A 56,993-nucleotide genomic window follows, 5' to 3' on the forward strand; every position below is an offset into this window, starting at 1 on the left:
CACGGAAGGACGCCGCGCGGAACGTCAGAAGGACGTCGATGCGATGTTCGGCGAGCTCGATGCCGTCGTGACGGCGGCGGACAACGCCGACGTGGCGGCACTGTGGCGTGACGCCAGGCGCGACTGGGAAACGGTGCGCGATGCCGTGGCGGCGCAGCGCATCAACGCTGCCGACAGCTTCGCCACCCATACGGCCGTCATCGGCCGGCTGCTGCGTATCGGCGAATTGGTCGGCGACATCTACGGCTTGAGCCTCGACCCGCACGTCGATTCCTACCAGCTGATCCAGGCGATGTACTACCAGATGCCGGCATTGACGGAGGAGCTGGGCAAGCTGCGCGCGCGCGGCGCGGTGCTGCTGACGCGCAAGGAGGGTTCGCAGGACGATCGCTTCATCGTCGCCCAGCTGCTGGCCCGGGCCGAGGACCGGTTGGGCCAGATGCGCAACGCGTTCGACAAGTCGGCCCACGCCAACCCGCGCGTGGCCAGCGAGCTGGGACCGTTGATGCAGGCCGCGTCCAGCGCGACGCTGGCGCTGGCCCAGCGCACCCAGTCGGACATCGTGCGACCCGTCGCGCTGACGGCATCCGCCGACGAGTACTTCGCGGCCACGACCCAGACCATCGAATCGCTGTACGCGGCAAACGACGCCGCCAGCCGCCTGTTGGGCAAGCAGCTGGGCGAACGGGTCGATGCGTTCGAGCGCGACCGCATCCTGATGCTGCTGGCGCAGCTGGCGCTGGTGGGCGGCGCCGCCTGGACCGGCGTGCTGGTGGCACGCTCGATCACGCGCCCGCTCAACCAGGCGGTGGACGTGGCGCAGCGGGTCGCGGGCGGCAACCTGGTCAACGACTTCGACGTGGGGCCGCCGACCGAGGTGGGCCAGCTGCTGCGCGCGCTGCGCGACATGAGCGAGAGCCTGGGCCGCATCGTCGGCGAGGTGCGCGGCAGCGTCGATACGATCAACGCGGCCACGCACGATATCGCCAGCGGCAATGCCGACCTGTCGGCCCGGATCGAGTCGCAGGCGTCCAGCCTGGAAGAGACGGCATCGTCGATGGAGCAGCTGACCGCCACGGTGCGGCAGAACGTCGAGCATGCGCAGCGCGCCAATACGCTGGTGCAGGAAGCCACCGCGGCCGCCGGCAGCGGCAGCGAGGTGGTGCAGCGGGTGGTGGCCACGATGGGCGAGATCGACGCCAGTTCGCGCCGCATCGTCGACATCATTTCCGTCATCGACGCGATCGCGTTCCAGACCAATATCCTGGCGCTGAACGCGGCGGTGGAAGCGGCCCGGGCGGGCGAGCAGGGCCGCGGCTTCGCCGTCGTCGCCAGCGAGGTGCGCACGCTGGCGCAGCGCTCCGCCACGGCGGCGCGCGAAATCAAGGAGCTGATCGACCACAGCGTCGCCAAGGTTGGCCAGGGCAACGCGCTGGCCGGCGGCGCCGGCACGGCGATGGCGCAGATCCTCGACAGCGTGCGCCGGGTGGCAGGCCTGATGCAGGACATCGCGCTGGCGTCGAGCGAGCAGAGCGCGGGTATCGAGCAGGTCAACCAGGCCATCACGCAGATGGACGACGTCACGCAGCATAATGCCGCGCTGGTGGAGCAGACGGCGGCCGCGTCGGCCAGCCTGGAGCAGCAGGCCGAGGCGCTGGCGCGGGCGGTGGGGATCTTCACGGTGGCGCCGGGCGGGCAGAAACCCGTCGGGACGACAGGCACAGGCGTCAGGGCGATCGCGTCCTGACACCTGCGGGTTCAAGCAGGCGGCTGCTCGAAACCGACAGCCGTCACGCGCCGCCGACAAAGGCCGCGATGGCCCGGTTGACGTCCTCCGCATGGGTGATCGGCGCCATGTGGCCGCCCGGCGTGCGGCGGATCGCGGCGCGCGGCAGCGCGGCGGCCAGTTCCTCGGCCACCGTGCGCGTGGACATCGGGCCGTGCTGGCCGAACAGCACCAGCGTCGGAATGTCCAGCGTGGCCAGGTCGGCCAAGGTGGTCGGTTCGCCCAGCAGCGCGACGAAGTCCAGCTTCACCTTGGCGATCTGCGCCGTGAAGCGGTCCTGCATCACGGGTGGCAGCGCGGCGAACGCACCTGCGCCGTTCCAGTAGTCGATGAAGGCCTGTGTGGCGTCGCGCGGCGTGACGGCCGCGTCGATGCGGGCGATCACCTTGGCGATGTCCACGCGGGCCGGATTGTCAGGCGGCAGCAGGTGGAAGGCGACCGGTTCGAACAAGGTCAGGGACAGGATGCGGCCGCTGGCGGCCAGTCGGCGCGCCAGCCGCAGCGCCGTGGCACCGCCATACGAATGGCCGACCAGGTGGAACGGCTCGCCGGCGGCCAGCTCGTGCTCCAGCGCGGCCAGCACGGCGCTCACTTCGTGTTCCAGCGAAAAGGCCTGCTGGGCCTGGGGATCGGGGAACGGCGCCTTGCCATAGCCCAGCAGGTCGAGGGCGATGCAGCGCAGCCCGGTGTCCGCGCGCGCAGCCAGTGCGTTCCACTGGCTGCGCGAACTCATCGAACTATGCAACAGGACACAGGCGGTGCGCCCGGAGGACGCGGTAACGGAATCGATCATGGCTGGGCCCGCTATAAAAAGGCGCAATTATAGCGGCCTCATCCATATCAAAGGCGTCAGGAACTGTCTCCCTTTTGTCGTGGATTGGTCGAAAATTGCGCGCGGCCGACCATCACCTCAGGCGGTTCTGGCGGCGCGCCGCCTGGCCAGCACGGCAATGCCGGCCAGCCCCGCCGCCAGCATGCCGCCCTGGGCCGGTTCCGGCACCGGGCTGACGCTGATGTTGTCGATGGCGATGTCATAGTCCGTAAAGCCGTACATCTGACCCGGCACGTAGGTCGTGAAGGCGATCTCGTCCACGCTGGCCAGCACGCTGGCGAACGTGCGGTCGGCCGGCAGGTAAGGCATGCCGCTGGCGTCTTCGGCGCCGTAGCCGCCCCAGCCCGAAGGCAGGCCGGTCGCCGAGGTGTCGCCGATTGTCACCGAGAGATGTTGCCAACCCGGCTTGCTGGCATCCAGCGTACCCAGGTTGTACCAAACGCTCGTGTACGGCAGGCCGTTGCTGGCATTGTCATAATCGCGCAGTTCGAGCACGAGGTTGCGCGTCACTTCCTGGTTGAAGTAGCGGATGCTCTGGGTCGAGACGTCGATGCCGAACGTCACGCCCTTCATCGCCGTGTAGTCGCCGACGAAGCTGGCATTGGTCTTGTTGGTCCAGGAAATGCCGAAATTTTCCATCGCGGTGCGCAGCGCGGGTGCGCCGTTGCCGAGCGAGTGATCGATGCCGGAACCGCCATTGCCGTCGAGCGGCTGCATGGCTTCCCAGCCCTCCAGCCCGTTGTCGAACGTTACGGTCGAGCCCCCTGGCGCCGCGTGGGTGGCCAGTGGTACGCAAGCCAGCAGCAACATCGTCAAAGTCTTGTTCATGGTGATCCTTCTGTCGTTGAACATCGGATGAACCCGTATCGCCGCCCGCCGATGGCGGGCCGGCCCGGTGCGTGGTGGAAGCACCGAAGCTTATTGAGGTAATAAGGGATACGTTTCCATTCTCGACAGACGAATAACGCTGGCAAAGCACACATTTGTTAAAGTTGTAACAATGTGCTCACGACAAACGATTGTGACTCGACAGTATCGTCTTTCCACGAGCAAGGTTGGCGTCCGCTTCGCCCGCGAGCTGCGGCGGAGCGCGCTCGGCCAGGCGTGCGGCGCCGCCGCAGTAACGACTCTGTTCGGTGCGGTAGCTGTCGCCGCGAAACGACAGTCAGCGCAGCGAAGCCGTTTTTTCGCTCAGTTCCAGGTTGAGCTTGGCGGCTTTCAGCGTGGCCACGTCGATTTTCGGCGCCACGCTGGTGGGCGGCTTGCGGTTCCACTGGCTGCGATCGAACTCGGCGGGCGGCAGTGTGTAGCGTTCCTTGACGATCACGCGGCGCGGCGCTTCCTCCTCCGGCGCGGCGGCGATATCGGTCGGCACCTCCGTCACGTCCTCCTCTCCGGAGGGGCCCGAGGTGTCCGCGGCCACGCTCAGCACGACCGCGCACGGTTTGTCCGACAGTAGCAGGGTGCCGTTGCTGTCCACGCATTTGTAGAGTTGATCGTTGGCGAGCGCGCCCGAGCCGGCCAGCGCGGCCAGGCACAGGGTGGCGGAAATGGCTGAGCGTCGCATGATGCACCTCCTGTTCGAAACGATGGCGCCAGTGTGCGCGCCCGGCCATGCCCGGGTCTGTTCGGCATCTCACGATCGCCCGGAGGACCAGTCCTACAGCGTCGTCAGCTATTTTCCGGCGGCCTTCACGTCGGCCACGCCCGGGATCGGGGTGGTCGGCCGGGCGAACTTGCCCTTCAGGTCGTCCACGCCCGATTGCGGCTGCGCCAGCACGCGCAGGTCGGCACGGTCGCGCCGCTTGGCGGCCGTGTCGGTGCCCAGCTTGCGGTCGCGCTTCTGCTCCAGCCCCGGCAGCGCCTCGCCGTCGCGGTTGAACGACCAGGCCAGCTTGGCGTCGCCCAGCGGCAGCGCCTCGCCCGTATGGCCTTCATGGCCCGTGTTCCAGGTGTGCCAGGTCTTGCCGTAGCTGTTCATCTTCGATTTCATCAGCGACTTCTCGGCCGCTTCCGGAATGCCCGGCGCGACCAGCTGGCCGGACAGGATCTCGCCGTTGTGCGGGTGCCAGAACTTGCGCTCGGCCTCGGGCAGCAGCGCGAAGGCCTTTTCCGAGATGATGTACTCGACGCCGTTCATGTTGGCGTCGGCCGTATTGCCGTCGAACAGGACGCACTGCGCGAAGTCCTCGTTGCGCTGGTGGCAGTAGTGATGGGCTTCCATCTGCAGTTCGGGAGCGTCCTTCATCGGGTGGAACCCGACCAGGTAGATGTCGAAGCCGCGCATCGGCGCCGCGCCCTGCAATACCTTCGCGCCCACTTCGAGCACCTGGGTCTTGGCCGATTTCGGGGCGCCGGCCGGGCCGACGGTAGGCGGTGAGTCGCGTTGGGCGAGGACAGGGGCGGCGGTGGCCAGCAGGGTCGCGCCGAGGATGAAAGTCAGGGTAGATCTTTGCATGTTACCTCCAGTAGCACAGGGGCGCCCATGCTACCGCTGCCGCCGCGGCGGCGGCGCTCAGAACGCGCCGCGCTCGCGCAGCAGCCGTTCCCAGGCTGGCACCGTGGCCTGCCAGAACCCCGCAATCGAATCGGCAGTCACGTGCAGGCCGAGGAAGCGGGCGGCCGGCAGCAGCGCATGTGCCAGCAGGTCGGCCGGCCCGGCGCCGTTGTCGAAGGCCGCCGCACCGGTCTGTTTGGACAGCTTCTCGCCAGCGTCGTTCAGTACGACAGGCACGTGCAGGTAGCGCGGGTGGGGCAGGCCCAGCAGGTCCTGCAGGTACAGCTGGCGTGGCGTGGAGTCCAGCAGGTCGGCGCCACGCACGATGTCGGTGATGCCCTGGGCGCCATCGTCGACGACGACCGCCAGCTGGTAGGCCCAGAAGCCGTCGGCGCGGCGGACCACGAAATCGCCGACCTCGCGCGTGATGTCCTGCTCGACCCAGCCGTGCCAGCGGTCCTGGAAGCCTACCACGTGCGCCGGCGCGACGGGCGTGCGCAGGCGCAGCGCGCGCGGCACCTTGCCCGGCGCCAGGCCGGCGCGGCAGGTGCCGGGATAGACCAGGCTGGCGTTGGCGCCATGCTGCGCGGCCAGCCGGGTCTGCGAATCGGCGATCTCGCGGCGCGAGCAGCCGCACGGGTAGACGCTGTCGGCCAGTTGCGCCAGCGCCGCATCGTACAGCGCGGTGCGTTGCGTCTGCCAGGTGACGTCACCGTCCCACTGCATGCCGCAGCGCTGCAGCGAAGCGAGGATGTGGCGGTCGGCGCCGGCCACGTTGCGGTCGCCGTCGACGTCCTCGATGCGCACCAGCCACTGGCCGCCGTGCGCCTTCGCGTCCAGGTAGCTGGCCATGGCCGCGACGAGGGAGCCCAGGTGCAGGGGGCCGGTGGGGGAAGGGGCGAAACGGCCGATGTAGGGGACTGGCGCTGTCATGCGCGAGAGTATGGGCGAGCGGCCGCGGCGCCGTCAACATCGCATACAATGCCCGCGCGGCATACCTGCCGCCCCGAGACAACCGCACACGGACAACAAGACCATGCACAAACCGATCCCCACCGCGCGCACGCTGGCCATGAGCCTGGCGCTGGCGCTGGCACTGCCCGCTTTCGCCGCCCCCAAATCCCTGCATCAGGTACAGGAAGCGCCCTTGCGCGCCCACTTGGCCTTCCTGTCCAGCGACCTGCTGGAAGGCCGCGGTACCGGCCAGCGCGGCGGCGACCTGACGGTCGCCTACCTGGAGAACCAGGCCATGGCGGCCGGCCTGAAACCGGTGCGCGACGGCGGCTACCGCCAGCTCGTCAAGATCGCCGGCGTCAAGGCGGTGCCGGAAACGTCGACGCTGCACCTGGCCGTCAACGGCACCGCGCAGCCGTTCGCCTTCGGCAAGGACTGGGTGTGGGGCACCGGCGACGCGCAGGCGCGCCACCAGTTCGATGCGCCGCTGGTCTTCGTCGGCTACGGCATCGCCGCGCCGGAAGAAGGGTGGGACGACTACAAGGGCCAGGACGTGACGGGCAAGATCGTCGTCATGCTGGTCAACGATCCCGCGCCCACCGCCGAGGCACCGGAACGCTTCGGCGGCAAGGCGCTGACGTACTACGGCCGCTGGACCTACAAGTTCGAGGAAGCCAGGCGCCGTGGTGCCGCCGGCGCGCTGCTGATCCACACGGATGCCTCGGCGTCGTATGGCTGGAGCGTGATCCAGAACAGCTGGAGCGGCGTGGAGCGCTTCCAGCTGGCGCAGGGCGCGCCCGGCACGCCGATGCAGGGCTGGATCACCAACGACGCGGCCGTCGCACTGTTCAAGGCCGCCGGCCAGGACCTGGACGCATTGCGCGCCGCGGCCGAGCGCAAGGACTTCGCGCCGGTGTCGTTGCAGGCGAAGCTGAGCGGCACCTTGCAGGCGGCCGTGCGCACGGTCGACCAGTACAACGTGGCCGGCATCGTGCCCGGCACCGACCCGAAGCTGAAGGACGAGGTGGTGATCTACAGCGCGCACTGGGACCACCTGGGCAAGCAGGGCGACGGCAAGGACAATATCTTCAACGGTGCCGTCGACAATGCCTCCGGCACGGCCGCGCTGCTGGCGATGGCGCAGGAAGCGGCCAAGGCGCCGGCCAAGCGCAGCCAGATGTTCCTGTGGGTGGCGGCCGAAGAGCAGGGCCTGCTGGGCAGCGCGGCCTACGCGACGGACCCGCTGTGGCCGCTGGCGAAAACGGCCGCCAACCTGAACCTGGACAGCCTGAACTGGATCGGCACGGCACGCGACATCGGCACGCAGGGCAGCGAACGCACGGAGCTGGGCCGCATGGCCGCGGCCACCGCCAAGGCGATGAACCTGCGCATTGCCGAGGCCCGGCCCGACCTCGCTGGCGGTTACTTCCGCAGCGACCACTTCAGCTTTGCCAAGGCGGGCGTGCCCGCGTTCTCGATCGAAGGCGGGCGCGATTACGTGGGCGACAAGGAAGCGGCGGCGGCCGAGCGCAAGGCGTATGGGGCACGCTATCACCAGGTGGGCGACGAGTACGATCCGAAGTGGGACCTGTCCGGCATGACGCAGCAGGCCCAGTTCACCCTGAACCTCGGGCGCATGGTGGCCGATGCGCCGAAGATGCCGGCATGGCGGGCGGGCGATCCGTTCGGCAAGGCGCGCAAGTAAAGGTTGAAGACACCCTGAACGAAGACCGGGGTCAGACCCGCCGGGGCGTAGCAGGGGTTTCAAGGAGCACCGCTCCTTGCCTGCGAAGCGGCTATGGCATGTATGCCATAGCTCCTTACTGACCCGCAGCCCCCGCTCTCGTGTGTAAAACATCCGTAGCCGGCGAAAGCAACCGGCCGGTGACAGGCGCCTATCTGCGGGCAGGAAGGCCCGCAGATAGGCGCCCGTCACCATGGGTCTCTTCCAGCGCCCGCTCCCGCACCGCCGCCACCGCCCGCGGCAGGCTGCGCTTGCTCATCATCTCGACGATCCAGCCGAACCCGAACGGCACCGGCCCTGGGTCGGCATACACGCGATAGCGTACCTGCGAGCCGCTGCCGTCGGGCAGCGCCGTGAAATCCCAGTAGCCGGCCGTGTCGGCGATCGTCTGCCCCGGCCGCAGGTCCGGGCGCGGCACCAGCTGCCAGGCCAGCCGACAGCCGTCCGCGCTGCCGGTGGGCTCGAGCCGCAGGCGGTACTGCTTGACCTGGCCCAGCGGCAGGTCCAGCGTCATGTCCACCAGCACGTAGCCGGAGCCTGTGCCGACCGGTACGGCGCTGCGCGTGTTCGGCATGAAGGCGCCATAGTTGGCGTAGTCCTGCACGATGCGGCACAGTTGCGCGGGCGAGGCGGCGATCACCGTTGTCGCCGTAAAGGCGCGGCCGGGCGTGTTGCCCGGCTCCTCGACGACCTCGATGGGCGCCGCCGCCACCTGTGCGGCCACGAGCCAGGCCGCCAGCATTTGAATCCGTCGCATCGCGTCTCCTCAGGGCCGCAAAGCCAGCGTGATCGTCGTACCGGTCAGATCGATGCCGCGCATCGTGATGCTGCCGAAGCTGGGGCCAGCCGGGTCGGCACCGCGGATGCGAATATTCGACAGGCTCAGTTCCCCGATCGTCGTCGGCAGCGCCAAGGTGATCGAGCCGTCCGCGTTCATGCGTGTCACGGCATTGGCAGGATCGAAGGTGACACCGCGCAGCGCCAGGTCCGATTCGAGCAAGCCCAGCACCGGATTGACCAGCTTGGCCATGTCGCCGATCACATCGACGCCGTTGCCGCGCAACTGCTGGCGGATGTGGCGTACCAGCTCGTCCTGCAGGCCTTGCCCACCCACTTCCTCCAACTGCCGGTCGTCCAGCGGCCGCAGCGCGGGCACCGTTGCCACTGCCGCGGCGGTGGCGACGGGCTGCATCGCCAGCGCCTGCAATGGCGCCATCAGCGCGCCGATGAACGCGGCGGTCGTGCGCAGCCGCCGCTGGCGGTGCAGCACGTCCTGCACGTGCTGGTGGGTGATCAGGTTCCACTCGGCCAGGATCTCGCCCAGCAGTTCGCCGGTACCGCGCTGGTGCGCGATGGCGCGGTCCAGCTGTTCCTGGGTGATCAGCCGCTGGCGTACCAGCAGTTCGCCGATCAGCGCGCGTGGACTGCCGTGGTGTCGTTCAGGTGCCATCGCAACTGCCTCCCTTCACTGGTGGGTGCCGCTCGCCATGGTGGGCCAGGTCGGAGGGCGTGGTGCCGAACCAGCGCTTGCAGGCCCGGTAGAACGCGCTGGGTTCGGAAAAGCCCAACTGGAAGCTGAGCATCTTCAACGACTGGTCGCCGCTTTCCAGCGAACGGCGCGCCAGTTCGCGGCGGGTATCGTCCACCAGGCTGGAAAAGCTGGTGCCTTCCTCGGCCAGGCGGCGCTGCAGGGTGCGTTCGCTCATCATCAGCCGCGCGGCGACGGCGTCGCGGTGCGGCGGGCCCTTCGGCAGCATGGTGGCGACGATGTCCTGCACGCGCGCGCTGAAGCGGGGCAACTGGGCGCGCGCCAGGCCGGCCAGCATGGGCCGGGCGTCGCCGGTCGGCGGCATCTGCGCCTCCGGCAGCGCGGCCACCAGGTCGGCGTCGGCGAATTCCATCACGTTGTAGGGCCGGTTGAAATGCACCGGGCAGCCGAACGTCTCCTCGTAGTAGCTGGCGTTGGCCGGCTCCGGGAAGGCGTACTCCACCTGGACCGGCGTGGCGTCGTCGCGCCCGGCCGCGCTGCGCAGTGTGCGCAGCAGGACGCACCAGACGAAGTCGTAGCGCTGCAGCGGCACCGCGCGGCGTGCGCCCGGCAGCAGGATGCCGACGCGGGTGTGGCCGTGGCAGCGCTCGATCGTGCTTTGCACGGTGGGCGAGACCAGCATGATGTGGCCCATCACGCCCAGCCAGCCGAGCCGGTGCGGCGTGGAGACCTTCAGGCCGATCAACGGGTCGCCGGACTGCTCGACGACGAGCTCCCACAAGTGGCTGAGGCGGTCGGACAGGGTCAGCGCGTCGCAGGCGAGGCCGTCCTCGGTCAGGCCGGCCTGTTCGAACAGCGCATCGGCGGCAACGCCGGAGTGCGCCAGGCGCGACTTCACGCCGCGCACCAGATGCAGGGCGGAGGAATAAGGCATGGCTGCCTCGCTCAGGGCGTCACCGCCGCGCGCAGGCGCAGGCCGATGCGTTCCTGCAAACCCTTCAGCTTCGGATCGATGACGGCGCGCGTGTCGGCGGCCACGCTCTCGCCCAGCTTCTTCTGCAGTTCCGGCACCATGGCCTCGAACTTCTTCTTCACCGGCGACTCCAGGATCGTCACCATCTGCTTCAGCTCTTCCTCGGAAAAGCGCTCAGCCAGCAGCGGTGCCACGGTGGTGGGAATCAGCTTGTCGGCGCTGGCGCGGGCGATCGGCGTGGTCTCTTCCATGAACTTGCGCGCTTCGCCGACGATGTCCGTCATCGCGGCATCGCGCTTTTCCGGCGCGGCGCGGCCCTGCAGCATCGCGCGCGCCTGCTGCACGGCGTCGCTGACGGGCGCCTGCAGCATCGACTGGCCGATGCTGTCGATCTGCCACAGCTGCAGCACGCGATTGACGAGGGCCTGCTTGGCGGGCGAGATGGCGTCGGCGGCGCGGGCGGCGCCAGCGGCGAGCGTGCTGGCGACGATGATGGTGACGGCGAGTCGTTTCATATGGTCTCCTCAGAATCGGTGGGTGAAGCTGAGACCGGCGTAGCGGACCTTGATGTCGCCCGCCACGTCCAGCCCCGCATAGGGGTTGTAGATCACGTTCAGGAACTTGTTGCAGTTCATATTGCAGTCGGTGTTGGCCGGCGTGTCGAACTTGCCGGCCATGTACGAAGCCGTCAGGCTGATGTCGCTGTGCGGCGAGAACTTGTAGTTCAGGCCCACGCTGTACAGCTTCGTGTCCGGCAGCGGTGCGATCAGGTCGACCTTGTCGCCCGGGATGGAGCTCTTGCGCGGCTCGTAGCCCAGGCGCAGCGCCAGCTTCTCGGTGGGGAACAGCTGCAGTCCGAAGCCGTAGTTGACGAGGCTCTTGTAGCCGCGCGGGATCTTGAGTTTTGTCGAGTCGGCGATGCCGTACAGGCGCGCCACCTCCAGCAGCTTGACGCTCTGGTCGAACTCGAACGTCAGCGCGTTCCAGTCGCTCCACTTGGCGATGCTGGCGTCCACGTTCAGCTGCACGTAGCGGATCGGGCGCAGCTTGACGCCGACCTGCAGGTGCGCCGGGAACGGAATCGTGGCCGACAGATTGCCTTTCTGCGTTTCCGGGATGGAGGAGGGCAGTCCCAGCACGGCACCGGCGACGGGCCCGAACAGGCTGGAATTCAGGCCCTTGACGAAGTTGCGCAGCATCGGCTGCGTGTCGAACTGGTATTTGCCGGTGTAGCGCGTCTTCGAGCCGCCCTGGTAGACGGCGCCCAGCGCGAACCACGGCCGCGGCTCCCACAGCACGCCCAGATTCAGGGTCGGATCGAACGGCGCCGTCATCTGTAGCCGCATCGAGGCGGCATGCTTGAACGGCGTGACCATGCCTTCCTTGCCGCCGCCGCACAGGCCGAAACCGAACGTGTCGATGATGTTGCCGCCGCTCTCGGGGCACCAGCCCTGCTGCAGCTTGCCGAACACGCCCAGCAGCTCGTTGGGGAAGCGCATGTGCGTGTCGACGACGAACGCCGAGTGCGCGATCGGTACCGAGAGGCCGAAGCGCAGCGTGTCCGAATACTTCCAGCCGATCGAGGGCGCCGCGTAGACCAGGCGCTGCAGCTGGATCTGGCGCCCGTCGAAGCGGGCCGGATCGTTCGGATCGGTGGTGCGGTCGATGCTGATGGCCTGCGACATGTAGCTGTTGGTGGCGAACGTGAAAGCCGAGCCGGGCTTGTTGAACGCCATGCCCAGGCCGGGGATGATGACGCCGGGCAGACGCCAGCCCGGCATGCCGTAGCCGGGCACGTACATCGCCTGGCGCACCGGCCCGGTGCGCTGGCCGGCCACGGGATCGTCGGTCCAGCCGCCCACGTCGAACCCTTCCGGCTTGTGGAAGGCGGCGCCGGTACGGATCGAGGCACCGAACGCCGAGTAGATCTTGCTGTCGCCCGTCAGCCGCGCCAGACCGGCCGGATTGAAGTGGATCGAATCGATGCCAGGCGGGTCGGCCGTGACGGCGTTCCCCAATGCCATCGCGGTGACGCTGGTGGTCAGGTTTTCCACCAGCGCGGCCAGCACCGGCTGCGCCGGCAGGGCGGCCGCGAGCGCGGCGACGAGGGTGCGGAGGGCGCTCTGCATGGTGCCCCCGTCAGAACGCCAGCGGCAGGTTCAGGCCCACCGACAGGTTCGGCGAATCGTTGGTGAGACCGATGCCGACGGACAGGTTGACGGTGGTCTTCGGCGATACCCGGTAGCCCAGGCCCAGGTTGACGATGGCCGACGTCTGCGTGCTGGTCTTGACCTCCAGGCCATCCTCGAAGCGCAGCTTGGAGCCGGCCGAAATCGCTTCCTGGAACGACAGCGTGGTCGAGATCCCGTACGACAGCGCGTAAGCGAAGCCGATGCCGAAACCGACCGAGGTGCCCGGCTTCACGCGCGTCAGCACGCGCGTGCCGTTGAGCTGGTGCAGACCGTTGGCGGCCGCGCTGACGGTCATGTTGAGGGAGCCGAACAGCGCGACCGGATCGACGATGCGGTTGACGTTCAGGCCCGCCGTGACGGCGGTGACGCCGCTGCCGGTCGCCTCGCCGCTGCCGGCGATGACCTTGAACGGGCTGCGTCCGGATGGCAGCCGCACGTTGCCGGTGACGGTGAAGTTGGGGCGGTCGCGGCGCGCCTCCAGCGGCTGCCAGCGCGCGCCCACGTTGATGTCGCCCAGCGAATTGGACAGGCCCGAGTGCTTGGTCGAATCCGTGTACTTCGAGATCACGGGGAAGGTCACGTTAGCGGTCAGGTTGTTCAGCACCCCGTAGTCGGCCGACAGCGTATTGGTGATCGTGTGCGAGTTGGTGTTCTCGATGTCGAACAGGGTCAGGCCGTCCGCCGTGTAGTCGGTGACGATGCGTTCCTGGCCGATGTAGGTGTAGGTGAGGTCGTAGGTGAACTGCGAGCGGCCCTTGCGGATCAGCGAATACTGCTTGTCGACGGCCGTCAGCGTTTCCTTCAGCAGCTCGGTCTGGTCGCCTTCGCCTTCCTTCCTGGCCAGCGCGTCGCGCGCGGCGTCGCTGCTGGCGGGAGTCTGTTGCGTTTCCTGGGCGCGGGCCGGCAGGGCGGTCAACATGGCGAGGGCGGAGGCTACGGCGAGGGCGGCGACAGGCGCGGTCTTCAGGATCATGGACTTTCCTTTTTTGCGGGACGGGACAGAAAACGATGGAGCTGCCGGGGGACGCTGAATGCGGCTAGCGGCTGTGCATCCAGGTACCGGACGCGCCGGAGTTGACGGCGCGCTGCAACAGGTGCGCGGCGTGATTGAGGGCATCGAGCCGGCCACCGTTGGTGACACGGTCCATGTCGACGACGCCCAGTTCGTTGTCGCTCAAGGCCAGCCTGGCCGGCGCCTTCTGGCCGGCCTGAGGCGAGACGATGAACAGCGTGTTCTGGTCCCACAAGGTGGCGAATTCCTCGACGGAGAAGGCGATATTGCCGGCGGAGGGATCGGCGATGAAGACAACGCCATCGCGGATGCCGCGCAACACCACGAAGTGCTTGGCGCCCGCGTAGTCGATCGGCACGATGGCCGGTTCCGTCAGGCTCAAGAGGTCCTTGACCTCGGCCCGATAGCCGGCGCCGGTCACGCCCAGCGACGCCACGTAGCGCTTCATGTCCAGCAGCGAGAAGCCGCGCCGCTCGATGATCTTTTCTTTTTCGCCCTTCTCCAGCATGCCTTCCATGGCCTGCTGCTCGGTGACCGGAAGACCCAGGTGATACGTCAGGATCGTCACCAGCGCGGCGGAGCCGCAGCTGTAGTCGTAGGCCTGGCGCACGATGTGGCGATACTTCAGCTCCGAGAACGGTTCGATGCTGACGTCCTGCGAATAGCTGCCGCCGCCCAGCATGGTCTGCGGCATCTCGAACTGGCCCTTGGGACGCTCCCGCACTTCGTGACGCGACAGCAGGCCGGCGCCGCCGACCGCGATGGCCAGCACACTCATCAGCAGCATCAGCATGATGGCCTCTGGCGACGCGCGCGCGTGCGTGACAGGGTGGAGGAAAAAGCAGCGGGCAAAGCTTCGCCCGGGGGCGTCGCGCGCCCCATTGTCAACATGCCCATGACGTCTCCTTTTTTTATCGATCTCGCAGCAAGCGATGCCGGAAATTCGTTTATGTGAACGACCGTGCTTTTTCGCTGGGCGGTCATCCCTTGCTTTTTTGTAATTTATTAACGCACGCTTTGTCCGGCGGAAGGAAGCGGAAAAATTAGATGTGCAGTTCTAATCTCTGCGCAAAATTCTGTGATATCGCGCGAAAGAGTGTCGTAAATCCGCCAATGTGCAAAAACCACGACAGTGCGGCCGCTACGCCCAGGGATGGCCTGAACGGACATGCGTTTGGCCTGAACGGTCAGCGCGCAAGGCTGGACCGGGCCCAGCCAGGGACGCGATCATAAATTTAATTAATATTGAAAAAATATTAAGAGCAGCGCCGTGTCGACCGGCCCAGGAAGCGGGCCGGCACGGCATGCAAGGGACAGCGGCCTGGCCGCTTCCCGCAGGGAAGCCCAACCACCATAACGAACGGAGATAACCATGAAACGCATCAGCATCGCAGTCGCAGCAGCCCTGTCCTCCCTGGCCCTGTCCGCATCGGCCATGACCCCGATCAAGGACGCCGATCTGTCCGCCGTCACCGGCCAGGACGGCGTGTCCATCGCCGCCAACCTGAACGTCAAGGTTGACTCCTTCGTCTACACCGATACGGACGCGGTCGACGCCAGCACCGGCCTGGGCGGCGGTTCCGTCAGCTTCAACGGCATCAAGGTCAACGGCCTGATCGCCGCCAGCATCGACATCCTGTCGAAAAACTCGTTCCTGGCCGCCGCTGGCGCCGCCGGCGTGACGAACCCGGGCACCTTCTACGACGCGACCAACGGCGGCGATGTGGTACAGATCGCGATCCCGGCTGATGTGCAGGTGGCTGCCGGCAAGTTCCTGAACGTCTCCGTCGATGCGATCAAGATGGGCAACAGCAACGCGTCGTACGGCTCGATGGCGATGAACCAGCTCGACCTGCGCGGTACGCAAGTCTGGATCTGGGCTCACTAAAATCGGCGCACGTTGCGCGGCGCCCGCCGCGCAACGCCGATACCTCTTGCGTGCAGGCGCATCGCCCGATGGCCTGACCGCATACGAAAGTAGTCTGCTTTACCCCGGTTTGCCGGCCTTCATCCGGCCTGCCGGGTTCTCACTTCGTTCTTCATTACCATGAAAAACGTGCTCCTTTTTGCGGCCGCCTTGCCGGCCGCCTTTTTCGCCTGCCACGCCCATGCACAGCTGCGCGCGATGTCCGACGACGACCTGGCGCAGACCCGTGGCCAGGGCCTGATCGCCGTCAGCAACAGCCGCCTGGGCGAGTTCGACTTCACCCGCATCGCGCTGGACGCGGACGTGACGTTGTCGGCCAACCTGCGCAATCTTCGCCTGGGCGACTACCGCTACGCGGCGCGCGAAGGCCTGGGCGCGGACATCGACATGCCGCTGCTGCAGTTCGGCCGCAGCGACGGCACGGCGGCGCAGCGCACCGTGCAGATCGCCAATCCGTACTTTGAATTCGTCTACCGCGCCACCGGCGACGCGGCCACGCCGCGCGAGGTGATCGGCATGCGGGTGGGCTTCGACGCCATCAGCGGCGACGTCGGCCTGCGCATCAACAGCCTGTCCGGCTCGATGCGCGTGACGGGTACGGCGGCCGACGGCAGCGCGCTGGTGCTCGATTCGCGCAGCGACCCGCTGGGCGGCAAGCGCTGGGACGGCGCCTGCACCGCGCCGTGCCTGTCGCTGGCGCAGCTGGGCGGCGTGCGCGCCGGCGACGCGACGGGACCGAGCCGCGACTTCTGGGTATCGCTGCTGAAGACCGGCGTGCAGTTCCAGGCGCCCGCTGGCACGACGCAGCTGCCGGACGTGGCGCAGGCCGGCGTGTGGCTGAACTGGCGCGACAAGCTGGCCGCCATCAGCACCAACGGCACCGTACCGCCGAACCTCGCATCCGGTGCGCCGCCGCCGGCTGCACTGACGCTGGGCGGGAAGCACTGATGCGGCGCGCCTGCCTGCTGCTGGCGTTGAGCGTCGTGCCATCGGCCCATGCCGCGCCACTGCGGCCTTTGAGCGACGCCGTGCTCTCCTCGGTAAGGGGCGGCGATGGCGTCAGCTTCGACCTGTCCGGCTTCTCGATGAACGGCGACGTACGCATCACGTACACACCGCAGCCGGGCCGCAGCGCCTGGATCGGCAACCTGTCGGCCGCGCGCAGCGACAATGCGGTGCCGTTTTCCGATCCCTACCGCCTCGACATCGGCAACGGCCCGGCGGGGCTGGCCGACATCGTCAGCTTCGCCTTTCCCGCCAACGTGGACGGCGAGCAGCGCTGGCAGTTCGCCTACGACTGGGGCGTGGACGCGGACGGTATCGTGCGCGACGGCGGCAGTGTCGTGCTGACGGACGTGGTCCATCGCGGCGGCGGCCTGCAGTTTTCCACGCCGCGCCTGGAAGATGGCGTGGCGTTCGGGCTGGCGCTGAACATGCACGTGGGCGAGATGGCGTGGCGCCCCAACGGCCGCGCCGCCATGGGCGGCCAGCTGGCGTTGCAGGGCATCCGGCTGGGCGCCGTCGATGCGGACGGCAATTTCACCGGCGCCCCTTGGGCCATTGCCGACGTCGCGGCGCAGCCGGCCGTGGTCAATGCGGTGGCCGACGCCGCGGGCGCGCACCTGCACGTGGGCATCGGCTGGCCCGATCGTCAGTACGGCAGCGGTAGCGCGGCGACGGGGGGCCTGCAGATCGACAGGGTGACGTTCACGAATCCGGGCGGCACCACGACCGACCTGGGCTCCTCGCGCATCGGCGCGATCCAGATCCAGTACCTCGACGTGAAGTTCCGGCCATGAAGACGTTCCTGCTGCTGGCCCTGGCCTTGGCCGCGTTGCGCGCGCATGCCGCACCGCTGCGCGCGCTGGCCGACGAGGAGATGGCGCGGGTGGCGGGCCAGGATGGCGTCAGCTTCGCCGCCCACATCGTCATCAACGACCCGACTTTGGTGGGCGCGGTCAGCGACAGCCGACTGTCGCTGGGCTTCGCCGGTGCCGATGGCCACAGCCGCTACCTGGTGCTGCGCAACGTGCGTGGCACGATCGACATGTCGACGATCGCCATCGACGTGCACAGCCGCCCGGATGGCGGCGACTACCTGGCGCTGTCGCTGCCCAACACGGTGAGATTCGAGCGCTTCGGTTTCGAGTCGATGAGCGTGCAGAACGATCCGCTGGCACCCGTGACGGCCAGCATGGGTAGCCTCGACATCACGGGTTCCGTCAACATGACGGGCCAGCTGCGCCTGTGGGCGCACTGAACGTGTACTGAACGTTATTTGACGTTATTTGCGGCGCTCGCTGGCGAACAAGGCCAGGCCGAGCGCGGGGAACGCGAGGCCCGTCAGCAGCACACCATGCCAGCCGTGGTGGGCGAACATCCAGCCGCCCAGCACGGAGCCGAGCGCGCCACCCATGAAGAAGATCGCCATGTACAGGCCGTTCAGGCGGCTGCGCACGTCCGCGCCCAACGAATAGATGGCGCGCTGGCCGACCACCAGGCTGCCCGAGACACCGGCGTCGAGCACGATCGACGCCGCCACCAGCAGGCACAGTTCGAACGTGCGGCCGCCGTGCAGCAGCAGCGGCACGGCGAACGACAGCAGGCCAGCCGTCAGCGCGATGGCCGTCGTCGAACGCGACTTGCCCAGGTCGGCGCGGCGCCCGGCGATCGGCGAGACGATGGCGCCGGCCACGCCGGCCAGCGCGAACAGCGCGATGCCTGTCTGCGACAGGCCGAACGCGTCGCTGGCCAGCACCAGCGGCACCGTGGTCCAGAACAGGCTGAAGGCGCCGAACATGCAGAACTGGTAGCCGGCGCGGCGGCGCAGGATCGGCGTCGTCTTCAGCAGGTGCCACATGGAGCCCAGCAGGGCGGCGTAGGTGCTGGTGTGGTCCGGCTCGCGCAGCGGCAGGCGGCGCTTCAGCAGCAGTGCCAGCGCGGCCGTCCAGACGGCGGACAGCACGAAGATGGCGTGCCAGCCCAGGGCGTCCGTCACCAGGCTCGATACCGGGCGTGCCAGCATGATCCCCAGCAGCAGCCCACTGACGACGGTGCCGACGGTCTGGCCGCGCGTTTCGGGCAGGGACAAGTGCGCCGCGAACGGCACGATGATCTGCGCGGCCACGGAACCGAGGCCGATGCAGAACGCGGCGGCCAGGAACACGGCCGCGTTGCTCGCAAACGCGGCGGCGCCCAGCGCGCAGGCGGTGGCGGCCAGCGCGGTGACGATCAGGCGGCGGTTCTCCACCAGGTCGCCCAATGGCACGATGAACAGCATGCCGAGGCAGTAGCCCATCTGCGTCAAGGTGACGATCAAACCGGCGGCGCCGGCATCGAGACCGGTGGCGCGGCTGATCGGACCGACCAGCGGTTGGGCGTAGTACAGGTTGGCGACGATCAGGCCGGTGGCGGCGGCCATCAGCCAGACCATGGCGGGGGAGATATCTTGTTGTTGGTGCGAGCTCACGACGGCTCCAGTTGCAAAAAAGCCGAACATTGTACGCACTATCGGGGAACTCTGCTGGAGCGTGCACAAGGGTCTGTCCCCGCGGGGACTGACCCTGAAGTTTGCTGGCGCTTCTCGAACTTCGGGGTCAGTCCCTTGCAGGGACAGACCCCAGCAACCGGGAGACCCGTGGGGCAGCGTGCGAAAGGGTCTGTCCCCGTGGGGACTGACCCTGAAGTTTGCTGGCGCTCCTCGAACTTCGGGGTCAGTCCCTTGCAGGGACAGACCCCAACAAGCGGAGACCCGTGGGGCAGCGTGCGAAAGGGTCTGTCCCCGCGGGGACTGACCCTGAAGTTTGCTGGCGCTTCTCGAACTTCGGGGTCAGTCCCTTGCAGGGACAGACCCCACGGTGGTGTTCAGAGCCGGCGGTGCACGTCCGCCAGGATCTCGTAGGAGCGCAGCCGCGCGCTGTGCTCGAAGATCTGCGAGGTGATCATCAGCTCGTCCGGCTGGGTGCTGGCGATGAAGCCTTTCATCTGCGCCGCGACCGTCTCGGGCGAGCCGACGGCGGAGCAGGACAGCACCGAGTCCAGCATCGCGTTTTCCTGCGGGCCCAGCGCGTCGCGGTAGTTCGTCACCGGCGGCGGCAACTTTCCGGGCCGGCCCGTGCGCAGGTTGACGAAGGCCTGCTGCATCGACGTGGCGCGCCACTCGGCTTCCTCGTCCGTTTCGGCCGCGAACACGTTGTAGCCCAGCATGACGTAGGGCTTGTCCAGCTGCGCGGACGGCTTGAAGTTGGCGCGGTAGAGGGCGATCGCCTGCATCATCATCTGCGGCGCGAAGTGCGACGCGAACGCGAACGGCAGGCCCAGGTGGGCCGCCAGCTGGGCGCCGAACAGGCTGGAACCGAGTATCCACAGCGGTACCTTGGCGCCGTGGCCTGGTACCGCCAGCACGCGCTGGCGCGGCTGGTCGGACAGGTAGTCCTGCAGTTCGACGACGTCCTGCGGGAACTGTTCCGCGTTGGACTCCAGGTTGCGCCGCAGCGCGCGCGCCGTGGTCTGGTCGGAGCCGGGCGCGCGGCCCAGGCCCAGGTCGATGCGGCCGGGGAACAGCGCCTCCAGCGTGCCGAATTGTTCCGCGATGACGAGCGGTGCGTGGTTCGGCAGCATGATGCCGCCCGCGCCGACGCGGATCGTCGACGTGCCGCCGGCCACGTGGGCGATGACGACGGCGGTGGCCGCGCTGGCGATGCCCGGCATGCCGTGGTGTTCCGCCAGCCAGTAGCGGTGGTAGCCCCACCGTTCGCCATGCCGGGCCAGGTCCAGCGTATTGCGCAGCGACGCGCCGGCATCGCTGCCCTGCGCGATCGGGGAAAGATCGAGTATGGAAAATGGAATCATGGCGTGTCATGTCGGGACGAGCCTGGCCGTTTCAAGCAAGGCCCTGCCGCCGCCATGGGTTTAACGCCGTGCTTACTGGGCCTCGGCCGGCGCCAGCGCGCGGGCGCGCAGCAACTCGTTCAGTTGCGCCAGCTGCAGCGGCTTGACGATGTGATGGTCGAACCCGGCCGCGCGCGAGCGTTGCTGGTCCTGCAACTGCCCCCAGCCCGTGACGGCCACCAGCGTGCAGTCGCGCAGTTGCGAATTGGCGCGCAGCCGGCGCGCCAGCTCGTAGCCGTCCAGTCGTGGCATGCCGATGTCGAGGAAGGCAATCTGCGGTTCGAACGCCTCGGCGCAGCGCAGCGCGGACAGGCCGTCGTAGCACACCTGCACCTGCTGGCCGGCGGCAAGCAGCAGGGTGCGCAGGGTATTGGCGTGGTCCACGTTGTCGTCCGCCACCAGCACGCGCAGGGGCGGAATCGGCGTGCCGGCATTATTGTCGGCCACCGGCGCGGCCGTGGCTTGCGTGGCCAGCGGCAGCTCGATGGCGAAGGTGCTGCCCAGGCCTTCGCCGGGGCTCGCCGCCGTCAGCGTGCCGCCGTGCAGCTCGACCAGGCGCCGCGCCAGTGACAGGCCGATGCCCAGGCCCGCCTGCGAGCGGCCCAGCGAGCGGTCGGCCTGGAAGAAGATGTCGAACACGTGCGGCAGCGCGGCCGCGCCGATGCCGATGCCGTTGTCGCTGATCTCGATGCGCACCTGGCCGTGGTGCTGCGGCTCGCCCGCGTGCGGGCGCAGCACGAACACGTCCAGCGCGATGCGCCCGCCGTTCGGCGTGTACTTGGCGGCGTTGTTCAGCAGGTTGGAGAACACCTGCGCCAGCCGGGTGGCGTCGCCCGTCAGCGCCACCGGCTGGTCCGGCTGGTGCACCGACAGCGCATGGCGGCGCTGCTGCAGCAGCGGGCCGGAAGTCTCCAGCGCGTGCCCGATCACGTCTTGCAGCACCAGCGGCTCGTGCCGGATGCCCAGCTTGTTCGTCGTGATGCGCGAGACGTCCAGCAGGTCGTCCACCAGCCGCACCATCTGCTTCAGCTGGCGTTCCATGATGTCCAGCACGTTGCTGGCCGGGACGGCGGCGCGGCCGGGCAGGCGCAAGATCTGCAGCGCATTGACCAAGGGCGCCATCGGGTTGCGCAGCTCGTGCGCCAGCGTGGCCAGGAATTCGTCCTTGCGCACGTCGGCCGCCTGCAGCGCTTCCTGGGCGGCACGGCGGTCGCGTAGCTCCTTGGCGGCCCGGGCGCGCGCCTCGTCCAGGGCCAGCGCGGCGCGCTCGAGCGAGTCGGCCACCTGCTGGGCTTCGCGGAAATCGACCCGCGGCGGCTGCACCGGCCGGCCGGCACCCAGCGCGGTGGCCGGGTCGATCAGCGCATGCACGGAATGGGCGATACGGCCGCCGACCAGCCAGGCCATCGCGAAGCCCATCGCCAGCAGCACGACGGTGGCCACGATCAGCGACTCCAGGGTGCGCAACAGGCCCGCCGTCAGGTTCTTGTGCGGCACGCCCAGCATCACCGTCCAGCCGGACTTGGGCGAGCGGCTGTACAGCGTGACCACCTCGACGTCGTCCACCGTCAGCGAATCGAACGTGTCCTCCAGTTGCTGGCGCACGCGCGCCACCACTTCGGGGCGCGGCTGGCGCCCCTGGAACTGTTCGATCTGCAGGTTGCGCGCGACGATGGCCGCGTCGCTGTCGAGGATCGCCGCGCGCCAGCTGTCGGGGATCTTCTGGTCGGTCAGGATGCCGTTCAGCGCGGACGGCATGACCTGCGCCGCCAGCACGTAACGCACGGCGCCGTCGCGCAGGATCGGCACGGCCACCGTGATCGTCATGGCACCGTTGGCGGCGCGGTACAGGCTGGAGACGCCCGGCTGGCGCATGCGCACGACCTGGCGCAGCAGCGCCGCCGGACCGACGCCCTGGCCGGCAGCGGCCGTGTTCATCAGTTGCCGGCCGCTGGCGGGGGCGTACAGCACGATCTCCGTGATGGGCAGGATCGCGTGCACGTTCGAGGCCTGGCGCCGGAACTCGGCATGGTCTGCGCTGTCGATGTCGTCGGAGATGGACAAGGTGCGCAAGGCGGTGACGACCGTGTCGAAATCGCGGTCCACCACGGAAACCATCGAACGCGCCGTCGACATCGCTTCGGCCAGCAGGCTGGAGCGCTCGACCCGGTAGTGGTCATAGATCAGGAAGCCGGACACGATGGCGGCCGGCAGCACGCAGCTGAGCACCAGCAGCGCCAGCCTGAACCGGATCGTGGGCAGGCGCGCGGCCGCGCTGTGGCGGGCCGTGCCGTTCAAGCCGGCAGGGAGAGGAGTGGGCTCCACGGAGGATCGCTGTCGTTTGGGAAAAGATGTAAACTGGTAATTGTTGTAACACGTTACCATAGCTTCGCCGCCCAATGGCGGTGCGGCGTTCGCGACGACTGCCAGGCCGCGCACGCTGTTGTTCAGGAGCAGCAAGCTGTACCCTCTCGTCCCGTGCCGTTACCCATACAGGTGTGCCATGCTGAAGAAAGCCGTGCTGTTGTCCATGCTGCTGTCCGCCCTGTCGCCCGATGCCCTGGCGGCGCCCAGCCCGCTGGCCGTGGCGACGGCCGAGCACGCGCGCAATGCGTATGCGGGCAAGGTCGTGGACACGCTGGCCGGCCTGGTTGCCTTCAACACGGTGGCCGATCCGCAGGTGCCGTTCGAACGCAATCCCGCCCATCTCGGCTTCAAGGCCTACCTGAAGAAGGAGGCGCACCGGCTGGGTTTCGACTATCGCGATGACGGGTACGTCGTCGTCATCGGTCATGGCCGTGGCCGCGAACGCGTCGGTGTCATCACGCATGGCGACGTGCAGCCAGTCGATCCGGCCAAGTGGCGCCAGTCGCCATTCCGGCTCGACCGCACCAGCGAGCCCGGCTTGCTGCTGGGACGGGGCACGGAAGACGACAAGGGGCCGATCGCCACTGCGCTGTATGCGATGAAGGCCATCAAGGATCGCAAGGTGCCGCTGCGCAAGCGCATCGAGCTGTACGTCTACATGGCGGAGGAATCGGACTGGGCGCCGCTCGAGGCCTACCTGAAGACGCATACGCCACCCCAGGTCAACATTACGCTCGACGCCGAGTACCCGGCCGTGACGGCCGAGAAAGGCTGGGGTCTGCTCAGCGTGGCGGTGCCGCTCGGTACCGCGCCCTCGGCGCCGCCGGACGGGGCCGTGCTGACCAGTTTCGCGGGCGGCTTTTTCGACAGCCAGATCCCGGAAGACGCGAGCGCCGTCATCGACGGCGCCAGCGTCGAACTGGAACAGGCGATCCGGACGCGAGCGGCCGCCCAGCCGGGCATGCGCTATACGTTCCAGCGTTCGGGCCAGCGCCTGACAGTAGAGGCGCAAGGCGTGTCGGCGCACTCGTCGAAACCGGAGGACGGCGTCAACGCCATCGCCATGCTGGCCGATGCGCTGGCCGGCCAGACCTGGCGCGGTACGCCGGCCGCGGCCATGGTGCACTTCCTGAACGACCTCGTCGGCACCGGACTGTACGGCGAGAAGTTCGGCGAAGCCGCCTACCGTGACGAATTCATGGGGCCGATGACGGTCGCACCCGTCGTCCTGAAGGAGGCCGAAGGCGCGCTGCGGCTGAACATCAACCTGCGCCGCCCGCGCGGCAAGCCGGCACCGCTGCTGGAAGGGCAGTTCAAGGCCGCGTTCGACGCGTGGAAAGCCCGTCAGGGCAACGTGGTCGCCGGTGCGACGCTGGTAACGCAGCTGGGCGAGCCCTGGGTGCAAAACGACGCGCCGCAACTGCCCGTGCTGCTGGACGTGTTCTCGCACTATACGGGCATCGCCGACGCGAAACCGGTATCGATCGGCGGCGGCACCAATTCGCGGCTGTTCCCGAACGCGGTGAGCTTCGGCCCCAGCATGCCTGGCGCCGTCTATACGGGCCATTCGGAACATGAATTCATCAGTGAGAAGCAGCTGCTGCTGAACCTGCGGATGTATACGGCCGTGCTGGTCGAGCTGGCGCGCTAGGCACGGCAGCACGCCGTCCCGGCGACCGGCGGGATGGCTGGGAGCGATCGCCCTGGAAGGGCGCTGCCCGTGGTGGCGATCCCGACCCTGAGGAACCGCGCAAAGCGGCGTCCCGTTCGCGTCTTGCCGGCACGGTTGTCATGACGCTTCTCATCCATCCGCAATCCGTCGCCGCTACCGTGAAAACCCGTCGCCATAATCCTTGTCGATTTATCACGCGGCGCTGCAATAATATTAACGATGGCAAGCAGATAATATCGAGACGGGCTGTCAATTATTTGTTGTAACGCGCAAAAATAATCTGCCAAAACCGCGAAAAAGCAGTTTTCTCTCGTCCTCAAATCATTTACCATGGGCAACAAGTCGCTCTGCAAGCGGCTTCCAGCCCATGCCCGGCTGTCGTCGACGGGCATTCACATTCGGTTTTCATTAGCGAAAACACCAATCCATTAAAAGATTGGCAAAGGAATCTGCATGCCGCGTTATTTGACTTTCGTTATTGCCCTATTCATTTCATGGTCGGCCAATAGTATGGAAATGAGCATCCCCAAGGAAGTTACCTCGACGGTAGCTTCCGCGGTGCCCGCCAGCGCCGCCGCGCCGATTCAACTGCAGGCCGGGCCGCGAGAGGCCGGGCCGCGAGAGGCCGCGCCCCGCCGCGGCACCCTTTACAAGGTACGCCACGATGGCAAAACCAGCTACCTGTTCGGTACCATCCACGTCGGCAAGCAGGGTTTTTTCCCGCTCGAACCGGAAGTTACTCGCGCACTGGCCGATTCCAGCGCTCTTGTGCTGGAACTCGACACGCGTGTCCACAAGCCGTTCGAACAAGCCCTGGCAAAATACGGCAGCTATCCGCCTGGAGATTCCATCACCCGGCACCTGTCGCCGCGCGCGCTCACCCAACTGAACAAGGCGCTGGCCAGGGCCGGCCTGGCGTTGCAGAACGTCGCCATGTACCGGCCGTGGCTCGTCGCCAACATCCTCGTCGGCACTGAGATCGAGAAGCACGGATATCACCGCAGCAACGGGGTCGAGGGCTTCCTGCTGACGGCGGCAGTGGAACAGAAAAAGGAAGTGCACGAGCTGGAATCGGCAGACTACCAGCTCAGCCTGTTCGCATCGCTCGACGACGCCCAGCAGGAGCGCTACCTGATGGAAAACCTGGAAGAACTGGAAAACGGCAGGGCGCTGCAGAAGTCGGCCGGCCTGATCGACGCATGGAGCAACGCGGACGCTGCCCGTATCGACGTGATGGCACGCGAGCTGACGTCTGGCGATACCGTGTCCGCCACATTCATGGACCGCACGCTGCTGGGCAAGCGCAATCCGGAAATGGCCGCGCACATCGAGCGCATCATGCAAAGCGATCAGGTGGCCTTCGTCGGCATCGGCCTGCTGCACCTCGTGGGCGATAACGGTATCCCGGCATTGCTGCGCCAGCGTGGCTACGACGTCGAAAAGGTCTACTGAACGCTCTGCTCCTGCCTGCAACCGCGAACGACGCGTCGATTGCGGCGCGTCGCGACTGCGCGGACTATCCCTGTACCGACGCTGGCGCCGCAGACACCGTTGCGCGACAAAGCCGTGCCGTTTCCGGCACCGACCGTGGATCGGCCTGCTTCAATACGTGTCGCGCGAGGCGCCGGCCTTGCTATTGCCGCTGGATGATCCCGTTGCGATACGTGACGCTGTCGCCGATCCGGTAGGTCGGCGCATTCTCGACGATGACGGCTTGGCTGCCGCCATCGTCGGTGCGCAGCGTGACGCGATAAACGGTACCCATCGCCGCGCCGGTGCCAGGGACGACACCCCCGGCGGCTGCCGCGCCGGGCGCGCCGCTGATGCCGATGCCGGTGTGCGCTTCCTGCCGCGACAGCGGTTCGATGGCGAGCACGGTTCCGCGCCAGCTCATCTGCGTGTCGCCCTTGGCGCCCCCGGGCATGCGGTCGTCCGTTCTCGTGGCCGAGCTGCCCGTCGTGCCCGTGCTGGCGCTGTTGCCACTGGTCCGGCCCGTGTCGTCTCGTTGCTGGCGCTGTTCCTGTCGACGGTCCTGCCGACGGTCCTGCCATGTGCCGCCGGACTTGTCCGGCTCCATCGCCTTGTCCTGCGCGTCGTAGCTGCGGGCGCCATTGCCTTCCAGGCTGTTGCCGGACGTGCCCACGTTCGACGCGCCGGCGCTGCCGGCCCTGTTCGCCATGTTGCCACACCCCGCAGCAGCCGCGCAGAGCAACGCCATTCCACAAAGCGTGATGATGCCTGTTCTTGATGTCATGATAAGTCTCCGGAAGCGAGCGACTTGCCCGTACACCTAAGACGCGGCAGCGGGCTGGATCGTTCAGCCAGAGTGGTCGGCGCTTGATATGGATCAAACGCAGCGCTGTGGGACCCGGAAAGGGCCGAGCGACTCGTGGCGGCGCGCGCCGCGTAACGCCGGTGTGCCGGCGCCTCGTCATCCTGCCACTCTCGGCTTGCAGGAGCAATCTCAGCGGCCGGCAATAAAGCAGCGCTTCCCTAGGAAGCGACCTTGCGCGTCGACCACAGCGTCCACATCAAGCTGGCCGTTACGACCGCGGCGGTACAGTCGACCAGCCAGTCGCGTACGGCGCCGTGGCGATACGGCAGGAAGCTCTGCACGCATTCGTCGATGGCGCCCATCGCGGCGATCGTCAGCACGGCCTTCACTGCGCGCTGGGCCGGCGTTCCGCGGCTGCCGGTAAAGATGAGAAATGCGAGCACGGCATAGGCGCAAGAGTGCAGCACGACACCAGAGGCAACCTCGGCGGCGTCCGCGCGGGCACCCGGGATCGAACCGACGATGACGATCAGGGCGAACATCGTCCAGGCGCCCCAGTAGCGCAGGCGGGCATGGGAAGGTTGCAGCAGCAGGATGTTCAGCAGGTTCAGCACGGCAGTTATGACAGTTGCGGGAAAAACAAGACGATAACACGAGCTGCCGGAAAAAACGCCCGCCGTGGTGGCGGGCGCGAAACCCTGTACGGGCCAAGAGATCGAGCGATCGGAATTCGGAGCGGTGTGCCAGCCGGCACACCTGTTCTGCCGCCACGCATATCGGTTGCGTGTGCAGCAGATGAGTCAAGTATAGGACCGCATTGTGACGGGCTCATGACACCTCGCAACAACACCTCACTGCTTTTCAAACAATCTTTTTTCGCTCAGTAATCGTTGGATTGTAACCAGTAGTTACGTTACTCAACAATTGTCCGTGAAAAAACTTTCAGCAATGTACCTTGCGGCAAAATTACATTTTGCAATTTCTCTGTTATAAATTATTTCCTATCAATAAGTTGTATTGGTGGAAACGACAGTGAGCGTGCGTTGTTGTTTCGCAACAACATCTGTCCTTAACTGACTTTACTACCTGGAAATGGTCTGATACCGGCCCTTAAAAGGGCAATTCGCGCGGCTGGCGGCAGGCGGCAAGCTGCCAGCAGCGTGGACGAATCACATTGAGTGACCACTAGCAGGAGAGAGTCTTGAATCAGAAGTTGGTTTTGAAGCGCAGCGTGATCGCTGTCGCGATGGCCGTTGCCGCGCAGGCAGCGTTTGCCCAGGAGGCGCAAGCCCCGATCCAGAAGGTCTTCGTGACCGGTTCCAATATCAAACGCGCCGACAAGGAAGGTTCGTCGCCGGTGCAGACCGTATCGGCCAAGCAGATCGCCGCGACGGGCGCGAATACCGTGTCCGAACTGCTGCACTCGATCCCTGCCTTTGGCTCGGGCGCGTCGGTGGACGGTTCCGATGGTGGTTTCTCGAACGGCGCCAGCACCGCGTCGCTGCGCGGCCTCGGTTCGTCCTCCACGCTGATCCTGCTGAACGGCCGCCGCATCACGGCATCGGCCTACGCCGACCCGAACCAGGGCAAATCGGCCGTTTATGACCTGAACACCATTCCAATCTCCGCGATCGAGCGCGTCGAGATCTTCAAGGACGGCGCATCGGCCGTGTACGGCTCCGACGCGATCGCCGGCGTCATCAACTTCATCACGAAGAGCGATTTCAACGGCCTGCAACTGTCGGCCAACATCAGCGCCAACGACGACGGCGAATACAAGCGCGAGAACGTCAACGGCGTGTGGGGCTTCGGCGACCTGGAGCAGAAGGGCTGGAGCGGCTTCGTCGCATTCGACGCCGCCAAGCGCCATCGCACCACGGTGAAGGAGCAGAAGGACGTCGAGAACGACCTGTACCGCGACATCAATACCCGCCTGAATCCGTTCTCCAGCTCGCTGTCGGCATCGCCGTTCTTCTACAAGGAAACGAAGCCGGGCAGCATGGCGTTCTACAACAACTACGCCAACCGCGCCAGCGTCATCAACCAGGTCAACTGCGACAAGTCGCAGCAGCTGGTGGGCGACCGCAACCTGCACAACCTGACGGCCATCGACACGCTGGTCGGCCGCACGTTCTGTAACTTCGACACCAACGACTACAACGAAGTGCAGGGCAAGGGCGAGGACGCGAACGTGCTGTCCAAGTTCACCTTCAAGCTCAACAACGACATCACGGCCTTCGTCGAAGCATCGGTCAGCCGCACCGAGCGCTACTTCACCGCGGCACCGCGCGCCATCCGTTCGACGGCGCCGACCACCGTGTTCACGAACGGCGGCATCCCGTCGCAGTTCCAGATCGTGCTGCCGGTGGGCCATCCGGACAATCCGTTCACGGATGCCCGTTCCGCTGTCGGCTTCCGCCTGGTGAACTCGACCAACGCGTCGGAGAACATCAACGAATCGTACCGCCTGGTCGCCGGCCTGCAAGGCAGCGTCAAGGGCTGGGACTGGGAAACCGCCCTGCTGTGGAACCGCGGCGAACGTACCGAGCGCGGCTACGGCTACCTGTACCTGCCGACGATGCGCCGCATCATGACGGAAAACCGTACGCTGGCCGCCACGATGGCCGACCCGACGGCGACCCGCGACACCGAAAACCGTGGCTTCGCGCAAGTCAAGCAGATCGACGCCAAGGCGTCGACGTCGTTCGGCAAGCTGCCTGGCGGCGAAATCGGCCTGGCCCTGGGTGGCGAGATCCGCCAGGAGCAGATCGGCCTGACGCCTGACCTGGCAGTCCAGCGCGGCGACATCATCGGCTTGGCCAACTCCACGGCCGATGGCTCGCGCGTGGTCAAGTCGGCCTTCGTCGAACTGCGCACGCCGTTCTTCAGCAACTTCGAGATGGACTTCGCCGGCCGTTGGGACAAATACCCGAGCGCCAGCAACTTCGTGCCGAAAGTCGGCGCCAAGTGGACCGCCAACGAACACTTCACCTTCCGTGGCACCTTCGCCGAGGGCTTCCGCGCTCCGGCCCTGACCCAGGTGTCGCCAGGTGGCGTGCAGTCGTTCACGACCGTGACCGACACGCTGCGTTGCCCGGACGGCGTCAACCCGCTGGATGGCGCCGACAAGGTCGACTGCTCGAAAGGCGTGTCCAGCCTGTCCGCCGCCAACCCGAACCTGGCCAACGAGCGTTCGCGCAGCCTGTCGTTCGGCATGATCGTCACGCCGACGAAAAACCTGGACATCCTGATCGACTGGTACCGCATCAAGAAGGTCGATGAAACCGCGCTGCTGGGCGCCCAGACCGTGATCGATCACGAGTCCGAATATCCTGGCCTGGTCGTGCGCGACACCAACCCGAACAACTGGGTCATCGGTGCCGACGGCAAGGTCATCCCGAATTCGGGCGCGATCACGCAGGTGAACCGTTCCTACGTCAACCAGGGCAGCACCGAAGTTTCCGGTATCGACCTGGAAATCACCCACCGCCTGCCGCTGGGCGACCTGGGCAAGGTGACGACGTCGCTGAACTGGGCCTACCTGGCCGAGTTCCGCCGCGCCGAGCACTACGGCGACGTCGCGCACAACCTGGCCGGTACCCGTGGCGGCCTGTCCGACTGGAACACCTCGGTCGACGACAACCCGCGCAACCGCGGCTCGCTGTCCGTCAACTGGCAGCGTGGCGACCATTCGTTCACCGCGACCGGCAACTACGTGGGCGGCGTCTCGCTGCTGCGCCGTTACGACAACGACGTGACGTATGGCCAGCCATACTGCCACTACGGTTCCGGCCAGCCGAAGGGCGCCTATTCGCTGGGTGGCCTGCCGAAGTACACCGACTACTTCGGCAACAACTGCTCCGTGGCAGCCTGGACGACGTTCGACTTCAACTACAGCTACTCGGGCATCAAGAACCTGGTGCTGACGTTCAACGTGAAGAACGCGTTCGACCGCAAGGCGCCGTACGATCCTGCCTACGGCAGCACGAGCGACTTCCAGGGCTTCAACGACCAGCTGCACAATGGCAAAGGCCGTTACTTCCGCCTGACCGCCAGCTACAACTTCTGGTGATCTGACTGATGTGCCGGCCGAAGGGCCGGCGCAGCGCAAAGCCGCCGCATCGCAAGGTGCGGCGGCTTTTTTCATGGCCGCGCAGGACAAAAAAAAAGCCCGCTCGGTGGCGGGCTTGAAACTATTATCTTGGAGGAGAATAGTGGAGACAGGTGAGATTATGCTGCACCGCTCGATATTCGTCCAATTGCGGTTTTCGATAATCGACATAGAAAAATTGTATATCTATGCGGTTCGGAACAACGGGGATTCGGACGGAGCGGTCGGCGGGGGCAATCGCGCAAAAAAAAAGCCCGCTCAGAAGGCGGGCCCTAAACTATTATCTTGGAGGAGAATAGTGGAGACAGGTGAGATTATGCTGCGTCGCCACATATTCGTCCAATTTTCGTTTTCGATAAGCGTTATAAAAAAGTCATATAACGAGCGTCAGTCCTTGACCGGCACCGTGTAGTTCAGCGCCATCCGGCCGCCGTCCACGTACAGCGTCTGCCCCGTCATGTAGCTGGCGTCGTCGCTGGCCAGGAAGGCGGCGATCGACGCCACCTCCTCCGGCTCACCGCAGCGGCCCAGCGGCGTGCGCGACAGGATCGTATGGCGTGCCTGTGCACTGGAAAGCACCGCTTCCCGCGCCAGCTCGGTCAGGATCGTACCGGGGCCGATGCCGTTGACGCGGATGCCGTGCGGTGCCAGGTTCAAGGCCATCACCTTGGTCAACTGGTTGATGCCGCCCTTGGACACGACGTACGGCACCTGGTTCGGAATCGCCAGTTCGGCGTTGACGCTGGACATGTTGATGATGCTGCCGGACTGCTGCTTCACCATCACGCGCGCGGCCGCCTGGCCGCACAGGAACATCGATTTCAGATTGATGCGCAGTACACGGTCGAAGTCTTCTTCCGTCAGGTCGAGGAAATCCGCCGCGTGCGTCACGCCGGCGTTGTTGACGAGGATGTCGATGCGGCCGAACGCTTCCAGGGTGGCGGCCACCAGCGCGTCCACGTCGGCCTTCATGCCGACGTCGGCCTGGAAAAAGCGGGCGCCGTCGCCCAGCGCCTCGGCAGCCTGAGCGCCCTCGGGGCGGATGTCCGCCAGCATGACGCGTGCGCCTTCGGCGCTCAGGCGCTGGGCGCAGGCCAGGCCGATGCCACGGCTGGCACCGGTCACGATGGCGGTTTTATTGGTCAGTCTCATGCGCTGCTTTCGTGCGGTGGAAAGAGCGCATGATAGCAGGGCGTGCCTACAGGATCACGGCCTCGTTGGGCAGCTGGTTGGGCCGGGCGCCGCCGGCGGGGAAGTGCCGCTGCAGCAGGTCGGACAGCTGGTGCAGGGCCGCCAGCGTGCTGTCGTGGAAATCGCCGCGCGCGAAGCCGGACGTCATCGTGCGGCACACGGCCTGCCAGTCGCTGTCGGCAATCAGGCGCCCGACGTTGCGGTCGGCCACGATGTCCACTTCGCGCGCGGCCAGGTTCACGTAGATCAGCACGCCGCAGTTTTCTTCCGTGTCCCACACCCCGTACTGGGCGAACAGGGCGCGCGCACGATCGCGGTTGCTGACGTTGGCGAAGGCGGCGCCGGCCGGCAGGGCGGGCTCGACGATCAGGCGCACTTCGGCGCGATGGCGTTGTTCGCCTTCGGCGATCGCGGCCGCGATGGCCTCCAGCGTGCGTTGCGGGAAGCAACGCCGGCCTTGCGACGATCCCGTCATCAGGTGGCGCAGCGCGCGCCGGCAGCGGCCCGCAAAGCTTGTGGGTAATGTGCTCATCACCAGTCTCCCGAGGCGCCGCCGCCGTCGAACGTGCCGCCGCCACCGCCGCCAAAGCCGCCACCGCCGCCAAAGCCACCACCGCCGAATCCGCCGCCACGCCCCGCATTGCCGAGCGCGCTGCCGATGGCGCTTCCGATCAGGATGCCTGCCGCGTCCGAGCCCCAGCCGGAACGGTGCAGGCCGCGCCGGCGGCTGCCACCACGCAGGATCGGCAGCACGACGAACAAGCCGAACAGCAAGGCCGGCCACCAGGGGAAGCCGCTGTCCTGCTGCGCCTGCTGCTGCGCCGGCGCCTGGCGGGCCGGTGCGGGGAACTGTTCCTTGTCCAGCAAGGTGGCGATGGCGCTCACGCCTGCGGCGAGGCCGCCGTAGTAATCGTTGTTGCGAAAGTGCGGCGCGATGACATCCTGCAGCACGCGCTTCGATTGCGCATCCGTCAGCGAGCCTTGCACGCCCCGGCCCGCTTCGATGCGCATGCGTCGCAGCGACGATGGGTTGTCCTTGGCAACGAGCAGCAGCACGCCGTCATCGACGCCCTTGCGGCCCAGCTTCCATGCGTCCGTGACGCGAATGCTGTATTGCTCGATCGGTTCCGGCGCCGTGCTGGACATCAGCAGGACGGCGATCTGGCTGCCTGTCTTCGTTTCGTAGTCAGCCAGCACCGCTTCCAGCGCCGCGCGCTGCTGCGGCGTCAGCAGGTTGATTTGATCGGTCACGCGTGCCTTCAGTTCCGGCACGGGGACGAAGCCTTGCGGCTGCGCCGTGCCTTGCGCGCGCGCCGCCTCGACGACCAGCAGCGCAAAGCACAGCAGCAGCACGACGATCGTGTAGCGCACCAGCCAGTGGCCGAGCCAGCCGCCGGACGGCCGGCGCGGCGCCCATGCACGCAAGCCGCGCCGGCGGCCACGACCGCGTACATCGCGCTCGTTCGTGACTTCGGCGGTGCCCAGCCACTTGCCTTCGGAAGGACGGTCGCTGCGGCGCCCCCGCCCGCTGGCAGAAGGCGGTGTCACATGATCCGATGGGCCGGAGGCCATGGGCATTCCTTATTTCTTGTTGAAGTCGACAGTCGGTGCGGACGAGATGGCTTTCTCGTTCTCGACCTGGAAGCTTGGCCGCACTTCATAGCCGAACATCTTGGCCGTCAGGTTCGTCGGGAAACGACGCGCCAGGACGTTGTAATCCTGTACCGAAGCAATATAGCGCTGGCGGGCCACCGTGATGCGGTTTTCCGTGCCTTCCAGTTGCGACTGCAGGTCACGGAAGCTCGTGTCCGCCTTCAGTTCAGGGTATTTTTCCGACACGACCATCAGGCGCGACAGCGCGGACGACAGCTCGCCCTGTGCCTGCTGGAATTTCTGGAAGGCGGCCGGGTTGTTCAGCGTCTCCGGCGTTACCTGCATGCTGGTGGCCTGGGCACGGGCCTTGGTGACGGCCTCCAGCGTTTCGCGTTCATGCGACGCATAGCCTTTTACGGTATTGACGAGGTTGGGAATCAGGTCGGCGCGGCGCTGGTACTGGTTGACCACTTCGCCCCAGGCCGCCTTGACGGCCTCATCCTTGCTCTGGAATTCGTTGTAGCCACAGCCGGACAGGGCAACGGCCGTCAGCACCAGTGCAATCCATCGTTCAAACCTGTTGCGCATGATTTCTCCTTATTGTTCGCAGAAAGCCCGCGCTGACAGGTCAACGCGGGTGGTTCGACTATACCCGTATTGCAAGAACCGCTTTGTTCGGTGCAGCACACAGCGTCCCGGCGATGGGCCCTTGCAACAGTCCTTTATAATATCGGGTTTGCAACGAACAGATTAAAGGGGCCGGCGTGACTTTCATTAACAAACTGGATGCTGCCTGGGCGGCCAACGACTCCCTGCTGTGCGTGGGCCTGGACCCGGACATGGCGCGCCTGCCGGCGCAGTTCCAGTCGGCGCCGGACGGCATTTACCGCTTCTGCACCGAAATCATCGACGCGACCGCCGACCTGGCGTGCGCCTTCAAGCCGCAGATCGCGTACTTCGCGGCACTGGGTGCGGAACAGCAACTGGAACGCATCTGCGCCTACCTGCGCGACAAGCACCCGCACATCCCGCTGATCCTGGATTCGAAGCGGGGCGATATCGGCGCGACCGCGAAACAGTACGCACGCGAGGCCTACGACCGCTACGGCGCCGACGCCGTCACCGTCAGCCCCTACATGGGCGGCGATTCGGTCGAGCCTTACATGGAATGGACCGACCGCGGCGTGATCGTGCTGTGCCGCACGTCGAACCCGGGCGGTTCGGATCTGCAGTTCCTGGAGGTGAACGGCCGCCCGCTGTACCAGCACGTGGCGCAGCTGGTGGCGGACAAGTGGAACAGCAACGGCCAGTGCGCACTGGTCGTCGGCGCCACGTTCCCGGAGGAACTGGCGCAGGTGCGCGCCATCGTGGGCGAGATGCCGTTGCTGGTGCCCGGCATCGGCGCGCAGGGCGGCGATATCGTCGCGACCGTTACCGCCGGCAAGACCACGGCCGGCAAGGGCATGATGATCAATTCCTCGCGCGCCATCCTGTATGCCACGGCGCAGGCGGGCGAGGACTTCGCCGCCGCCGCGCGGCGGGTGGCGCTGGAGACGCGTGACGCGATCAATGCGGCGCGCTAAGACATTGACATCGGCGCCGTACCGGATAGGGTCTGCCGGGGCGCCGGACCGCCCCGGCGGGGACTGACCCTGAAGTTTTGGGGCAGCATCCCGCGCCTCAGGTAACATCGAATAAACTTCGGGGTCAGTCCCTTGCAGGGACAGACCCCAGCGACCCCAGCGGCTCAGTACGGCTGCGGCACGATCATCTCGGCGTACTCGTAGAGCGCGCCCAGGATCTGCTCGGCCCGCTCGTCCGCCTCGCCGGACAGGTGGTCGATCTCGCCGAACAACTGGTCGATGCTGCGCGCGCCGTCCGCGCCTTCCAGCAGGCGCGCCGCGCGGTGCTGCTCCCAGTGCTCGAATTCGTGTTCCGACAGCGTTTCCGGGAAGTTGCGCGCGCGGTAGCGGAACAGCAGTTCGCCCAGCCGCTCATCTTCGAAATGCGGTGCCATCGTGGCGAGGCGTTGCGGGCTCTCGCGCCGCAGCGAGTCGAGCAGGCGGCGGTCCGCCGAGCCGATGAAGCCGCCGTACAGGTCTTCGTCCACGTCGCCCGGCTCGCTGGCGGGGCGGTGGAACACCTGCGCCCAGGTCGATGCCATGTCCGGCCCAGCCTTGGCATAGCCCGCATGCGCATGGGCGCGCTCGAGGTCCATGCCCCAGCGCTCGGCCATCTGCGCCGTCAGCGTTTTCAGGTTGGACACCAGCATCGGCGATTTGTTCAGGTGGATCGTCTTGATCGGCAGGCGCGTCATGCCCTCCGGCAGGTCGGCGGCGCGGCTGAACATGCGCAGCCGGATCGTTTCCACATCCAGTTCGAACAGCTCGCGCGGGTCGTGGTGGCAGTCCCACACGATCAGCTCGTTCTTGTTGGTCGGATGCGGCGCCAATGGCCACACCAGCGCCATGCAGCCCCGTTCGGCCGGGAACATGCCGGACACGTGCAGGAACGGCTGGCGCATCTCGCGCGCCAGGTGCATGCCGATCTCCTCCGCCACGCGGTCCTTCTTGTGCAGCGCCAGGCAGAAGTCGAACAGGCGCGGCTGCTTCGACCGGATCAGGCGTGCCAGGCCGATCGTGGCGCGCACGTCCGACAAGGCGTCGTGCGCGGCCTCGTGCTGCAGGCCGTTGGCCGCCGTCAGCAATTCCAGCTTGAAGCTGGGCTTGCCGTTTTCGCCCACGGGCCAGTTGATGCCGTCCGGCCGCAGCGCATAGCACATGCGCACGACGTCCAGCAGGTCCCAGCGGCCGCAGCCGTTCTGCCATTCGCGCGCATACGGGTCGATCAGGTTGCGCCAGAACAGGAAGCGCGTGACCTCGTCGTCGAAGCGGATCGTGTTGTAGCCGACCCCGATCGTGCCGGGCTCGGCGAACGCCGCTTCGATGACCTTGGCGAACTGGTGTTCCGGCACGCCTTCCTGCAGGCATTGCTGTGGCGTGATGCCGGTGATCAGGCAGGACTGCGGGTCGGGCAGGTAGTCGTTGGCCGGCTGGCAGAACAGCATGATCGGCTCGCCGATCTCGTTCAGTTCCGCATCCGTGCGGATCGCGGCGAACTGGGCGGGACGGTCGCGGCGCGGCACGGCGCCGAAGGTTTCATAGTCGTGCCAAAGGAAAGTGTGATTGCTCATGGTCGCAGGGTTGGTCATCGGGCCCCGTCGGGGGGCGCCCGTCGGGGTGGATTATCGCGGCAAACCGTGTTTCTCTCAATGCAAAATCCATACTCGGGCCGATGACCGCAAACAGGCACCAGCCATGGGTAGACTCGACCGCGCGGGAAAAGTTCGGTGGCGGCGCGAGAGCGCGTCGCTACGCCGCCGCCGTGGCGGTGGGGAAGGAAGTGGCCGCGCTGGCATCGACCTCGACGCGGTCGCGCCCGGCCGCCTTGGCGCGGTACAGCGCCGCGTCCGCCGTGGCGACCAGCGCCTGCTCGTCCTGGCCCGGCTGCAGGCTGGCGACGCCGAACGACGCCGTGATGTGGGGCAGCGGCGTGGCATCCATGAACACGGCGGCCAGACGCATCCGTTCGCACAGGCGCTGGCCAACGGCGGCGGCCACGCTGCCGCACGTATCCGGCAGGATCACCATCATTTCCTCGCCGCCGTAGCGCACCGCGTAATCGGTGGGACGCAGCGCGCCGGCCAGAACCTGGGCGGCGGTGCGCAGCGCCTGGTCGCCCTGCGGATGGCCATAACGGTCGTTAAAATGCTTGAAGTGGTCGATATCGAGCATGACGAGCGACAACGGCCGATGCGTCTGCAGCGCCGTGCCGACCAGCCGCGGCAGCATGTCGTTGAGCCAGGCGCGGTTGTGCAGGCCCGTCAGGCCGTCGTTCATCGACAGCTGCCGGTAGAACTCGCCCAGCTTCTGCCGCTTGCGCAATTGCACATTGGCGGCGCGGACGCGGAACGACAGCAGCCGCAGCAGGTTGCGCGCGACGCCATCCGATTCCTCGATCAAACGCCACGCCACGTCGGCGCTGACCAGCAGCAGTTCGCTGGGTTCCAGCGCCGTCAGCACGGCCGGGTCGGGTTCATCGTCCAGTACCGACTGTTCCCCCACGCTTTCGCCCGGCAGGATCTTGGCGGCCACTGTCGACGGCCGCCCCGGCGCGTCGCCGTCGGCCTGCACCGCCAGGGCGCCACGCAGGACGATCGTCAGGCGCGGCCGATGCGCATCCGAGACGATCTCGCCTGCATCGGCCAACATGACCGGGCAAGCCGCCAGCAACGCGCCGGCCGTATGCACGTCCGCGTCACGCAGCAGTTGCAGGTCGGTCACGCGGTGGGGGGAGGCGGCAAAATTGCTCAGGAGCTTCATCGTTGGCTTTCGGCAAGACTGGCGTCATCATAGCGCAATGGCCCCTGGATATGCTTCAATCGGGGAATTTCTCACAGATCTTTACAACACCATGCCATTCACCGACGCCCTCGGCCAGCAGCACGCCGCCGACCCGCATGCCCGCATCGTTTCCCTGGTGCCCTCGATCACGGAATTGCTGTGCGACCTGGGGCTGGCGCAGCAGCTGGTCGGCCGCACCGGGTTCTGCATTCATCCGGCCGACGTGGTGCGTGAGATCCCGAAAATCGGCGGCACGAAGGACGTCAATCTCGACAAGATCCGCAAGCTGGCGCCGAGCCACCTGGTCGTCAACATCGACGAGAACGAGAAGCCGACCGTCGACCGGCTGGCCGAATTCGTGCCGCACATCGTCGTCACGCACCCGCTGCGCCCGCAGGACAACCTCGAACTGGCATGGCTGATGGGCGGCGTGTTCGGCGCCAGCGCGCGTGCCGAGGCCTGGTGTACCGAGTTCGCGGCGGCGCTGGCGGCGTTGCGCGCGGCGCCGAAGGGGCCGCCGCAGCGGGTGCTGTATTGCATCTGGCAGGACCCGTGGATGACGGTGTCGCAGGATACCTATATCGCCGCCATGCTGGCCGAGCTGGGCTGGACGGTGCCGGCGCTGGGCGACGTGCGCTATCCGCGTTTCGAGTGGAACGCGGCACTGCTGGCGCAGGTCGACCTGGTGCTGCTGTCCTCCGAGCCGTACCGCTTCACGGAGGCGCACGTGGACGCCCTCGAGCGCCAGATCGGCAAGCCGGTGCTGCTGGTGGATGGGGAAATGATGTCGTGGTATGGCAGCCGTGCGCTGCACGGCGTGCGATACCTGATGGGGCTGCCCGCGCTGGCGGGGCGTTGAACCCCGCCGTGGCGCTGCAACTTATTCGGCGGACGGCTCGACGAGGTCGGCCACGGGCACGGCCTTCTGCTTGTCGTGCAGCTTGCCCAGGGCGCTGTCGAGCGCACGCTTGAGCTTGTCCGCGGCGCGGTTGATGGCCTGGTGCAACGATTCGGCATGGTCCGTCACGACGACCGGTTGGTAGCCGTTGACGCGCGCTTCCATCATGCAGCGGTTGTCGCCATCGGCCGATTTCTGCGCCACATTGTCGCTCAAGTGGACTTCAACGCGGCCGATCTGCTCGCCGAAACGGCCGATCGCGGCCTTCACCACCTCGGCCACGTGCTCGTCCAGCGCGGCGGTGTGGTCGATGCTTTTGTCGGTATTCACTTGAATCTGCATGGTGAGCTCCTTTTCGTTATCGGTATTGCCCCATCTTACGCCTGCCACGCTTAGGTGGAGGTTAAATGCAGCACATTGCTCAGGAATAAGTCCGAAAACCTTGATGCAGATTACTTTTGCGCTGTCCACGTTCGAACTTCCGTCCCGCCGTGTGGTCTGATCTTCTGTTGAGATATCTCATGCAGATTGGAGGTCGACAATGGGTGCGACGGATTTTTAGGCGGCCTTGCAGGCGCTGAGCCTGCGCCAGCTGACGTTCGAAGAGCTTACTGCGCTACAGGCCTACCTGGCCACAGCCCTGCAGGGCGGCGAATGCTTTTCATTGATCGAGGCCGCCGCCGGCAGGCCGCCCTGTCCCCGTTGCACGTGTCATCGGTGCCACCGCAGCGGCGCGGCCAACGGCCTGCAGCGCTATCGCTGCACTGCCTGCGGTCGTTCAATGCGCTGACGGGCACGCCATTGGCGGGGGGCGACTGCGCGACAAGTGACTGGCCTACCTGGGATGCCTGCTGGAAGCGACGACGGTGCGCGCGGCTGCCGAGCGCTTGGCGGTCGCGCCATCGACCAGCTTCCGCTGGCGCCACCGCTTTATTGCCGGGGCGCGCCGCGAACGCCGCGCGACATTGTCCGGCGTCGTCGAGGCCGATGAGACCTACCACCTCGAATCGCAGAAGGGTTCGCGCCACCTGACCCGGCCCGCACGCAAGCGCGGCGGCAAGCCCAGTCGGCGGGGCATAAGCCATGAATTCGATTGCATTCTTGTCGCCTGCGACCGCACCCGCGTCACGCACGAGTTCGTCACTGGTCGCGGCCCCGTCAGTGCGGCGCAATTGAAAGCGAATCTGCTGCCGGCGCTGGCGCCGGATGTTTTGTTGATCAGCGACGCGGCCATCGCGTATCAGGTGTTGGCGCGGGTGGCGGCCATCACTCATGAGGCTGTCAATATGCGCGCCGGTATTAGGACGCGCGGCGCCATCCATATCCAGAACGTGAGCGGCTGGCACAGCCGCTTCCAGCGCTGGCTGGGCCGGTTCCACGGCGTTGCCAGCCGCTACCTGGCCAATTACACCGGCTGGCACCGAGTGCTGGATGCGGGCTCTCCGGTGGCGCCGTCGGACTGGCTGCGCAACGCGGTGGCGCCGGCTCGGTGTGGCACAGGCTGCCTGTGACAGCGGCGAGCTGACAAGTTCCGTGACGGCCGGCAAAGACCAGCTAACGCGAACAGCGCCATTACTTTTGCGCTGGTCGCTTTACGGCATCGCCCGACTGAGGCAGAGGTGGGTATGCAGCCATAGCTCATGTTGCTCGATGAGCTTGACCGGTGCATAGCCCAGGCTTATGCAGGTATTTGACGAGGAGCACCGTCCAGCCATGAATGTGGCCCCTTGAAGCAATGGAGAGCGCGCTTAAGCCAGGCCGTTGGGGCATCCTCGCTGGGCCGGCTGGCCGACTTTGAGTCAGACAACGGGAGTGGAAAGCCTAAAGGCGCTCATGGGCGCGTCGCGCGGATCAGTGTATATTGGACGACTCTACGTCAACTTCGGTCCATACGTGCGGAGGCTCATGCATTCCCGCATGACGTGCAGGTGTGCCGCGAACAGTGCTGCAGGGAGAGGGCTGGCAATCGGCAAACCAGCATTAAGAACTTCTCATTGTAGAGCCCAGAGCCGCAAGTATGACAGAACCTTTTTTACCTTCCAGCATGAATAACGAAACCCGCAAGAAACTCTGGAAAATACTGGGTGTGATAGCTCTAGGTGTGCTAAGCTCTGCAGTCTGGGATTTATTAAAGCCAATGATTGGAGGTCTTTGGTTCGCAGCGCTCTCCCTTACTACACTAGGTATTGATTCTCTGAAAGACGCTATCTACGCTAGGGGCGGTGGTACAGAATTAGCCGCGCGGATAAACGGCGCCACAACAATTTTGTTCGCAGCAGTTTTTAGTGGTACCAGCATACTGATAATGTTTTTGCGTAGCGCAGGCATAGGGCGCGGTCGTTATCCAGGCTTGGTACTGATTATATGCATTCTAGGTACTTATGTTGGCATAGCTCAATCGATGTCGCAGAGGTATGTCGGAACTCTTGTTAAGCACCGACTGCGGATTGAGGAACTTGCCGAAAGTACGCTCGACTCGCAAGGCTATAGGGCCTTGGTACTTCAGCGGCACGAAATTGTAGATAAAAAGTCCTATCTGAGCTACTTAAAGACTGTATCTAGCGAGCTCGCGAAAAAGGGCATTCAAACGCCATCGCGAGAGTTTTGGTAATCAGGTTGGAGCTCCAAACAGTACCAATTTGCAATAAAAGACTGTCATTCCAGTCGAGTTCTTGCAATGGATCCGCGCTAAGATACCCCAACAAATGGCACCGTATGATTACCAATTATTAGATTCTAAGTAATTTAGTTGCGGTGGCGGTGGGAGTATCCAGCCTCCAGCATCTATTCCGTTAACTCTCTAGTTCTACTAGGTATCTTAAGTGTCGCGCTTTAAATGAGCTCCGCTTGTGTTGTAACATGGAGTTTCGCGTTGCTAAGGTGCCGGTGCGGGACGTAGCGCATATGTCACTCATCATAGCTCACTGCGTTAGACTTGGTATTAACACTGCCTTACATGGCGCTAGCGATGGGGTAAATCCATGTTGGCGAAAGAAATCGCGTAATGAGCGGCATTTCGGTGCGGTCCGTAACTTGCTGCAATTCAACTGTAATATCTTGCTCGTTACCATTTTCCAAGTGCTTGATCAGCTCATCGTAGGTTTGGGTATGGCGTTCAACATATGCATGCAGCAAAGGGCCATACTCGGCACCCTGGAGTTGAATTGACTGATAGCGCGCTTTCTTGTCCGCAAATTCATAATTGTAGTAATTGCTAAGCTCAGCCTTGACGCGAGCCACGATTGGTGCGTGTGAACCTAGGGCTAGGTATGTCTTCTGAGGAATACTCCAAAGACCTACGCTAGCTTCCCACTCAACCAATATCGACCGATCCACTATACGAATGTACATCAGGTGCGGATTAGCCCCAGAAACCTCCACACACCACTGGTTATGTGAAACGGCCTTCATGCTTAGTACTCGGACCTTCTTTATCGTTCGATGCATTTTTCCCCTGTAGAAGGATTCCAGCAAGGGCGCGAGGTCGGGACCAGTAGTTGTGAAGGAGGCGCGATCGTTAAAGGGAGTGTTGAAGTAGGCATCAAGAACTCGCTCGATCTCGGGCACGTGAGCACAGTAGGCGAGAACTCTTGGCGCAAGATGTGAGCCAGTCATGAAAATCGGTACATCTGAGTCAGGCATCCCATTGAGATCAAGGGCTGTGCAACCTAAACTGAAGGCGGCCTGAAAGTCCGTTCCTGCAAAAATCGCGTCATAGAATGCTACGGCAAACTTTGCAGCGGACTCATCCTCTACCGCGTCGGTCATCCCAACGACATAGTCAATCTCTTTGCTGATAGCTTGGGCCTGAACTTCCGAATAGCAGGCATTTAACACAACGCACTTTAAGCTGTCCTTAAAGTGGTGAAATAGTTGAGCAAGTGATTCGCCGTCCGTTAAATGAGTGTTCCCGTCACGATCCTCAAAACATAGGCCAGTAGTCCCGCCACCGTGACCGGAGAAGTGAACTATGGCGGGACGATGGTCTAACAATGCACGTCTTAGGTCGTCAACAGTGACAGCCTCATTGCTTTCAATAGTCCATTCCTCACGCTTACGCGCCCGCTGGTGCGCATGGCGAATGTCACGGAATTCAGCACCAAGCCGGAGCCGGTTCTCATCGTTCGGACTTGCAGAAACCATCAGAATACTGGGCATATAACTAACCTATAGATTAGTGGGAAGTGCTAACGCAGAAGAACTTGTCGAGAAGCTTTTGAGAGACCAATGTTGCAGATTTCTCTTGGTTTCGACTAAAATTTAAGCCTCGAGCAAGGTAAAGGAAATTCTAACATTTGCGCTACCGCCGTCAAACATTATTTTCGTCAGTTTACTCACCATCAGTTATAGCAGTTTGTCAGCGACGGCTTCACGATCGTCCAGCCGCAGGCTAGGTCCGATGACCTCGAAAGTGTTCTTGATTGACGCTGAGTACGCGATAGCTGCTCGCGTCACCAACATGGCTTCCTACAGGCTAGTCGCCTTTAGCTGCTTAAAAGAATGGGCAAGGTCTTCGCCATGAAGGGTGCCATCCTGACTTGGATGGATTCAAAGCACGTTCTTCGGGCAGTTAGGTCGCTTTTAGCTCGCTGTAGCACTTTACCCTTGACTGCATCTACCGCGTCCCCTTGTTCACGGAATATGCTGGTCAGGTACTTCCTAACGCGACGATAAATTCTGTCTCTGCGATTTTGCGATCGTAGGCCTGGGTAACAAATTAGCCAATGCAGAATGCAATCGCTCGCAGTTGTAGCAGCGATGCAACTGGCCATGTCAAGTCTGGCTTCTACATGGTTCGCATAATTTCTCTGCGAGACGCATTCCATTTTCAGCTTAACGAAGAAGGCTTTGACGATGGCGTTGTCCCAGCAGTTACCGCTATGTTTCTGCTGTTCGTTTGATCAGCATGGGAACGTTATTGGCCTCAGGTATCATCGCCTTACTTATGAGTCGACGCTAACTCCTTGTCATGGTGCGGGAAGCGATCCATCTTCGCCAGCACCGGGAACAGCCTGATCCAGCCGGCCGTGACGGCCAGGGTGACGGCGCCGCCGAACACGACGGCCCGCTGCAGGCCGAACCAGCCGGCCGTGACGCCCGATTCGAATTCGCCCAGTTCGTTCGAGGCGCCGATGAACACGGAATTGACGGCGCTGACGCGGCCGCGGATCGCGTCCGGCGTTTCGAACTGCACCAGCAGGTGACGCACGTAGACGCTGACCATGTCACCCGCGCCCATCACCAGCAGGCAGGCGAGGGCGATGGCGAAGCTGTCCGTCGCGCCCAGGACCACGGTGCCCAGGCCGAACAGGGCGACGCCGCCGAACATCCACAGGCCGACCCGGCGCGTGATCGGGAAGAATGCCAGCGCCACCGAGCACAGCGCGGCACCCGCGCCGGGCGCCGTGCGCAACAGGCCCAGCCCCGTGGGGCCGATGTGCAGCACGTCATGGGCCAGCGCGGGCAGCAGCGCGGTGGCGCCGCCGAACAGCACGGCAAACAGGTCCAGCGACATGGCGCCCAGCACCACCGGGCGCGAGAATACGAAGCGCAGGCCCTCCAGCACGCTGTGCCAGGTGGGCGGATCGCGGTGCGTCACCTGCGGCGGCGACTTTGTCAGGGTCATCAGGATGGTGGAGGCCAGCAGCAGCGCGGCCGCGACCGCATACACGACACCCGGACCATAGAGATACAGCAGCCCGCCCAGCGTGGGACCAAGAATCACGGCCACATGGAAGCTGGAGCTGGACAGCGCGACCGCCTTGCTGAAATCCTGCTGGGGCACCAGGTTGACAAGGATGGCCTGCGTGGCCGGGCCCATGAAGGCGCGTGCGCTGCCGAACAGCACCAGCACGGCGAAGACGGGCCAGACCGCCTGCATGCCGCTGAGCGTGAAGGCCAGCAAGGTCAGTCCGACCAGCAATTGCAGGCCCAGGCAGATGGTGATGATGACGCGGCGGTTGTAGCGGTCGGCCGCGTGCCCGGCCAAGAGGATCAGCAGCAGGAATGGCGCGAACTGCGCCAGCCCGATCATGCCCAGGTAGAACAGGTTGTGCGTCATCGAATACACCTGCCAGCCGATGGCGACGTTCTGCATCTGCACGGCCAGCGTGCCGAGGATGCGGGCGCTCAGGTAGAACGAGAAATTACGGTGACGCAGGACGGCGAAGCCGTTTGACGATGCGGGCATGGAAACAAGCGGTAAGCCCGGCGACGGCAGGCCGCCGCCGGGCGGATCAGGTCAAGGCTTGGCCAGGTCGGCCTCGGTGGTGAACGAGTCGGCGTAGAACTCGTCCTCGGGCAGGCGGCATTGCGCGGTGAAGTCACGCTTGGCCGATTCGACGACGATCGGTGCGCCGCAAGCGTACACCTGCCAGCCGGACATGTCGGGCAGGTCCGCCACCACGGCCTGGTGCACGTAGCCCGTGCGGCCCGTCCAGCCATCCTCCGGCAGCGCGTTCGACACCACCGGCACGTAGCTGAAGTTCGGCAGCTCCTGCTCCCACTGGCGGCACAGAGCGTCCATGTACAGGTCCTGCGGGCGGCGGCCGCCCCAGTACAGCACCATCTGGCGCTGCGAGTCGGTGGCCCGCATCTGTTCGACGATGGCCTTGATGGGAGCGAAGCCGGTGCCGGAAGCGAGCAGCACCATCGGCTTGTCCGAATCCTCGCGCACGAAGAACGTGCCCAGCGGCCCCTCGAAGCGCAGGATGTCGCGCTCCTTCATCGTGCCGAACACCTGGTCGGTAAACAGGCCGCCCGGCATGTGGCGGATGTGCAGCGTGATGGCACCCTGGCCCGGAGCCGTGGCCATGCTGTAGCTGCGGCGCTTGCCGCCCGGCAGCAGGAATTCGATGTATTGGCCGGCGCGGTAGTCCAGCACCTCGTTGGCCGGCAGCTGGAGCGAGATGACGATGACGTCCGGTGCCACCCGCTCCAGCGTGGCCACGCGCGACGGCATTTTCTTCAGCGGGAAGTCGCCGCTGCCGGCCACTTCGCGCGCTTCGATCACGAGGTCGGAATGGGGCAGGGCGCAGCAGAACAGCGACATGCCGGCGCTTTCCTCTTCCTCGGTCAGCGCGCGGCGCTGGTGCGGCTTGTGGGTGATCGAACCGGACACGACCTTGCCCTTGCAGGAACTGCAGGCGCCGTTCTTGCAGCCGTATGGCAGGCCGACACCGGCCCGCATCGCAGCGGCCAGCACGGTTTCGTCCTCGTCGCATGCGAACTGGTGGCCGCTGGGCTGAACAGTGATCTGAAACGTCATACAATCCTTAAGATGAATATTCCAAAAGAACAAAAGACCGGCAGGCCGCGCCTGTTGATCCTGGGCTGCGGCGATGTCGGCATGCGCCTGTTGCCACTCTTGCGGGCACGCTATCGCGTCTTCGCCGTCACCAGCCAGGCGGCCCGCCTGGCCGAACTGCGGGCGGCCGGCGCCGTGCCCGTGCTGGCCGACCTGGATCAGCCGCGCACCTTGCGCCGGCTGGCCGGCCTGGCGCACACGGTGATCCACCTGGCGCCGCCGCAGCCGGAAGGGATGCTGGACCGCCGCACCCGTCATGTGACCGCCATTTTACCCGAGGGCGCGCGTGTCGTTTACATAAGCACCACGGGCGTTTATGGCGACCTGCAGGGGGCATTGGTGGACGAGACCCGGCCTGTCGCCCCGCGCAACGCGCGCGCGCACCGCCGGGTGGACGCGGAACGGGTGTTGCGCGCCTGGGCCCGGCGCGCGCACGGCCACCTGGCCATCGTGCGCGTGCCCGGCATCTATGCGGCCGACCGCCTGCCGCTGGCGCGCCTGCACGCGGCCACGCCAGCGCTGGCGCCGGAGGACGACGTCTACACCAACCATATCCATGCCGACGACCTGGCCGCCATCGTGCTGGGCGCGCTGCGGCGCGGCCAGCCGGGCCGCATCTATCACGCCGTCGACGACAGCGTGCTGCGCATGGCCGATTATTTCGATGCCGTGGCGGACGCGTTCGCGCTGCCACGGCCGCCGCGCCTGCCGCGCGCGCAGCTGGTGGCTGCCGTTTCGCCCGCGCTGCTGTCGTTCATGTCGGAATCGCGCCGGCTGGCCAATGGCCGCCTGAAGCGCGAGCTGGGCGTGCGGCTGGCCTATCCGACGGTGGCGGACGGCCTGCGCGCGGCACGCCAGGAGCCGCCGCCCGCCTAGTGGCGGCAATCCGACAAGGCCACGCCATTTGCGGCGCGACAAGCGCGCCGCCCTTCCACGGGACTAAGGTAGGCGGACACGATCAGGAGGTCATATGGACGCTTACCCGCATCCCGACCCGCGGCCGGAGGCAGCCCCGACGCCGCCCTATCCGCAACCCGGCAAGGAGGCCGTGCGCGCCTGGATGGAGCGGCGCGCCCGCACCCGCCTGCCGCCGCCCGGGCCGGCCGAGATCCGGCGCGAGCTCGGCTGGGACCGCCGCCGTTCTCCACCTCTTCCGATGACACCAGCCGCGCTGTTGCTGCCTGCCATGCTGGCCGAGCTGGCGGCAACAACGATGCTCGCATGGTGCTGGTTCGCCTTGTGTCCCGGACGCGCGCTGCCGTTGTCAAATAAAAACGAGCGGGGAATTTCCTAGCACAACAAAACGCGTTAGAATCTCACACATTCTCACAAAAGTTGCCGAGACTTGTTCTCGAAGCAACAAATACGGCGGTTTTTTCCTGAAGTGCGCTCGTCAGCCCGTGGCTGCGTCGTGCATCGTGGCTGCCGCCGTCGATAATTTGTCCGCAATGTCGCATTTTCGCAAACGCGACCGCTAACGTAAGATTGATCATGCTACTGAAAGAAGTGACGGCCTCGCCGACTTACAACCCGAATCGCGTCCTGGACGCCATCATCGAAAAACTGCAGCTCAAGAACGACGCCGCGCTGTCGCGCGCGCTGGAGGTGGCACCGCCCGTCATCAGCAAGATTCGCCACAACACGCTGCCGATCGGCGCGACGATCCTGATCCGCATGCACGAGATCAGCGACTTCTCGATCCGCGAACTGCGCGACCTGATGGCGCACTGACGCACCGCGGCCGGCCGTCATCGGTCGAACGAAAAAAACGGCCGGTCCCTCGCGGGAACCGGCCGTTTTTACTGGTGCGGCGTGCTTAGTCGGCGGCCAGGCGCGGACGGGCGCTGTAGAACGCGTCCTGGGCGGGCGCGGTAGCCTGCACGCGGCCGGAGTAGGCGGCCTGCGAGCTGACGCGGCCGGAGTACGCGGTCTGGTCGGCGACCCGGCCGGAATAGGCGGTTGCGCTGGCTACCCGCCCCGAGTAGGCGGTCTGGTCCGCTACGCGCCCCGAGTACGCCGTGGCGCTGGCAACACGGCCCGAATACGCGGTCTGGTCGGCGACCCGGCCGGAATAGGCGGTCTGGTCTGCTACCCGGCCGGAGTACGCGGTGGCCACGCGGCCGGAATAGGCCGTCGCGCTGACGTCCGGTGCGCTGACGCGGCCGGAATAGGCCACGGCGGCACCGGTCGTCGGCGCTGCCACGCGACCGGAGTAAGCCGTCGCCTCCGCGCTGACCCGGCCGGAGTAGGCGGCCTGGTCGCTGACCCGGCCGGAATACGCCGTCTCCGGCGTCTCGCCACGCGCGCCGATGCCGTATGGCTCGCCGAAGGTTTCCTCGTACAGTTCCTTCATGCGGTCGCCGACGCGCCGGTGCGCCTCCTCGTCATCCTCGCCGCGCAGGCCGATATACGGGAAGTGGTGCAGGAAGTAGCCGAACACGGCCTCGCAGTCGATCGCGTACTTCATCGTGTCGAGGATGTGGTAGTGCCAGAAGATGTCGACGTCCATCAGCGGCGCCGTCTGCTCTTGCGGGAACATTTTCATCAGGTACAGGAAGCGGCGGTACTCGAATTCGACGGCATCGACCTTTTCCAGCGACCAGCCTTCGCCGGACTCCACGTGCATCAGCTTGACCTTGATCGGCTCCAGGTCCAGGGCGGCAATGGCGTTGAATTGTTCGGATGAAATCATGGGTGAATCCCTTCTGCGTAAAGATGAACAAGAGGCGTCGGAAACAGCCGGGCGGCTGACGCCGGAGCACACGTTCAAGAGCTGGGAACGAGTGTTGATGCGAGACAACAGCGACTAGTATAGAGCTAGTGACTGTGATTACAAGCGGCAATTTCAATCGTGCGGAGGAAACACAATTGCCCTAGAGGGAACGCGGCGGAAGGGGTGTTGCGGCGGGGGTACAACGTTGCCTGAAAGGCTAGCCGGAATGGCGTGCGGTCGTGGCGAGCAACGCCAAAAGTGGGACAAAACGGCAAAAACAGTGACGGTCACCGCTTTGAAAAGCGCTGACCGTCACTGTTTTTTGGGAGGCGTGCAGCGGGAATGCGCAGGGAGCCGGTGAGCGACAGCCCTGCGCAGACCGTCCCCGACCAGGAGCGTCAGGCGGCGCTGGAGGCCAGGCTTGGCCGCTCGGCGTAGAACTGCGCCGGGACGTGGGTCGGGCTGCCGGAAAACGCCGTGCGGACGGGGGCGCCCGAGAACGCCACCTGCGCACTTTCGGCGTTACGCACGGGGGCGCCCGAGAAGGCCGTACGCACCGGCGCGCCCGAGAATGCCACCTGGGCTTCACTGCGCACCGGCGCGCCCGAGAATGCCACCTGGGCCTCACTGCGCACCGGCGCACCGGAAAACGCCAGTTGCGCGCCATCGCGCACGGGGGCGCCGGAGAACGCGGCGCGCGCTTCCCGCACCGGAGCGCCGGAGAACGCCGCGCGTGCCGCATCCTTGACGGGCGCGCCGGAGAACGCGACGGTGCTGCGCCCATACGGCTCGCCGAACGTGTCCTCGTACAGTTCCTTCATGCGCGCGCCGACGCGTTCATGGGCTTGCTCGTCCGCCTCGCCACGCAGGCCGATGTAAGGGAAATGGTGCAGGAAGTAGCCGAACACGCGCTGGCAGTCCGTCGCGTACTTCAGCGTGTCCAGGATGTGGTAATGCCAGAATGTGTCCACGTCCTGCAAGGGCGCCGTTTGCTCGTTGGGAAATTTCTTCATCAGGTAGAGGAAGCGACGGTATTCGAACTCGACGGCATTGGCCCGTTCCAGCGTCCAGCCTTCGCCCGACTCCGCATGCATCAGCTTGACTTTGATGGGTTCCAGGTCCAACTCGGCAATAGCCTTGAGATCGCTTGCATCCATGGTTGTTTCCTTTCGTGGTTGAGGCTGAAGGATTGTCACAGACCCTCCAGCAATTCACTTGATATGGCGCAACGCTTGCGGGAAAACTCCTAATGTTCAGCGAATTGTCCGATAAACGGCATCAGTGCTCCTTTGTAAGAAACTGCGACGGAAACGGTAATGGTCGTGCCGCCATCCGGCACGCTGCTGATGGCGCAGGTGCCGCCCAGCAGGTTGATGCGCTCCTCGATGCCGACCAGGCCGAAGGAGCCGCTCTTGTTGCGGCTGGCCGCCTGCAGGCCCACGCCGTTGTCGGTAATACTCATCTGCAGCAAGCCCTGCTGCTGGTGCAGCTCCACCTTGACCTGGGTGGCGCGCGCATGCTGGCAGATATTGCTGAGCGATTCCTGCAGCACGCGGAAGAATGCGGTGGCGCAGCGGTCGTCGATGTCGACGTCGCCGCCGTGCTCGATCAGTTCGCAGGCGATGCCGGAGCGCTTGCGGAACTGGGCCACCTGCCACTCGACGGCGGCGTTCAGGCCCAGGTCCAGCACGTTCGGGCGCAGGTCGTTGATGATGTGGCGCACGCTGCGGATCGTGTTGTCGATCTGGTTCAGCGTGTACTTGGCGCGCGCGTGCAGGTAAGGGTGGCGCTTGGCCGTGCGGGTGGCCAGGATGTCGGCCTCGATGCGCAGCGCCAGCAGGTTCTGGCCCAGGTCGTCGTGGATTTCGCGCGCGATGCGCTTGCGCTCCTCTTCCTTGATCTGGTCCGCATGCGCCGCCAGCCGGCGCAGGCGCTGGTGCGACAGCTGCAGCTTGGCCTGGCTGTCGCGCAGCTCGCGCGTCATCGCGTGGGCGATCTTCAGCGCGCGCTTGCGCGACGACGCCAGCGTATGGAACAGCGCGTACAGCAGCAGGCAGCTGACCGAGCCCGCCAGTCCGGCCAGCCACGGCAGGTAGGCATCCAGGCGCGAATACAGCGCGGTCTTGGGCGCGCTGAAGTAGGCCGTCCAGATGCGGCCGTTGAAGTCGATCGGCAGCATGTGCTGGAAGGTTTCCGTGGGCGCGTCGACCCGGCCCGTGTCCACGCTGTCGAACAGCAGCAGGCGGCTGTCACCCAGGGTCGTGGTCCCGTCCGCTCCCCGGCGGCCCACGTCGTACAGCTGCAGCCGCACGTTCGGCACCGGCATCTCGTCCAGCGCGCCCTGCAGCAGGCGCGGCACGGAAAAGCCCAGCCCCACCGAGCCCATGTACGCGGCACGGCGCTGGAGCACGGTGTCGATCGGCATGTCGCGCCGGTAGACGGGCAGGCGCATGCCCAGGTCGGCGCCGGTGGGCCGGGCCAGGATGCCGATGGGCCGGCCGGACGAGGCGATCTCGCCCGTGTCGCGCGAGTGCGCCAGCACGGTGGCCACATGGGGCTTGGCCGTGATGTCGTTGCCGTATTTCTCGCCGAAGCCGGCGATCGGCTCCAGCAAGGTCAGGATTTCGTACGTGGGCCGCCGCGAGGCGGGCCGGATGACGAAGTCCGGATAGCCTTCCAGCCTGGCATCGTCGTCGCGCATGGCGCGCTCGAAGCCGTCGCGTTCCGCGTCGCGCACGAACTGGGCGAAGTTGATATTGTCGATCGCGGGGAAATTGTGCTGCAGGTCGAGGCCGCGCACGAAGCGCTGGAAGCTGTCGCGCGGTGTGTAGTCGTTGGCCTGGAAGAAGCTGGCCGCGGCCCGCAGCACGTCCGAATAGGTCTTGATGCGCGAGGCGATACTGAACTGGGCCGTGCGTGCGTGGTTGCTGAAGCGTTGGCGGGCATCGGTCTCGATCGAGCGGGCCGCCGCGCCGAAGAACAGCGCGCCGGCACCCAGCGACAGCAGAATTCCCGGCCACCATTGCGGATTTGCCGGGAGCGCATGGCCGATGGGGCGAAATAGTGCATGCATGGTCGAAAAAGCCCGGGGTGAAATGTGCTGTCTTAAATATATGAACTAACGGATTAGTTCGTCAAGTACCTTTCCATCGAAAAGAACCTTAAGTTATTCAAATCTGGTAACTGATACATAATCGCGGCACGTTAATTGCTCGGCTATTCGACCAAATTGCACGCTGCTATCAGAAAATTCCTAACGTAACCAGCTGAGAAGTATGTCAGCTGATAGTTTCCGCAGGTGAAAGGGCGTTGCCATACACGAGCCCAGCGGGTTCTCGGGGGACCTGTTCTTCAGCCGCCGTAAAGCGAAATGAAAATCTTTACGCGGGCGAGATAATCCTGGAGACGTAATTGTCCTGTACAAAGGCGAAAAAAAACCGCCGGGGTGGCGGTTTTTTATTCGCATATGAATATGCTTTATTTTGCGGCCCAGCTGTCTTTCAGCGTGACAATGCGATTGAACACGGGTTTACCCGGCTGCGAATCGACGCGATCGGCGACGAAATAACCGTGCCGTTCGAACTGGAAGCGCTGCTCCGCTTGAGCGTCCTTCAGGCTCGGTTCCAGGTAGGCCGTGACGACTTCCTTCGAGTGCGGGTTGAGGAACTGCTTGAAGTCCTTGCCGCCGGAGTCCGGCTGCGCGTCGGTGAACAGGCGGTCGTACAGGCGCACTTCCGCTTCCAGCGCGGCGGCCGCGCTGACCCAGGTGATGGTGCCCTTGACCTTGTAGTTGTTGGCGCCTTCCGTGCCGGACTTGCTGTCCGGGAAGTAGTTGACGTGCACGGCCGTAACCTTGCCGTTTTCATCCTTGTCGTAGCCCGTGCATTCGGCCACGAAACCATATTTCAAGCGCACGCGCGCGCCCGGCTGGCCGTCGATCGGCGGATAGAAGCGGAAGTAACCCTTGCTCGGCACTTCCATGAAGTCCTCTTCCTCGATCCACAGCTCGCGGGTGAACGGGAAGCTGCGGTTGCCCAGCTCCGGGTGGTGCGGGTGCACGGGCGAGCTGCACTCGACGCTGTCGTTGGCATCGAAGTTGTCGACGATCAGCTTCAGCGGGCGCAGCACGGCGATCGCGCGCGGCGCTTTCGGATCGAGGTCCTCGCGCACGGCGCCTTCCAGCACGCCGTAGTCGATCCAGCCGTCCGACTTGGTCACGCCGGTGCGCTCGGCCATCAGCTGAATGCCTTCCGGCGTGAAGCCGCGGCGGCGCATGCCCACCAGGGTCGGCAGGCGCGGGTCGTCCCAGCCGTCGACGATGCCTTCTTCCACCATCTGGCGCAGCTTGCGCTTGGAGGTGACAATATAGGTCAGGTTCAGGCGCGCGAATTCGTACTGTTTCGGCACCGGCTGCTGGAAGAAGCCGCCGGCCGACAGGGTGGCCAGCAGCCAGTCGTAGAACGGGCGGTGGTCCTGGAATTCCAGCGTGCAGATCGAATGGGTGATGTTTTCCAGCGCGTCCGAGATTGGGTGCGTGTAGTCGTACATCGGGTAGATGCACCACTGGTCGCCGGTGCGGTGGTGGTGCGCGTGGCGGATGCGGTAGATGGCCGGGTCGCGCAGGTTCATGTTGGGGGACGCCATCGCGTCCTCGCTGATCTTGGCGCGCAGGATGTGTTCGCCATCCTTGTACTTGCCGGCCTTCATGTCGCGGAACAGCTGCAGCGATTCCTCGGCGGGGCGGTTGCGGAACGGCGAGTTGGTGCCCGGCGTATTGAAATTGCCGCGGTTGGCCGCCATCTCGTCGGCGCTCTGGCTGTCGACATACGCGTAGCCGGCCTTGATCAGGTACTCGGCCATCTCGTACAGCTGGTCGAAGTAATCGCTGGCGTAATACAGGTGGGTGCCGGCGCCGACCGGGCCCTTGTGCTCCCAGTCGAAGCCCAGCCATTTGACGCTGTCGATGATCGAGTCGACGTATTCCTGTTCTTCCTTGGCCGGGTTGGTGTCGTCGAAGCGCAGGTGGCAGCGGCCGCCGTAGTCGCGCGCCAGGCCGAAATTCAGGCAGATCGATTTCGCGTGGCCGATGTGCAGGTAGCCGTTCGGCTCCGGCGGGAAGCGGGTGATGACGGAGGGCAGGCCGTCGCGCTGGTGCGCGCCGGTGGCCAGGTCCTGTTCGACGATGTTGCGCAGAAAATTCGGTGCGGGAGCGGCGGTAGCGGCAGTTTTGTCGTTGCTCATGAAAAAAGGCAGAAATTAGAGTCGAATAGGGCCCATTTTACCGTACGCGCGCCCAGGCGTCGGGACGGCGCGCGCATTTATATAGGATAATTCGTCCTTCGCCCGGAGCGCGCGCACCCGTTCATGCGCAGCGTGCGTTCCCGCACCAAGACGACCCAGGAGATTTATGGACAATTTGTACAACGTGCTCGGTGTCGCGCCCAACGCCTCGGAAGAGGACATCAGGAAGGTCTACCGTTCGCTGGCCATGCGCTTCCACCCGGACCGCAATCCGGAGCCGGGCGCCGCCGCGCGCTTCCAGGCCATCGCCAAGGCCTACGAGGTGCTGTCCGACCCGGTCAAGCGCGAGGAATACAACCAGAGCCTGAACCACCGCATCATCATCGACCCGGAAAGCGAGGCTTACCAGCTGTGGCGCTCCGTGTTCGGGCTGCACGGCGTGACCCTGCCGGCCGAGTAACAGCAATCAGAGAAAGTTCGCAATGAGAAAAGTACACCCCGAGTTCGCCTACCAGTCGCGCGAACTGGCCGCCCAGATCGAAGGCATCCTGGGCGATCCGCCCGACCGCAAGAACTACCAGAAGATGCTGGACGCGCTGATGGACGAATACGCCAGCGGCGGCGGCATCGAGGACCTGAACATGATGGCGTTCGCGCTGGTCGACGTGATCGAGTTCCACGATCCGAAGGCGATCCTGGCCGATGCCGGCGACTTCGAGTACGGCGACCCGGCCCGCGTGTTCGGCGCCGCCAGCTGCCCGGCGGGCAAGCCGGCGCAGATGCTGGCCGCGCTGGAAGAGAACCATCCCGACCTGGCACGCCAGGCAATCATCGCCGCGTTCCTGCACAAGCACCCGCGCCTGTGGGACGACGACGACATGTCGCTCGACCAGCTGGCCGAGGGCGACGAGGGTGACGATGAGGAAGACGACAACATGGTGAGCGACGATTTCGCCCAGATGTTCGATCAGGAAGGAGAGCAGAATGGCTGACAACGATAAAAACCTCCCCGCCATCAGCAAGCAGGTGACGGAGCTGGTGCTGGCGGGTTCGCTGAGCCACGCCGAGCAGGCGTTCGCCGAGGCGGCCGAGCAGCATGGCGACCTGGCGGTGGCGGAAGTCTTGGAGACGATCCCGCCGCACGTGACGGCGCTGCACATGGCCGGCTTCGACGGCGGCAAGATGTCGCTGGCGACCTTGCTGGTGCCGCCCAAGGCCTGGGCCGAAAGCCTGGCCTACATCGCCGCGACGTGGAACGAAGACATGATCGAGGACGATCCCGAGCGCATCGCCGAGTCGCTGTTCGCACACATCCACGGTGTGGTGTTCGCCACCGACGACGAGGAGCGTCGCAACGAACTGCTGCAGGAAGCATCGGCCACCGACTGGGGCTGCACGGCCTTCGCCACGGTGTTCTCGCTGGCGCCGAAGGAAGTGCTGGAGCTGGCCGGCGAGATCATCTCGAAGGGCCAGTACATCACGGCGCAGACCTCGTCCGACAACGACATCGCGCCGCTGGCCGTGGCGCTGGCCAAGGCCAGCGAGGATGGCTGGGACCGCGCCCTGTTCGAGCTGTTCCCGGAATTCCGCCACAGCGCCGACCTGGCCGACGCCGAGTTCTCCGACGATCCGGACGAGGAACCGGCCTTCCTGCAGCGCTCCACCAAGGAGCTGCTGTACCGCATGCGCAAGCAGGTGCCGAGCACCCGCAACGCCAGCGGCCGCACCGGCCGGCGCAGCATGGGCACGGGGATCTTCAACTGATGCTGCCGGCACTCGTAGGGGAAAACCTGCCGCGGCTGACGCGCGCGATCAAGCTCCTGGTCGGCGACACGCGCCCGGACGCCGCCGTCGTGCTGGCCGACGAGCTGTCCGGCATCACGGCCATGGTGGCGGAAAAGTTCACCAACAACCGCACGTCCGAAGGCATCCAGAAGGCCGTCAACCTGACGGTCGGCGGCGTCTCGCTGGGCCTGGAAAAGGAGCTGACCCTGGACAGCGACGAACAGGCGCTGGACTACCTGGTCGACAACGGCGCCGAAGCCGCGTTCCAGGTGGGCTTCCGCCTGCTGCGCGAACTGGCCGCGCTGCCGGAGGATACGCTGGTGGGCGAATACGACCAGGACCCGGTCTACGCCCAGCGCCGCCTGCGCGACATCTTCTTCGACCTCTGCCTAATCGACCCGAACCAGAACTGGGACGGCCCGGCGCGCTACCAGCAGCAGCTGAAGCAGCGCCAGGAGGTGCAGGCGGTGGTGCGCCTGGCCAACTGGCTGCGCCGCCACAACAGCGAGGGTCCCGTGACGGACACGGACCTGAACGCCGAAGGCGTGATCGCGCTGGCGATCATCTTCGCGGTGGAGGGCGGTGGCCGCATCGTCGCGCGCACGGGCCAGAAGGAGTTCGAGCGCTTCGTCAAGTCGGTGCGCAAGAACAAGCCCGACTACGAAGAAGGCTGGGCCGCGCTGGTGGCCGCGGTACCGGCGCAGCACCACCCGGTGCTACTGCACCGCATCGACCTGTACCGCCGCACCTGCACGGTGCTGCAGCATATTCCGGGGCGGACGGCGATGAAGACGCTGTTTGCCGAGCTGGAGAACTATGCGGGCTCGGAGCTGGAAGCCGACTACGACTGACAACCCGGGACGGACCCCTGTCTTGAGGCAATCTTTCCTCGAAACAGGGAACTGTCCCGGGTTTTCGATCTCAACATGATTAGCCACCCACCCATCTACGACGTCCTGTCCGAGCTGATGCGGCTGACGCGAGGGCTTAACGATGTCTGCCCGATCGGCTACCTGACGCGGATGCAGGCCGCCACGACGGCCTCGGCCTTCTATGCCGAGGCCCTGCGCCTGGGCTATGCTGTCAACTCCAAAGAGTTGCGCGATACCGGTGACGAGCGCGTTCACCATTGGTGTAACCTG

The 56,993-nt window shown here is 65.4% G+C and carries 53 protein-coding genes (2 of these 53 only partly in view); 21 read left to right on the plus strand and 32 right to left on the minus strand.

Annotation, left to right across the window (positions count from 1 at the left end; translation table 11 throughout):
- Positions 1-1,747: the 3' portion of a methyl-accepting chemotaxis protein gene (locus E7V67_005525; protein ID WUR14565.1), read on the plus strand. 224 nt of this gene lie to the left of the window's left edge; the window shows 1,747 of its 1,971 coding nt (coding positions 225-1,971); its start codon lies beyond the left edge, outside the window; it ends in the stop codon at positions 1,745-1,747.
- A gap of 43 nt (positions 1,748-1,790) precedes the next feature.
- Here E7V67_005525 and E7V67_005530 read toward each other — a convergent pair whose 3' ends face one another.
- The 5 genes from E7V67_005530 to gluQRS all read right to left on the minus strand — a co-directional run bounded on the left by E7V67_005530 (position 1,791) and on the right by gluQRS (position 6,048).
- On the minus strand, positions 1,791-2,579 hold the full coding sequence (locus E7V67_005530) for an alpha/beta hydrolase (GenBank protein ID WUR14566.1): 789 nt from the start codon (positions 2,577-2,579) through the stop codon (positions 1,791-1,793).
- A gap of 117 nt (positions 2,580-2,696) precedes the next feature.
- Entirely contained in the window at positions 2,697-3,446 is a 750-nt protein-coding gene (locus tag E7V67_005535; protein ID WUR14567.1) for a PEP-CTERM sorting domain-containing protein, read from the minus strand.
- 337 nt (positions 3,447-3,783) lie between these two features.
- Positions 3,784-4,185, minus strand: a complete 402-nt coding sequence (locus E7V67_005540) for a DUF4124 domain-containing protein (protein ID WUR14568.1) — start codon at positions 4,183-4,185, stop codon at positions 3,784-3,786.
- A 108-nt stretch (positions 4,186-4,293) separates the two neighbouring features.
- Positions 4,294-5,076 (minus strand): OBAP family protein, encoded by a 783-nt coding sequence (locus tag E7V67_005545; protein WUR14569.1) that lies wholly within the window; start codon positions 5,074-5,076, stop codon positions 4,294-4,296.
- Between the two features lie 57 nt (positions 5,077-5,133).
- Positions 5,134-6,048, minus strand: coding sequence for a tRNA glutamyl-Q(34) synthetase GluQRS (gene gluQRS / locus E7V67_005550; protein WUR14570.1), 915 nt, complete (start codon positions 6,046-6,048; stop codon positions 5,134-5,136).
- Between the two features lie 103 nt (positions 6,049-6,151).
- Between gluQRS and E7V67_005555 the strand changes: the two genes are divergently transcribed.
- Positions 6,152-7,774 carry a M28 family metallopeptidase gene (locus E7V67_005555; protein WUR14571.1) on the plus strand — a complete coding sequence of 541 codons (1,623 nt, stop codon included), beginning with the start codon at positions 6,152-6,154 and terminating at the stop codon, positions 7,772-7,774.
- A 190-nt stretch (positions 7,775-7,964) separates the two neighbouring features.
- On the opposite strand, the gene E7V67_005560 is transcribed toward E7V67_005555, so the two are convergent.
- The 7 genes from E7V67_005560 to E7V67_005590 all read right to left on the minus strand — a co-directional run bounded on the left by E7V67_005560 (position 7,965) and on the right by E7V67_005590 (position 14,272).
- Positions 7,965-8,570, minus strand: a complete 606-nt coding sequence (locus tag E7V67_005560) for an SRPBCC family protein (GenBank protein WUR14572.1) — start codon at positions 8,568-8,570, stop codon at positions 7,965-7,967.
- Between the two features lie 9 nt (positions 8,571-8,579).
- Positions 8,580-9,263, minus strand: coding sequence for a hypothetical protein (locus E7V67_005565; GenBank protein WUR14573.1), 684 nt, complete (start codon positions 9,261-9,263; stop codon positions 8,580-8,582).
- Positions 9,253-10,236: an AraC family transcriptional regulator ligand-binding domain-containing protein gene (locus E7V67_005570; GenBank protein WUR14574.1), complete on the minus strand. Its 984-nt coding sequence runs from the start codon at positions 10,234-10,236 to the stop codon at positions 9,253-9,255. The genes E7V67_005565 and E7V67_005570 overlap by 11 nt, the downstream gene beginning before the upstream one ends.
- Positions 10,237-10,247: 11 nt before the next feature.
- Positions 10,248-10,790 (minus strand): DUF2059 domain-containing protein, encoded by a 543-nt coding sequence (locus E7V67_005575; protein WUR14575.1) that lies wholly within the window; start codon positions 10,788-10,790, stop codon positions 10,248-10,250.
- Between the two features lie 9 nt (positions 10,791-10,799).
- Positions 10,800-12,404 carry an outer membrane protein transport protein gene (locus tag E7V67_005580; protein ID WUR14576.1) on the minus strand — a complete coding sequence of 535 codons (1,605 nt, stop codon included), beginning with the start codon at positions 12,402-12,404 and terminating at the stop codon, positions 10,800-10,802.
- A 10-nt stretch (positions 12,405-12,414) separates the two neighbouring features.
- Positions 12,415-13,440, minus strand: a complete 1,026-nt coding sequence (locus E7V67_005585) for a transporter (protein WUR14577.1) — start codon at positions 13,438-13,440, stop codon at positions 12,415-12,417.
- A gap of 64 nt (positions 13,441-13,504) precedes the next feature.
- Positions 13,505-14,272 carry a C39 family peptidase gene (locus E7V67_005590; GenBank protein ID WUR14578.1) on the minus strand — a complete coding sequence of 256 codons (768 nt, stop codon included), beginning with the start codon at positions 14,270-14,272 and terminating at the stop codon, positions 13,505-13,507.
- Between the two features lie 579 nt (positions 14,273-14,851).
- On the opposite strand from E7V67_005590, the gene E7V67_005595 reads away from it, so the two are divergent.
- From E7V67_005595 to E7V67_005610, 4 genes are all read left to right on the plus strand, one after another.
- A complete protein-coding gene (locus E7V67_005595) occupies positions 14,852-15,367 on the plus strand; it encodes a hypothetical protein (protein WUR14579.1) in 516 nt (171 codons plus the stop codon).
- Between the two features lie 159 nt (positions 15,368-15,526).
- Complete coding sequence (locus tag E7V67_005600) at positions 15,527-16,354, plus strand: hypothetical protein (GenBank protein WUR14580.1); 828 nt, start codon at positions 15,527-15,529, stop codon at positions 16,352-16,354.
- Complete coding sequence (locus tag E7V67_005605) at positions 16,354-17,205, plus strand: hypothetical protein (GenBank protein WUR14581.1); 852 nt, start codon at positions 16,354-16,356, stop codon at positions 17,203-17,205. The genes E7V67_005600 and E7V67_005605 overlap by 1 nt, the downstream gene beginning before the upstream one ends.
- Positions 17,202-17,666 carry a hypothetical protein gene (locus E7V67_005610; GenBank protein WUR14582.1) on the plus strand — a complete coding sequence of 155 codons (465 nt, stop codon included), beginning with the start codon at positions 17,202-17,204 and terminating at the stop codon, positions 17,664-17,666. Before E7V67_005605 ends, E7V67_005610 begins: the two co-directional genes overlap by 4 nt.
- A 24-nt stretch (positions 17,667-17,690) precedes the next feature.
- Here the strand turns inward: E7V67_005610 and E7V67_005615 are convergent, their stop codons facing one another.
- From E7V67_005615 to E7V67_005625, 3 genes are all read right to left on the minus strand, one after another.
- On the minus strand, positions 17,691-18,839 hold the full coding sequence (locus E7V67_005615) for an MFS transporter (protein WUR16233.1): 1,149 nt from the start codon (positions 18,837-18,839) through the stop codon (positions 17,691-17,693).
- A gap of 431 nt (positions 18,840-19,270) precedes the next feature.
- Positions 19,271-20,257 (minus strand): LLM class flavin-dependent oxidoreductase, encoded by a 987-nt coding sequence (locus E7V67_005620; GenBank protein WUR14583.1) that lies wholly within the window; start codon positions 20,255-20,257, stop codon positions 19,271-19,273.
- Positions 20,258-20,329: 72 nt separating this feature from the next.
- Entirely contained in the window at positions 20,330-22,621 is a 2,292-nt protein-coding gene (locus tag E7V67_005625) for an ATP-binding protein (protein WUR14584.1), read from the minus strand.
- Positions 22,622-22,799: 178 nt separating this feature from the next.
- Here E7V67_005625 and E7V67_005630 point away from each other — a divergent pair, with 178 nt between their 5' ends.
- Positions 22,800-24,314: a dipeptidase gene (locus tag E7V67_005630; GenBank protein WUR14585.1), complete on the plus strand. Its 1,515-nt coding sequence runs from the start codon at positions 22,800-22,802 to the stop codon at positions 24,312-24,314.
- On the opposite strand, the gene E7V67_005635 is transcribed toward E7V67_005630, so the two are convergent.
- Complete coding sequence (locus tag E7V67_005635; protein ID WUR14586.1) at positions 24,311-24,727, minus strand: hypothetical protein; 417 nt, start codon at positions 24,725-24,727, stop codon at positions 24,311-24,313. The genes E7V67_005630 and E7V67_005635 overlap by 4 nt on opposite strands.
- Positions 24,728-24,788: 61 nt before the next feature.
- On the opposite strand from E7V67_005635, the gene E7V67_005640 reads away from it, so the two are divergent.
- Complete coding sequence (locus tag E7V67_005640; GenBank protein ID WUR14587.1) at positions 24,789-25,787, plus strand: TraB/GumN family protein; 999 nt, start codon at positions 24,789-24,791, stop codon at positions 25,785-25,787.
- Between the two features lie 181 nt (positions 25,788-25,968).
- Here E7V67_005640 and E7V67_005645 read toward each other — a convergent pair whose 3' ends face one another.
- Positions 25,969-26,514, minus strand: coding sequence for a hypothetical protein (locus tag E7V67_005645; protein WUR14588.1), 546 nt, complete (start codon positions 26,512-26,514; stop codon positions 25,969-25,971).
- 314 nt (positions 26,515-26,828) lie between these two features.
- Positions 26,829-27,224, minus strand: a complete 396-nt coding sequence (locus tag E7V67_005650) for a VanZ family protein (GenBank protein ID WUR14589.1) — start codon at positions 27,222-27,224, stop codon at positions 26,829-26,831.
- Positions 27,225-27,811: 587 nt separating this feature from the next.
- Between E7V67_005650 and E7V67_005655 the strand changes: the two genes are divergently transcribed.
- Complete coding sequence (locus E7V67_005655) at positions 27,812-30,682, plus strand: TonB-dependent receptor (GenBank protein WUR14590.1); 2,871 nt, start codon at positions 27,812-27,814, stop codon at positions 30,680-30,682.
- 426 nt (positions 30,683-31,108) lie between these two features.
- On the opposite strand, the gene E7V67_005660 is transcribed toward E7V67_005655, so the two are convergent.
- The 4 genes from E7V67_005660 to E7V67_005675 all read right to left on the minus strand — a co-directional run bounded on the left by E7V67_005660 (position 31,109) and on the right by E7V67_005675 (position 34,093).
- Positions 31,109-31,873 (minus strand): SDR family oxidoreductase, encoded by a 765-nt coding sequence (locus tag E7V67_005660; protein ID WUR14591.1) that lies wholly within the window; start codon positions 31,871-31,873, stop codon positions 31,109-31,111.
- A 46-nt stretch (positions 31,874-31,919) separates the two neighbouring features.
- Positions 31,920-32,444 carry a TPM domain-containing protein gene (locus E7V67_005665; protein ID WUR14592.1) on the minus strand — a complete coding sequence of 175 codons (525 nt, stop codon included), beginning with the start codon at positions 32,442-32,444 and terminating at the stop codon, positions 31,920-31,922.
- The gene (locus tag E7V67_005670) at positions 32,444-33,244 is read right to left on the minus strand and encodes a TPM domain-containing protein (GenBank protein WUR16234.1); all 801 of its coding nucleotides are present in this window, start codon (positions 33,242-33,244) and stop codon (positions 32,444-32,446) included. Before E7V67_005670 ends, E7V67_005665 begins: the two co-directional genes overlap by 1 nt.
- Before the next feature lie 249 nt (positions 33,245-33,493).
- Positions 33,494-34,093: a LemA family protein gene (locus tag E7V67_005675; protein WUR14593.1), complete on the minus strand. Its 600-nt coding sequence runs from the start codon at positions 34,091-34,093 to the stop codon at positions 33,494-33,496.
- A gap of 176 nt (positions 34,094-34,269) precedes the next feature.
- Between E7V67_005675 and pyrF the strand changes: the two genes are divergently transcribed.
- Positions 34,270-35,088, plus strand: coding sequence for an orotidine-5'-phosphate decarboxylase (pyrF, locus tag E7V67_005680; GenBank protein WUR14594.1), 819 nt, complete (start codon positions 34,270-34,272; stop codon positions 35,086-35,088).
- 164 nt (positions 35,089-35,252) lie between these two features.
- Here the strand turns inward: pyrF and sbcB are convergent, their stop codons facing one another.
- Together sbcB and E7V67_005690 are read right to left on the minus strand one after the other, a co-directional pair.
- Entirely contained in the window at positions 35,253-36,698 is a 1,446-nt protein-coding gene (gene sbcB / locus E7V67_005685; GenBank protein ID WUR14595.1) for an exodeoxyribonuclease I, read from the minus strand.
- Positions 36,699-36,876: 178 nt separating this feature from the next.
- The gene (locus E7V67_005690) at positions 36,877-37,887 is read right to left on the minus strand and encodes a diguanylate cyclase (protein ID WUR14596.1); all 1,011 of its coding nucleotides are present in this window, start codon (positions 37,885-37,887) and stop codon (positions 36,877-36,879) included.
- Between the two features lie 91 nt (positions 37,888-37,978).
- Here E7V67_005690 and E7V67_005695 point away from each other — a divergent pair, with 91 nt between their 5' ends.
- Positions 37,979-38,767 (plus strand): helical backbone metal receptor, encoded by a 789-nt coding sequence (locus tag E7V67_005695; protein WUR14597.1) that lies wholly within the window; start codon positions 37,979-37,981, stop codon positions 38,765-38,767.
- Between the two features lie 21 nt (positions 38,768-38,788).
- Here E7V67_005695 and E7V67_005700 read toward each other — a convergent pair whose 3' ends face one another.
- Positions 38,789-39,148, minus strand: a complete 360-nt coding sequence (locus E7V67_005700; GenBank protein WUR14598.1) for an HPF/RaiA family ribosome-associated protein — start codon at positions 39,146-39,148, stop codon at positions 38,789-38,791.
- A 524-nt stretch (positions 39,149-39,672) separates the two neighbouring features.
- Here E7V67_005700 and E7V67_005705 point away from each other — a divergent pair.
- Positions 39,673-40,317: an IS1595 family transposase gene (locus E7V67_005705; protein WUR14599.1), complete on the plus strand. Its 645-nt coding sequence runs from the start codon at positions 39,673-39,675 to the stop codon at positions 40,315-40,317.
- A gap of 506 nt (positions 40,318-40,823) precedes the next feature.
- Complete coding sequence (locus E7V67_005710; protein ID WUR14600.1) at positions 40,824-41,417, plus strand: hypothetical protein; 594 nt, start codon at positions 40,824-40,826, stop codon at positions 41,415-41,417.
- A gap of 341 nt (positions 41,418-41,758) precedes the next feature.
- Here the strand turns inward: E7V67_005710 and E7V67_005715 are convergent, their stop codons facing one another.
- The 3 genes from E7V67_005715 to E7V67_005725 all read right to left on the minus strand — a co-directional run bounded on the left by E7V67_005715 (position 41,759) and on the right by E7V67_005725 (position 46,073).
- Positions 41,759-42,964: a CHAT domain-containing protein gene (locus E7V67_005715; GenBank protein ID WUR14601.1), complete on the minus strand. Its 1,206-nt coding sequence runs from the start codon at positions 42,962-42,964 to the stop codon at positions 41,759-41,761.
- A 781-nt stretch (positions 42,965-43,745) separates the two neighbouring features.
- Positions 43,746-44,996, minus strand: a complete 1,251-nt coding sequence (locus E7V67_005720; GenBank protein WUR14602.1) for an MFS transporter — start codon at positions 44,994-44,996, stop codon at positions 43,746-43,748.
- Between the two features lie 51 nt (positions 44,997-45,047).
- Positions 45,048-46,073 (minus strand): CDP-6-deoxy-delta-3,4-glucoseen reductase, encoded by a 1,026-nt coding sequence (locus E7V67_005725; protein ID WUR14603.1) that lies wholly within the window; start codon positions 46,071-46,073, stop codon positions 45,048-45,050.
- A 12-nt stretch (positions 46,074-46,085) separates the two neighbouring features.
- Here E7V67_005725 and E7V67_005730 point away from each other — a divergent pair, with 12 nt between their 5' ends.
- The 3 genes from E7V67_005730 (at position 46,086) to E7V67_005740 (ending at position 47,843) form a co-directional block, all read left to right on the plus strand.
- Positions 46,086-46,988, plus strand: a complete 903-nt coding sequence (locus tag E7V67_005730) for a sugar nucleotide-binding protein (protein ID WUR14604.1) — start codon at positions 46,086-46,088, stop codon at positions 46,986-46,988.
- Between the two features lie 94 nt (positions 46,989-47,082).
- Positions 47,083-47,406 carry a hypothetical protein gene (locus E7V67_005735; GenBank protein ID WUR14605.1) on the plus strand — a complete coding sequence of 108 codons (324 nt, stop codon included), beginning with the start codon at positions 47,083-47,085 and terminating at the stop codon, positions 47,404-47,406.
- Positions 47,407-47,603: 197 nt separating this feature from the next.
- On the plus strand, positions 47,604-47,843 hold the full coding sequence (locus E7V67_005740) for a hypothetical protein (GenBank protein WUR14606.1): 240 nt from the start codon (positions 47,604-47,606) through the stop codon (positions 47,841-47,843).
- Between the two features lie 85 nt (positions 47,844-47,928).
- On the opposite strand, the gene E7V67_005745 is transcribed toward E7V67_005740, so the two are convergent.
- The 4 genes from E7V67_005745 to E7V67_005760 form a co-directional block, all read right to left on the minus strand.
- A complete protein-coding gene (locus E7V67_005745; protein ID WUR14607.1) occupies positions 47,929-48,804 on the minus strand; it encodes a glycine-rich domain-containing protein-like in 876 nt (291 codons plus the stop codon).
- A gap of 419 nt (positions 48,805-49,223) precedes the next feature.
- Positions 49,224-49,982, minus strand: coding sequence for a hypothetical protein (locus E7V67_005750; GenBank protein ID WUR14608.1), 759 nt, complete (start codon positions 49,980-49,982; stop codon positions 49,224-49,226).
- Positions 49,983-50,071: 89 nt separating this feature from the next.
- Positions 50,072-51,898, minus strand: a complete 1,827-nt coding sequence (locus E7V67_005755) for a CHASE domain-containing protein (GenBank protein WUR14609.1) — start codon at positions 51,896-51,898, stop codon at positions 50,072-50,074.
- 404 nt (positions 51,899-52,302) lie between these two features.
- Complete coding sequence (locus E7V67_005760) at positions 52,303-54,066, minus strand: glutamine--tRNA ligase/YqeY domain fusion protein (protein ID WUR14610.1); 1,764 nt, start codon at positions 54,064-54,066, stop codon at positions 52,303-52,305.
- A 166-nt stretch (positions 54,067-54,232) separates the two neighbouring features.
- Between E7V67_005760 and E7V67_005765 the strand changes: the two genes are divergently transcribed.
- The 5 genes from E7V67_005765 to E7V67_005785 form a co-directional block, all read left to right on the plus strand.
- A complete protein-coding gene (locus tag E7V67_005765; GenBank protein ID WUR14611.1) occupies positions 54,233-54,526 on the plus strand; it encodes a J domain-containing protein in 294 nt (97 codons plus the stop codon).
- 22 nt (positions 54,527-54,548) lie between these two features.
- Complete coding sequence (locus E7V67_005770; GenBank protein ID WUR14612.1) at positions 54,549-55,058, plus strand: hypothetical protein; 510 nt, start codon at positions 54,549-54,551, stop codon at positions 55,056-55,058.
- The gene (locus E7V67_005775; GenBank protein ID WUR14613.1) at positions 55,051-55,830 is read left to right on the plus strand and encodes a hypothetical protein; all 780 of its coding nucleotides are present in this window, start codon (positions 55,051-55,053) and stop codon (positions 55,828-55,830) included. Before E7V67_005770 ends, E7V67_005775 begins: the two co-directional genes overlap by 8 nt.
- The gene (locus tag E7V67_005780) at positions 55,830-56,702 is read left to right on the plus strand and encodes a hypothetical protein (GenBank protein ID WUR14614.1); all 873 of its coding nucleotides are present in this window, start codon (positions 55,830-55,832) and stop codon (positions 56,700-56,702) included. Before E7V67_005775 ends, E7V67_005780 begins: the two co-directional genes overlap by 1 nt.
- 75 nt (positions 56,703-56,777) lie before the next feature.
- Positions 56,778-56,993, plus strand: the start of a protein-coding gene (locus tag E7V67_005785; protein ID WUR14615.1) for a hypothetical protein. 351 nt of this gene lie beyond the right edge of the window; the window shows 216 of its 567 coding nt (coding positions 1-216); it begins with the start codon at positions 56,778-56,780; its stop codon lies off the right edge, out of view.

It is taken from the genome of [Empedobacter] haloabium, assembly GCA_008011715.2.
Taxonomy (GTDB): domain Bacteria; phylum Pseudomonadota; class Gammaproteobacteria; order Burkholderiales; family Burkholderiaceae_D; genus Rugamonas; species Rugamonas haloabia.

Bases quoted from the DNA above. Each gene is read 5' to 3' on its own strand.
- E7V67_005560 (WUR14572.1), bottom strand. From the start codon at position 8,570: ATGCGACGGATTCAAATGCTGGCGGCCTGGCTCGTGGCCGCACAGGTG.
- E7V67_005710 (WUR14600.1), top strand. From the start codon at position 40,824: ATGACAGAACCTTTTTTACCTTCCAGCATGAATAACGAAACCCGCAAG.
- E7V67_005545 (WUR14569.1), bottom strand. From the start codon at position 5,076: ATGCAAAGATCTACCCTGACTTTCATCCTCGGCGCGACCCTGCTGGCC.
- E7V67_005590 (WUR14578.1), bottom strand. From the start codon at position 14,272: ATGCTGATGCTGCTGATGAGTGTGCTGGCCATCGCGGTCGGCGGCGCC.
- E7V67_005640 (WUR14587.1), top strand. From the start codon at position 24,789: ATGCCGCGTTATTTGACTTTCGTTATTGCCCTATTCATTTCATGGTCG.
- E7V67_005775 (WUR14613.1), top strand. From the start codon at position 55,051: ATGGCTGACAACGATAAAAACCTCCCCGCCATCAGCAAGCAGGTGACG.
- E7V67_005740 (WUR14606.1), top strand. From the start codon at position 47,604: ATGCTACTGAAAGAAGTGACGGCCTCGCCGACTTACAACCCGAATCGC.
- E7V67_005745 (WUR14607.1), bottom strand. From the start codon at position 48,804: ATGATTTCATCCGAACAATTCAACGCCATTGCCGCCCTGGACCTGGAG.
- E7V67_005585 (WUR14577.1), bottom strand. From the start codon at position 13,440: ATGATCCTGAAGACCGCGCCTGTCGCCGCCCTCGCCGTAGCCTCCGCC.
- E7V67_005535 (WUR14567.1), bottom strand. From the start codon at position 3,446: ATGAACAAGACTTTGACGATGTTGCTGCTGGCTTGCGTACCACTGGCC.
- gluQRS (WUR14570.1), bottom strand. From the start codon at position 6,048: ATGACAGCGCCAGTCCCCTACATCGGCCGTTTCGCCCCTTCCCCCACC.
- E7V67_005715 (WUR14601.1), bottom strand. From the start codon at position 42,964: ATGCCCAGTATTCTGATGGTTTCTGCAAGTCCGAACGATGAGAACCGG.
- E7V67_005725 (WUR14603.1), bottom strand. From the start codon at position 46,073: ATGACGTTTCAGATCACTGTTCAGCCCAGCGGCCACCAGTTCGCATGC.
- E7V67_005755 (WUR14609.1), bottom strand. From the start codon at position 51,898: ATGCATGCACTATTTCGCCCCATCGGCCATGCGCTCCCGGCAAATCCG.
- E7V67_005690 (WUR14596.1), bottom strand. From the start codon at position 37,887: ATGAAGCTCCTGAGCAATTTTGCCGCCTCCCCCCACCGCGTGACCGAC.
- E7V67_005615 (WUR16233.1), bottom strand. From the start codon at position 18,839: ATGGTCTGGCTGATGGCCGCCGCCACCGGCCTGATCGTCGCCAACCTG.
- E7V67_005635 (WUR14586.1), bottom strand. From the start codon at position 24,727: ATGCCCGTCGACGACAGCCGGGCATGGGCTGGAAGCCGCTTGCAGAGC.
- E7V67_005565 (WUR14573.1), bottom strand. From the start codon at position 9,263: ATGGCACCTGAACGACACCACGGCAGTCCACGCGCGCTGATCGGCGAA.
- E7V67_005600 (WUR14580.1), top strand. From the start codon at position 15,527: ATGAAAAACGTGCTCCTTTTTGCGGCCGCCTTGCCGGCCGCCTTTTTC.
- E7V67_005630 (WUR14585.1), top strand. From the start codon at position 22,800: ATGCTGAAGAAAGCCGTGCTGTTGTCCATGCTGCTGTCCGCCCTGTCG.
- E7V67_005765 (WUR14611.1), top strand. From the start codon at position 54,233: ATGGACAATTTGTACAACGTGCTCGGTGTCGCGCCCAACGCCTCGGAA.
- E7V67_005595 (WUR14579.1), top strand. From the start codon at position 14,852: ATGAAACGCATCAGCATCGCAGTCGCAGCAGCCCTGTCCTCCCTGGCC.
- E7V67_005620 (WUR14583.1), bottom strand. From the start codon at position 20,257: ATGATTCCATTTTCCATACTCGATCTTTCCCCGATCGCGCAGGGCAGC.
- E7V67_005610 (WUR14582.1), top strand. From the start codon at position 17,202: ATGAAGACGTTCCTGCTGCTGGCCCTGGCCTTGGCCGCGTTGCGCGCG.
- E7V67_005645 (WUR14588.1), bottom strand. From the start codon at position 26,514: ATGGCGAACAGGGCCGGCAGCGCCGGCGCGTCGAACGTGGGCACGTCC.
- E7V67_005720 (WUR14602.1), bottom strand. From the start codon at position 44,996: ATGCCCGCATCGTCAAACGGCTTCGCCGTCCTGCGTCACCGTAATTTC.
- E7V67_005665 (WUR14592.1), bottom strand. From the start codon at position 32,444: ATGAGCACATTACCCACAAGCTTTGCGGGCCGCTGCCGGCGCGCGCTG.
- E7V67_005770 (WUR14612.1), top strand. From the start codon at position 54,549: ATGAGAAAAGTACACCCCGAGTTCGCCTACCAGTCGCGCGAACTGGCC.
- E7V67_005760 (WUR14610.1), bottom strand. From the start codon at position 54,066: ATGAGCAACGACAAAACTGCCGCTACCGCCGCTCCCGCACCGAATTTT.
- E7V67_005695 (WUR14597.1), top strand. From the start codon at position 37,979: ATGCCATTCACCGACGCCCTCGGCCAGCAGCACGCCGCCGACCCGCAT.
- E7V67_005575 (WUR14575.1), bottom strand. From the start codon at position 10,790: ATGAAACGACTCGCCGTCACCATCATCGTCGCCAGCACGCTCGCCGCT.
- E7V67_005580 (WUR14576.1), bottom strand. From the start codon at position 12,404: ATGCAGAGCGCCCTCCGCACCCTCGTCGCCGCGCTCGCGGCCGCCCTG.
- E7V67_005675 (WUR14593.1), bottom strand. From the start codon at position 34,093: ATGCGCAACAGGTTTGAACGATGGATTGCACTGGTGCTGACGGCCGTT.
- E7V67_005530 (WUR14566.1), bottom strand. From the start codon at position 2,579: ATGATCGATTCCGTTACCGCGTCCTCCGGGCGCACCGCCTGTGTCCTG.
- E7V67_005555 (WUR14571.1), top strand. From the start codon at position 6,152: ATGCACAAACCGATCCCCACCGCGCGCACGCTGGCCATGAGCCTGGCG.
- E7V67_005700 (WUR14598.1), bottom strand. From the start codon at position 39,148: ATGCAGATTCAAGTGAATACCGACAAAAGCATCGACCACACCGCCGCG.
- sbcB (WUR14595.1), bottom strand. From the start codon at position 36,698: ATGAGCAATCACACTTTCCTTTGGCACGACTATGAAACCTTCGGCGCC.
- E7V67_005735 (WUR14605.1), top strand. From the start codon at position 47,083: ATGGACGCTTACCCGCATCCCGACCCGCGGCCGGAGGCAGCCCCGACG.
- E7V67_005730 (WUR14604.1), top strand. From the start codon at position 46,086: ATGAATATTCCAAAAGAACAAAAGACCGGCAGGCCGCGCCTGTTGATC.
- E7V67_005570 (WUR14574.1), bottom strand. From the start codon at position 10,236: ATGCCTTATTCCTCCGCCCTGCATCTGGTGCGCGGCGTGAAGTCGCGC.
- E7V67_005780 (WUR14614.1), top strand. From the start codon at position 55,830: ATGCTGCCGGCACTCGTAGGGGAAAACCTGCCGCGGCTGACGCGCGCG.
- E7V67_005660 (WUR14591.1), bottom strand. From the start codon at position 31,873: ATGAGACTGACCAATAAAACCGCCATCGTGACCGGTGCCAGCCGTGGC.
- E7V67_005750 (WUR14608.1), bottom strand. From the start codon at position 49,982: ATGGATGCAAGCGATCTCAAGGCTATTGCCGAGTTGGACCTGGAACCC.
- E7V67_005605 (WUR14581.1), top strand. From the start codon at position 16,354: ATGCGGCGCGCCTGCCTGCTGCTGGCGTTGAGCGTCGTGCCATCGGCC.
- E7V67_005540 (WUR14568.1), bottom strand. From the start codon at position 4,185: ATGCGACGCTCAGCCATTTCCGCCACCCTGTGCCTGGCCGCGCTGGCC.